A 56661-nucleotide genomic window follows, 5' to 3' on the forward strand; every position below is an offset into this window, starting at 1 on the left:
ACCTATCCTCTTCCAACCCCATCAGGTGGCGGCCCTGCGCCGACCCCGTACAGAAGCAAGACCCCGGCGGGCGGACAACGCAAAGGGATTGACTAATCGAGGCCCGTTACAGAAGGGTGGGCAAAGCCAACGGATCGGGCGAATGCGCGCCCGATGAGAGGCTCCGCGTGCCCACCATCAAGAGGCTCGATCGGTGATGGAATGGTAGGCACGGCGCTATCGCGTTTGCCCACCTTACGGCTGGCACCATTCACATCGAGATAATTCGGTAGATGTTGAGCGCGTGCCTTGGGGTCGGATCGCCTCACTGCGGCAAGTCTTTGAAGAGTTCGATTACGATCATGACCATCGAGCCGACTGCAACCACCACCGGGCAGATAAACGGCAGCTCTTGCAGCAGCCCGACAAGGACCGCCCGGACGCGGAGAGTTCTCTTCACATGCGCGAAGCGCAAGCCTGCCACACCCATCGGATATCTCCGTTTGGCCCCCAGCAGCGGTCTGATCTTTAAACGCGAAGCGAGCCCCGGCTATAGCCTGTTCGGGTGTTCCCTGGATCAAGGTGAAGGAACCCTTGCAAGGGGCCATCGGGCACGTTGCCAAGGGCAGGGTCCGGATCCTTTGGAAGTGCCCCCCGCGAGCCGGGACTGCGCGACCGCTCGGGATGAAGATCATCACCTCGCGCCGAATTATGCACCACATCGTACACAAGGACATTCGACGTGGCATGTCGAATTGGAACGCCGTAGCCGGCACGAGGTTAGATAGCTTACGTACCTTCGCGGCTGCGCTGACCGGCGCGTTGCATTGGAGGCGGCGCATGAAAACCATCGTTGACGAAGCCGGCGAGGTCATCGCCAAAGCAACGGATGATCATACTCTAATCGGCGGCCACCATCGCCTCGCGGTAGCGGCCAGCCTCGGTCAAAGACTGTTCTGGCGAGATACTGGCGAACCCGTGAAGCTGGATCTGTTCTTCAGGCATAAGTTCTATTCGACAGACAGCCTGAGCCGCTCGCCGAGATTATAGTTGTTCGGGTACATCGCGGTGCGTTGCTGCGCTGACCCCGCGCGCGACGGTCGATAGCACTACTCGTCAAGCAGGTCGGCGGGCTTTGCTTGCTGCTTGATCGCCCAGAGCCGATAGGCTTCATCGAGTGTGGGTCCGGGTGCTGATCAGCTTCGTGCCTTCCTCGCTTCGCTGCACTCGCAATGACGTGGATATAGTCGCGCTCATACGACGCAAATCTCACGCCACCAAATGCCGCTCCCGCGTCGCGATCAAATCCCTGATCTCCTTCGATATCGGGACCGGGCGATGCGTCTTCTGGTCGGTGTTGACCCAGACGATCTCGCCGGTCACCAGCGCCTCATTGCCGCCTTTGAGGAAGATCGCGAGTTCGAAGCTCAGGCTCGAATTGCCGATCCGCGCCACGCGCGCGCCGACGTCGAGCTCCCAGTCGAACCGAACGGGCGCCTTGTATTCGATGACGGATTTCACGACGTGGAAATCGACGCCGCTCTCCTTGGCATCGGCGTATTGATCATAACCGAGCGCGCGAAAATATTCGGTGATGGTGGTGTCGAAATAGGTCAAATAGTGCGCGTTGAAGACGACACCCTGGCCGTCGATTTCGGAATAGCGTACCCGGAACGGGTGGAAGAACCAGAATTGCTCGCGTGACATTATGTTTCCTGCGACGTTTTCGACCTCCTCCTGCATAGCTCACCGAACCTGTTTCATAAAGCTGGACGGCGAATTAGCGTAATCCGGCGCCATGCAAGCGAGATGGCAGATTGCGCTTCCGCCTTCGCGCTTTAAGTTACGACGAACGGGTCACTAATCCGCCCCGACGCACTGCCTTAATATAACGGTGAATTGCAGCATAGTTTCCGCAATGCTTCGAACCCAATAGATTGTCCAAATCGGCCTTCGAAATAGCCGCTATTGCGAGACTGTCGAGATAGGCACCTCCAACTCCAATGTAGCAAGACTGCTCTTTCGCCTCGCGCACTGAAGCAACCAGTGCTGATATTCCGTCATCAGTTTCAGAAGCAAAGACCATCCGATTAGTCGCAGATGGAAGCGAAGTGTCGATCACTTTCTCGATCATCTCCGCCCAATTTCCGCAAAGCAGGGTAAAGGTAAAGGCCCTGAACAACCGAACCTTTGACTCTGCGACCACCGAAAATCTTAGCCCTTCGCCCGAGGAATGAAAAGCGAATCCACTCTCCGGCCCATCGTAGAAATCAAGAGCTATTACAAGGTCAAACGTCATCCGCCTTGCAATGCCACCCGCGACTCGTAGATCTTCTAAGTATCTACCTGAATGCTCCATTCTACTTCCTCGCGACGCGCATCGTAGCGGGGCGGGCCCCGGATGTCGCTTCGTTCATCCGGGCTACCGGTCACAAACACGTCGCGCGTTCGGCGGCGAGGTAGCCGAACAACAGGCCGAGGCCGAACAGCAGCACCAGGCCGGCGGCGCCGAATTCGATGCCGCGCATGATCAGCGCGCCGCCGCCCTCGCGGCCGGCGCTGAGCCGGCGGGCGAGACCCTTGGCGGATACGGCGATGATCGCAATGGTCGCCACCGTGATCGCAGTCCCGAGCCCCATCACGAAGGTGGCGGCGATGCCGGCTAAAAACAGGCCCTGCGCCAGCGAGAACACCAGCACCAGAATGGCGCCCGAGCACGGCCGCATGCCCACCGCAAAGATCGTCCCAAGGCCGCGCCGCCAGCCGCCGGGGCCGGCGAGCTGATCCGGGGTCGGCCCGTGCGAATGGCCGCAATGCTCGTCATGAACATGGGCGTGGCCGTGGTCATGCCCATGGTCGTGATGATGATGGGCATGGTCATGATGATGATGCGCATGCCCGTGATCATGGTGATCGTGATGACCGGCCGTGGCCACCGCCATCGCCGGGGCCGGCTTCGCCTGGAGCGCGCGCATAAAACCGCCGCCCTTGGTCCAGACCAGCCGGGCACCTAAGGCGGCGATCAGGCCGTAGCTGACAATCTCGATCGCCTTTTCCGCGGAGCACATCGTCTTGGCGGTGGAGGAAAGCAGCCAGGCGAACACGGCCACGATCGCCACCGCGACCAGCGCCTGCAGGAACGCCGAGGCGAACGACAGCACGATGCCGCGCCGTGCGGTCTCCTCGTTGGCAACGAGATAGGACGAGATCACCGCCTTGCCGTGGCCGGGGCCGGCGGCGTGGAAAATCCCATACGCAAACGAGATCCCGAGCAGCGTCCAGACCGCGCTGCCGTCCGATTTCGCCGCGCGTATCGTGGCGGACATCTCGCGATAGAATTCGGACTGCTTGGCCAAAATCCATCCGATCACGCCGCCGACCTGCGGCTCGGCCGCGGGCCGCGGTCCGCCGAACGGATTCTGCGCCATCAGCGCGTGCCAGGCGGCGTCGAACACCACAACGGCCGCGAGCGCCGCGGCCGTGATCGCCAGGACTCTGGTTGTCTCGCCCCGTGCGAACCTTGCAAGCAACGACTTCACGGGCAGTTCACCGTGATCTTGTTGGCGAACATCGCCCCGTAATTGGAATTGTCGCCGTTCATGAAGTTCTGCTCGTTCAGCCGCTGGGTGTTCGCGGTCTCGTCGGTCGGCCGCTGGAATTTCATCTGACAGGCGGCCGGCGCGCCAACCAGTTTGATGGGGTCCTTGTCGTCGAACTTGAAGTCGATGAAATAAGAGGGATCGAACACCTCCAGCGCCAGCTGCTTTGGCGTCACCGGCGCCTTCAGCGGCAGCAGGAAATGCAGCGTCAACGCGCTGTCCTTGTATTCGAGGTAGTAGTCGACAGGCTCGTTGAACTTCTCCTTCTTGCCGTCGCCCTTGGCGAAGGTGAAGTAGGCGAAATCCTTCAGCGACTCGACATTGGTCTGCGCCAGCGGCGCCAGTTCCTCGCGGGTGTAGACGCCCTTGGTCTTGGTCTCGATGCCCTGCAGCGCGTAGGTCGAGAACATGTCGTCAAAAGTCCAGGCGTGGCGCACGCCCGTCATCGCGCCGTCGGGCGCGTAGACCACCTCGCTTTTGGCGGTGATCCAGACATGGGGATGGGCCTCGGCCGCGACCGTGCCGAGCGACAACGCGACGATCGCGCCCAACAAACCGAACACTACACGCAACACGTCGCCCCTGCCTCGTGCGCGATTTGCGCACAAGGCGCGGGAACCCATACGCCGTGTCTTCTCTGTTTGACAGTGTGGCAAAGGCTTTTCCTTCACAACGAACACCAGGGGTTATGGGTCCCTGCGCCAAGTGCGCAATTGCGCACAAGGCAGGGACGACTCGTGGAGGCGACGCCGGCCAATCAGGCCGCCGGCGTTGTTTCGAGCAGTCCGCGCCGGCGCAACAGGGCATCCGCCTCCGGCTCGCGGCCGCGGAACGCGACATAGGCGTCCTCGGGGTTGCGCGAGCCGCCCGACGAATAGATGTCGTCGTGCAGGCGCTTGGCGGTGGCGGGATCGAAGATGTCGCCGGCTTCCTCGAAGGCGCCGAATGCGTCGGCGTCCATCACCTCCGACCACATGTAGCTGTAATAGCCGGACGCATAGTGATCGCCGGAGAAGATATGGCCGAATTGCGTGGGCCGGTGCCGCAGCGCGATTTCCGCGGGCATGCCGATCTTCTCCAACTCGGCCTTCTCGAAGGCCGCGACGTCGCGGCTGGCCGCGGCCGGCTGGGTGTGGAATTCGAGGTCGATCAGCGCCGAGGAGACGAACTCCACGGTGGCAAAGCCCTGGTTGAATTTTCGCGCGGCGAGGAAACGCTGCAGCAGGTCGTCCGGCAGTGGCTCGCCGGACTGATAGTGTTTGGCGAACTGCCGCAGCACCTGCGGCTGCTCCTGCCAGTGCTCATAGAGCTGCGAGGGCAGCTCGACGAAGTCGGTAAACACTGACGTGCCCGACAGCGAGGGATAGGTCACGTTGGACAGCATGCCGTGCAGGCCGTGGCCGAACTCGTGGAACAGGGTGCGCGCGTCGTCGGGCGACAGCAGCGACGGCTGGCCGTCCGAGCCCTTGGAGAAGTTGCAGACGTTGATGATCAAGGGGGCGATCTCGCCGTCGAGCTTCTGCTGGTCGCGCAGCGAGGTCATCCAGGCGCCGGAGCGCTTTGAGGGCCGGGCGAAGTAGTCGCCATAGAACAGCGCCTTGTGCTTGCCGTCGGCGTCCTTGACTTCCCAGACCCGGACGTCCGGATGCCAGACCGGGATGTCCTTGCGCTCGGCAAAGGTGATCCCGAACAGGCGGGTGGCGCAGTCGAAGGCGGCCTCGATCATGTGGTCGAGCACCAGGTAGGGCTTGATGGCGGCGTCGTCGAAATCGGCTTTCCGCTGCCGCAGGATTTCGGCGTAGTAGCGCCAGTCCCACGGCGCGAGGGCGAAGTTGCCGCCCTCCTCCGCGATCAGCGCCTGCAGCGCGTCGCGGTCGGCGAGCGCGCGCGCCCGGGCCGGTTGCCAGACCCGCTCCAGCAGGCCGCGGACGGCGTCCGGCGTCTTGGCCATGGAATCCTCCAGCCGGTAGGCGGCGTAGGTCGGAAAGCCCATGAGCTTGGCGGCCTCCTCGCGGAGCTCCAGGATCTCCACGATGGTGGCGTTGTTGTCGTTGGCGTTACCGTTGTCGCCACGGGCGGTGAAGGCCTTGTAGACCTTCTCGCGCAGGTCGCGGCGGGAGGAGCTCTTCAGGAACGGCTCGACCGACGAACGTGACAGCGTGACGATCGCCTTGCCCGCCATGCCCCGCTCTTCGGCCGCCGCCTTGGCCGCGGCGACGAAGGCTTCGGGAAGGCCGCCGCGGTCGTCCTCGCCGAGCTCCATGAACCAGTCCTGCTCGTCGCCGAGCAAATGGTGGCTGAAAGAGGTGCCGAGCTGGGCCAGCCGCTCGTTGATCTCGGCCCGGCGCTTCTTGGCGGCCTCGTCGAGACCGGCGCCGGCGCGGTAGAAATTGGTGTAGGTGCGCTCCAGGAGCCGGTTCTGCTCGCCGGTCAGGCCGAGCGTGGCGCGGTTCTCATGCAAGAGCGCGATGCGGCCGAACAGCACCGCGTTCATCATGATCGGGTTCCAGTGCCGCGCCATCCGCAAGGAGACTTCCTTGTCGATCTCCAGGATCGCCGGATTGGAGTGCGCCGAGACCAGGTCGTAGAACACGGCTGCGACCTTGGAGAGCAGCTTGCCCGAGCGTTCCAGCGCCGTGATGGTGTTGGCGAAGTCCGGCGCCGACGGATCATGGGTGATCGCCGCGATCTCGGCGGCATGGTCGGCAAAGGCCTGCTCGAAGGCGGGCAGGAAGTGCTCCGGCTCGATTTCGGCAAAGGGCGGCGTCTCGAACGGCGTCTGCCACGGCCGGAGCAGCGGGTTTTCGCCAGCTTCCGAGGGGGCCGCCGTATGCAGGGTTTCTGACATCACAATTCCCGTTTTTGCCTCGTTTTCTTGACGCAAACCGGTACCGATTTCGCTCGAAAACGCTCCAGAAGATGCGGCAATCTATATCACGCGATGAGGCATTTTTGGGCCTTTTACGCTTGATAGATGGGGCCTTTTCGGAGAGATTGCGCCCCCTGAACAGGACCTTTTTCCATGAGCCCACAGCCCGCTTCCACATCCTCCCGCCAGATCGTCTGGCCGAGCGTCATCACCGTCATCTCGGCGGCGATCCTGATCGGCGCGGAAGTGTTCGGCGCGGCGTTTGCCGGCGGCTGGGCGCTCGCGATCCTGTTCGGCCTCAACGACACCTCAGCGCACATCCTGCAGGCTGTGCTGTTCGGTATCGGCGTGCTGATCATGGTGGCGTTCATCCGCGCCGCGCAACGCATCGAGCCGTTCTTCAGGCGCGGCTGACGCGCATTCAAGAAACCGCTGCGGCACAGGCGTTACAGCGCTCAACGCCTGGCGAGAAATCTTAACGTCCATTCATGTTTGTCGTCAGCGGCGCACACCGCGAACGCTTTCGTAATCACACGCGCGCGAAATTTGTCCCCACCCTAAAAAAATTGTTGCGAAGCCGATTCAAAAGACTTATTTCCAGCCTTGCCCAATTTCGCACGTGCCTGTGGTCGTGTGTCAGTCGGTAGGTATCCGGACAAGAGGCCGGACAGCCGCCAAGGGATGGAAGAACCGAGGGTCGCTTAACAGGCGGCCAGCATCTCTCTCCAGGGATGCCGTTGAAGGTCTCACCACTCCTTGCAACCGTGACTGGCAGCCGGAGGCGAACCGGCGTACTCCGCTCTCAACGGGGGACGCGACTTAAAGCAACGACGGATCGGGCTTTTTTGGTCTCTACCGGCACTCCACCGCCGGCGCGGGCTACTGAAAAGGCTTGTCCTTCATTGCCAGGTGAGCGGGCGGGAAATCTCCCAACCAATCCACGGCAGCACAATTCGGTCCTCGAGTTCGAGGCTTTGTCGCGTCTCCATCGTGCGGCAAGGCCAAGCGCTCAGGTCCGAGAACTGTTTGAACGCGCCCGTCGCTGGGCCGTTTGGGAGAGTGCCATGACCGAACGTATTCAGGAATTCCTGCGCAACCGCCGCAGCGAGGGCCAGGACACCGAGCCGTGCCTCGTTGTCGACCTCGAAGTCGTGCGCGACAACTACCAGACCTTTGCGAAGGCGCTGCCGGACAGCCGCGTGTTCTACGCGGTGAAGGCGAATCCTGCGCCCGAGGTGCTGTCGCTGCTCGCCTCCCTGGGCTCCTGCTTCGACACCGCAACCGTCGCCGAGATCGAAATGGCGCTGGCCGCGGGTGCGACGCCGGACCGCATCTCCTATGGCAATACGATCAAAAAGGAGCGTGACATCGCGCGCGCCTTCGCGCTCGGCATTCGCCTGTTCGCGGTCGACTGCGCCGCCGAGGTCGAGAAGATCGCCCGCGCCGCCCCCGGCGCCAAGGTGTTCTGCCGCATCCTCTATGACTGCGCCGGCGCCGAGTGGCCGCTGTCGCGCAAGTTCGGCTGCGACCCGGAGATGGCGGTCGAGGTGCTCGACCTCGCCAAGCGTCTGGGCCTGGAGCCGTGCGGCATCTCGTTCCATGTCGGCTCGCAGCAGCGCAAGGTGAAGGCGTGGGACCGCGCGCTGGCGATGGCCTCGACGGTGTTCCGGGACTGCGCAGAGCGCGGGATCAGCCTGTCCATGGTCAACATGGGCGGCGGCTTCCCGACCAGGTACCTCAAGGATGTTCCTCCGGTCCTGCAATACGGCCGGTCGATCTTCCGTGCGCTGCGCAAGCATTTCGGCAACCAGATCCCAGAGACGATCATCGAGCCGGGCCGCGGCATGGTCGGAAATGCCGGGATCATCGAGACCGAAGTCGTTCTGATCTCCAAGAAGAGCGACGAGGACGAGGTGCGCTGGGTGTATCTCGACATCGGCAAGTTCGGCGGTCTCGCCGAGACGATGGACGAGTCGATCCGTTACGCCATCCGCACGCCGCATGACGGCGCGGACATGACGCCGTGCGTGCTCGCAGGTCCGACCTGCGATAGCGCCGACGTGCTGTACGAGAAGATGCCGTATCCGCTTCCGGTGACGCTCGAGATCGGCGACAAGCTGCTGATCGAAGGCACCGGGGCCTATACGTCGACCTACTCGTCGGTGGCGTTCAACGGCATCCCGCCGCTGCGGACCTACCACATCTGATCGGCCTCGTTTGAGGCTTGAATAACGGGAGCCGGTGCGCCGGCTCCCTCCCCGTCATTTGCGAATTTTTGACAACGCTTTGCGCGGCAGCCTTGCCGTTGCGAGCGGGGACTGACGTGCCATGACTGCTTTGCGGAAGACCAAGATCGCCCTTAACCCCAAGGCTGCTCCGTTCGCGATCCGTGCGGAGCGAACCTCGGACGTCGCCGCGCGTGAAGCGCTGCTGGATGCCTGCTTTGGCGACACCCGCCATACGCGCTCCTGCCAGCGCCTGCGCGACGGACGCGCGCCCGCCGAAGGCCTCAGCCTGTCGGCCGTGGCGGAGGGCCGGCTGGTCGGGACCGTTCGGTTGTGGCACGTCAGCGCCGGGGGCATCCCGGCGCTCATGCTCGGCCCGCTGGCGGTGGAGGGTTCCTCCCGCCAGCTCGGCGTCGGGGCTGCGCTGATGGACCACGCGCTCGCGGCGGCGAAGGCGCGTGGCCATCGCGCGGTAATCCTGCTGGGCGACGCGCCCTATTACGCCCGCTTCGGCTTCTCGGCCGCGAAGACCGGCGAGCTGTCGCTGCCAGGCGCGTTCGAGCGCGACCGGCTGCTCGGCCTGGAGTTTTGCGACGGCGCGCTCGACGGCGCCTGGGGCATGATTACCGCCACCGGCGCGCCGCTGCCGAAAACGAAGGCAGTCCGCGGCCGGAAGGCGAAGGCCCTGCTCGTGCCGCGCGCGGCCTGAAGGCCATGGCTGCGAGCCTTGCCCGAGATGCGCGCCCACGCTCGCGCGGCGCTATCACGATGGCCCTGCTGGTCATGATCACGATCATGATCGTCAGGGACATCCTGGTGCGCCGCTGGGGCGGGCCTACGCCGCCGGCCTCCGACATCACCCAGCCGTCCCGCTAGCCCCGCGAGGGGTTGCGCAGGCTGGGGAAAAGCCCTTAAACCGCGCCCATCCCGCCCCGGACCGTTCCCAAGATCGAGGTTCCGATGCCCCGTCGTCTGATTTCCACCGGCTCGCCTTTCGAGAAGACCGCCGGCTACAGCCGCGCCGTCATCGACGGCGATTTCGCCTTCGTCGCCGGCACCACCGGCTATGACTACACGACCATGGTCATCCCGGTCGATGTCACAAACCAGGCGCGCAACTGCTTTAGGAACATCGAAGCTGCGCTGAAGGAAGGCGGCTTCGCGATGGCCGATATCGTCCGCGCGACCTACTACATCACTGACCTCGCGGATGCGGACCCTTTCTTCGCAGTCTGCGGCGAAGTGTTTGGCGAGATACGTCCGGCCACCACGCTTCTGGTCGTCGCGGGGCTCTACAAGCCCGAGATGAAGATCGAGATCGAAGTCACCGCGAAGCGCCGCACCGCCTGATCCACCCCTCACCATTTGTCTACCAGCACGTTCCGGAGAAACCATCCCATGAGCCCCGCCTCGCAGATCTACGCGAAGATTACCGGCCCCATTGTCATGGTCGGCTTCGGCTCCATCGGCAAAGGCACGCTGCCGTTGATCGAGCGGCATCTCGATTACGACAAGTCGCGCTTCACCGTGCTCGATCCCAAGGACGAGGGCCGCAAGGCACTTTGCGAAAAGCACAATGTACGCTTCATCCAGAAGGGCCTGACCAGGGACAATTATCGCGAGGTGCTGACCCCGCTGCTCACCGAAGGCGGCGGCCAGGGTTTTTGCGTCAATCTCTCGGTCGATACCGGCTCTACCGACATCATGGAGCTCTGCAACGAACTCGGCGCTCTCTATATCGACACCGTCAACGAGCCCTGGCTCGGCTTCTATTTCGATTCGTCGAAGGGCCCGGAAGCACGCTCCAACTACGCCCTTCGCGAAGTGACGCTGGCCGCCAAGAAGGCGCGTCCCGCGGGCTCGACGACGGCCGTCTCCTGCTGTGGCGCCAATCCCGGCATGGTCTCCTTTTTCGTCAAGCAGGCGCTGCTCAATGTCGCCGCTGATCTGAAGCTCAATGCCCCCAGGCCGAAGACCAAAGCCGAATGGGCTGACTTGATGCGGCAGGCTGGCGTCAAGGGCATCCACATCGCCGAACGCGACACCCAGCGTTCGAAGTCGCCGAAAGAGCCTGATGTCTTCGTCAACACCTGGTCGGTGGAAGGTTTCCTGTCGGAAGGCGTACAGCCGTCCGAACTCGGTTGGGGCACCCATGAAAAATGGATGCCCGAAAATGCGCGTACCCACGAAGCCGGCTGCGGCGCCGCCATCTATCTGATGCAGCCCGGCGCCAACACGCGCGTGCGCACCTGGTGCCCGACCCGCGGCGCGCAGTATGGCTTCCTCGTCACCCACAATGAGTCGATCTCGATCTCCGATTACTTCACGGTGCGTGACGCATCGGGCACGGCGATCTATCGGCCGACCTGCCACTATGCCTATCATCCGGCTGACGATGCCGTGCTGTCGCTGCATGAAATGTTCGGCCGCGCCGCGAAGATGCAGGAAAAGCACCACATCCTCGATGAGAACGAAATCGTCGATGGCATCGACGAACTCGGCGTGCTGCTGTTCGGCCATGACAACAATGCCTACTGGTACGGCTCGCAGCTCTCCATCGAAGAGACCCGCAAGCTCGCGCCCTATCAGAACGCCACCGGCCTGCAGGTGACCTCCGCCGTGCTCGGCGGCATGGTGTGGGCGCTGGAAAACCCGAACGAAGGCATCGTCGAAGCCGACGAAATGGATTTCGATCGTCTGCTGGAAATCCAGATGCCGTATCTCGGCCCGGTGAAGGGTTTCTACACCGACTGGACGCCGCTCACCGACCGTCCGGGCCTGTTCCCGGAAGACATCGACACGTCGGACCCCTGGCAATTCAGGAACGTGCTGGTGCGGTGACACCGCGACCTGCGCGCTGCAGTTCCCGCTGCAGCGCACATCGCCTCGCCCGGCGTAGAACTACCCACGGGAACTGCAGTTCCCCGTAACCCTCGATTAACTCGATCGCGCCATCCTGAAGGGTGAATTCCTGCGAGGGCCCATGGCCGTCGCCGCTTTATCCGCGCGGCGGCTCCGGTTGGAGCAACCAACATGCGCGTCATCATTGCCATCATCCTGTCGGCCGCGGCCTTGGCCGCGTGCACGCCTGAGAGCAACAGCTATGCCGAGGTGACGGGCTCGATCGACAATTGCGCGCGCAAGCTCTACAGCCAGTACAATCCCAAGGACAAGAAGCAGTGCGTCGCGGTGTGCATCGCCTGCGAGCGCGGCGTTGTGACGACCTGCTCAACCGCCTGCACGCTGAGGGGCGCGCAGTGATCGCCAGGTAAGCCGCTCGCCCCTTACCTTGCCATGTAGTCGAACGCCACCGTTCCCAGGCCAAGCGTCAGGTCGGCCTTGAAATGCAGCGCGGAGACCACTTCGTGCACCGGGAGCCGGGCGACGTCGGCGAGCGCATGTGGGAACAGGCCGAGCGCCGCCGGGCCAGTCCATGCCTCTTTCAGCGTGATGTCTTCGAGATAATAGCGCACCAGCTCGCAAATCCGTGGGCTACCGTCGACATGCGGGATGATCTTGAGCATGAAGTTCGGCGCCTTCATCCCTTTCAGCACCGCGTCGTGATCGACCGCGCGATGCTTGTAGCCCATGGTGGCGGAGACGCACAGCACCGAGCCGTAATGCAGCGTGCCGACCAGCACATCGCTCTCGACGGCGATTTTCGGCTTCGCCAGTTTCTTTGGAAATCCCCAGAGTTCGCGGCCGCCGGCGATCGGTCCCTCGTCGTCCAGGTACATCGAATGAACGTAGATGCCCTCTTCGCCCTTGAAGCGGACCGGAATGACCTGGCCGGTCTCGGTGTAATCACCGAAGCCGGTTGAATCAGGCATGCGGATGAATTCGTATTTGACGACGGCCTCCGCGACTTCGAGCGGCTCGGGCACGACAGCGGCGAGCGCCTCGGGGTCGGTGCGATAGGTGATGACGAAAAATTCTCGGTTGAAGAAGCGGTACGGCCCCCGCGGAAACGACGGGTTGGTCAGCGGCATCGAATAGGCGGTTCGCCTGACGTCATCGATCTTCATGGCCTGCCCCATTTGTCATCTGAACTGACGCAATGAGATTATGGGGCAGATGATGGCAGCTAGCGAGGCTGAAGAAGCGGCAGAACGTCACGATGCCGTCATAACAGTCAGACGACGCCGCCGAGATAGAGCCGCTTGACGATGTCGTTGGCCTTCAGCTCGTCAACCGACTGCGCGGCGACCGCGATCTCGCCGTGGACGATGATGTAGCCGCGATCGGCGATCCGGATCGCCTGGTTGAAATTCTGTTCCGCCATCAGCACGGTCAGGCCGACACGCTGCTTCAGCTCGCCGATCTTGGAAATGGTCTGGGACACCAATAGCGGCGACAGCCCGACCGAAGGCTCGTCGATCAGAAGCAGCCGCGGCGATGACATCAGCGCCCGCGCGATCGCCAGCATCTGCTGCTGGCCGCCGGACATGGTACCGGCGAGCTGGCTGCGCCGCTCCTTCAGCACCGGAAAGGTGTCGAACACGAGCGCGAGATTGCCGTCGATCGTCGAGCGCGCGGCCTTGCGGAACGCGCCGAGCATCAGGTTTTCCGTCACCGTCAGCTTGGGAAACAGCCGCCGTCCTTCCGGCACCAGCGCCACGCCGAGATCGACGATCGCCTCGGGCGACAGTCTTGTCAGATCATGCGCCACGCCGTCGATCGTAAGCGCCAACCGGCCGCTGTCCGGACGGACCAGGCCCATGACGCATTTCATCAACGTGCTCTTGCCGTTGCCGTTGGTGCCGAGCAGGGCCACGGTCTCGCCGGCCTCGACATGCAGCGTGACGCCGCGCAGCGCCTTGACGGCGCCGTAGCCGGCATCGAGACCTTCGATGGCAAGGCTAAGTGCCAAGATAGGCCTCCTGCACCCGCTTGTTGGCCATCACCTCGGCGGGCGCACCGAGCGCGATGATCTTTCCGGCGTCGAGGCACATCACCCGCTCCGAAAACCGCATCACCGCCTGCATGATGTGCTCGATCATGATGATGGTGATGTCTTCCTCGCCGAGGCTGATCAGGAGATCGAGCACTTCGTCGACTTCGGAAGATGAGAGCCCCGCCATCGCCTCGTCGGAAATCAGAAGCTTCGGCCGCACCGCCATGGCGCGGGCAAGCTCCATCTTGCGCAGTTCGACCTGGCTCAGCGTGTCGCTGGAGGCGCCGGCCTTCGAGGCGAGCCCCATCCGCGTCAGGATCGACATCGCGATCTCTTCCTCCGCCGCGACTGAACCGGCGGCGGCGAAGTCGAGCCCGACCATGAGGTTTTCGAGCACCGTCATGCTCTTGAAGGGACGCGGGATCTGGAAGCTGCGGGCGATGCCGCGGCGTGCACGTAGATGCGGCGGCAATTGCGTGATGTCCTCGCCGCAGAACACCACGCTGCCGACCTGCGGTTTCAGCGCGCCGGAGATGCAGTTGATCAGCGTGGTCTTGCCTGAGCCGTTCGGGCCGATCAGGCCGAACCGTTCGCCCTTCCGGATGTCGACGCTGATATTGTCGAGCGCGGTGAAGCCGCCAAAGGTCTTGGTCAGCGTTCCCACCTGCAGCAACGGCGCGTCGGGTGCGGCAGCCGTAGTCATTGCTTGCCTCCCGCGCGCAGACGATAGCGCGGCCGCAGCAGCCCAATGATACCCTTGGGCGCGCCGACCACGAACAGCACCAGCATGATGCCGAGCACCAACACATTGATTTCTGACGATATGGTCACCGCAAGGAACTGCTGCGTTGAGCCGAGCAGGATGGCGCCGAGCACCGGGCCGATCCAGTGCGCGGTGCCGCCGATCAGCGACATGGCAAGCGCCGAGACGGAATAAGTGAGATTGAATGCGGAGGATGGGTCGGCGTACTGCAGGTACATTGCTGCCGGCGCTCCAACGGCCGACATCAGCGCGCCCGAGATCATGCAGGCCACCAGCTTGAGCTTCAATGTCGGCACACCCGTGCATTCGGCGGCGAGTTCATCATCCCGAAGCGCCTGCAGCCCGCGCCCCATCCGGGAATTCTGGATGTAGCGCGCGATCCCGACGGCAATCACCACCAGAATCGCCTGCACGAAGAACAGCATCTTCACGTAAGAGTCGAACGGCGCCATCACCGGCGGCCGCTGGATCTGGATGCCGGCCGCGCCGCCGACAAACCGCCAATTCATCACAAAGGTCTCGATGATGATGGCAAGCGCGATCGTCGCGATCGAGAAGAAGATGCCGCGCATCCGCAAAGTGAGGAGGCCGACGCCAAAGCCGAGCAGCATGCCGACGATGGCGGCAACGGCGATCTGCACCACGAGCGGCGCCCCGGTCGCCTTGAACAGCGCGACCGCCGTATAGACGCCGACGCCGAAAAAAGCGTTGGTTCCGAAATTGACGTAGCCGGCATAGCCGCCGAGGATACTCCAGGCCACCGCCAGCGCGATGAACTGCAGGATGACGTAGCCGGCGAAAAACGGATATTCGTTGCGGACGATCTGGGTCATCGACAGCACGGCGACGAGGAAGACGGCCACGCCGGCCCAGAATATGATGCTGTGGCTGCGCTTGTTCATCGGCCGAGCAGACCTTGCGGGCGGACGGCGAGCACGCCGAGCAGCATGGCGAACGAGATCGCCGGCGCCCAGGAGGCGCCGAACATCGTCAGCACGATCGACTCGGCGACACCGAGGATGATGGCGGCGATCAGCGTGCCGCTGATACTGCCGAGCCCGGCCATCACGACGACGCAGAAGGTGCGCCCGATATAGGCGCGATCAAGCGTCGGTTCGACCGGCGCCACGATGATCAGGAGCGCGCCGGCGATCCCGAGCACGGCGGTGGCGATGCCGAAGGCAAACTGCTTGATGCGGACCGGGTTGGCGCCCATCAGCCGCAATGCCTCTTCGTCCTGCGCGACCGCTCGGATCGCACGGCCCATGAAGGTTTTCGACAGATAGACCGCAAGCAGCACCGTCAGCGCCAGCGCCACCGCGAACGCGACCAACTGCCGGATCGGTATCCGAAACTCGCCGAACCGCCAGGATTTGCCGATATAGGTCGCCGAGACCGAGCGCTGGTCGACGCCGAATTGCAGGATGATCAGGACCTCGATGATGAAGGCGATGCCGAAGAAAAACGCGATGCCGCGGACGCCGGCGTCGCTGCCGCGCCGCTCGAAGGTCTCGTAATAGATGCGATAGGCCAGCAGGCCGAACAGGAAGAATAGCGGCGTGATGGCAAGGCCCGCCAGCAACGGGTCGATGTCGTAGCTGTCATTGAGCTGGTACACGCCATAGGACGCGAGCACCAGAAAGGCCGGATGCGCGACATGGGGAACGTCGAGCAGTCCGAACGAGACCGACAGCCCGACGCTGACGGCTGCATAGAAGCAGCCGAGCAGCACCCCGAGCACCACTGCGCCAAGCAGCAGGTCCATCGAAAACAATTCAGATCCCCCCTTGGCTCCGAGCCGGAAAAGCCACGAGGCCTACTTACGTGCCGCCTCGAAGGGACTGATGAGATCACCCGTCTTCAGCTTGTCGGGGAACAGGATTACCTGCTTGCCGGAGGACCGGAACTGTTCGATGTCCTTGTCCTTCACGCCCCGGAATTGCGCCTGCAGCGTCGCGGTTTCCTTGCGCTCGCCATCCGCCGCGAAAGCAATCGGGCCGACGATGGTCTTGTGCTCATTCTCGCGCAAATATTTGGCGATACCCTTCTGGTCGAGCGATTTGGTGGAATTGACCGCCGCCGCGATCATCTCGCCCATCGCGTAGCCGAACGGCGCCAGATAATAGCCGAGCGGATCGACCTTGGCCTCGATGGCACGCTTTGTGTACTTGTCGAAAAATTCCTTGGTGCCGTCGAAATACATGCTCTTTTCCGGCAGCCACGTATTGTAGTTCACGACGCCGTTGAGCAGCGAGCCGAGGTTCGACATCACGGCGGCAAACTGCAGGCCGACCATGCCGCCGCCGAAAATCTTGACGTCGTCGCCGATCCCGATTTCGTTCACGGCGCGCAGGATGCCCGCGGAGTCAGGCGGATAGGACGCGACATAGACGATGTCGGGCTTGGCGGCCTTGAGCGCGCGGATGATGGAGGCGAATTCCACGGTGTTCGGCGGATAGACCTGGTCGAAGACCACGGGGAGATTTCGCTTCTTGGCGACATCCCGCGCGGTGAGTGCGAGGTTCTGCGCGAATTCCTGGTCCGCCGTCAGCAGCGCCATGTTCTTGCCGCCGGCCTTCTGCGCCAGATCGAGGAACGAGGCCGCCCAGCTATCCGCCGGCCCCCAGGGCGCATTGTTGAACCACATGTCGTGGCCGACCTTGCTGTTCACCTGGAACGAGAAATTGCCCATCAGCAACAGGCCGCGCTGCTTGACGAACGGCATGATCGGGGCGGTCGGCACCGTCGCATAGGGGGCGAACAACAGATCGACCTTATCGACGTCGACCAGCTTGGCGTAGATCGCCGGTGTCTCCGAGGCGCTCGACTTGTCGTCATAGACAACGAGTTCGACCTTGCGGCCGAGCAGACCGCCTTTCGCATTGATGTCGTCGCGCCAGATCTCGATACCGAGCAGCGACGCCTTGCCGCCACCGGCGAGACCGCCGGTCTGCGGCATCGACATGCCGATCTTGATCGGCGGTTGCTGCGCCAACGCGCCCGAACCGTGTCCAACCACGGCGACAGCCATGGCGCCGCCCAGGAATGTTCTGCGTTTCATTAATTCCCCCTTATGTGCCGTTGTCGTTCTGCTTCCGCCGGATCTTCGCCCGGCTGCGGTGAAGTGGATCGTGCCAGGTCGTACTAGCCGGCGCCCGCCGGGGCGGGTTCGCTTTTGGCCTTTTTCATGATTGCCGACGGATCGGCGCCGACGCGCCCGCTGGTCTTGTCGGCCTCGCTCTCGCGCGACAGGCGCATGTCGAAGCGGATGCTTGGCATGTTCTTGATCGGGCAATCCGGATCGTTGGCGACCACATCGACGGCGAGATCGCCCGACGAGCCGAACACGACGTCATCGGCGAGATGGGGATCGTCGCGCAGATAGAGCGCGGTGACGAGCTCGCGATAGCCCGCGGCGCCGACCAGGAAATGAATATGCGCCGGCCGCATGCCATGCCGCGCCTGCGCCTTGACCATGGTGCCGACGGGTCCATCCATCGGGATCGAATAGCCGAGCGGCTTGACGGTGCGCAGCACGTAGATTCCGTCCGCGTCGGTGCTGAACACACCGCGGTAATCGACCGAGGTCGCGCTGGCCTGGATATCGTAGAGACCGTCGGCGCCGGTCTGCCAGATCGAGACGGTGGCGTTGCCGACCGGTTTGCCCGTAGCATCGGTGACGCGGCCATACAGCACGCATTCACTGCCGGGCTTCGGATTCTTGGCGATCGAGCTGCCTGCCGCGAGGGTCGGCGTGGCCTCGCGGTAAAATGGGCCAAGCAGGCTGGTATGGGTGGCTTCTTCCAGGGCGGTTGCGTCGTGCAGGCCGTTGACGAGCGCGGAGAGACCGAGCGTATCGGACAGCAGGATGAATTCCTGCCGTTCCGGCGAACACATCTTGCCGGCGGCGGTCATGAATTCGATGCCCTTGATCCACTCCGCGGGGGTCAGATTGACCTCGCGCGCGAAGGCATGGAGGTGCTTGACTGCCGACGCCATGATCGTCTTGAGGCGTGGGTCCGGCGTTGTCGCCATCTGGTCGAGCACGGCGTCCGTGATCGTATCAGGCGTTAACTCACGCATGCGTCACTCCCTGGCGTGCCGGCTGTTATCAGGCCTGCCGGCTGTTATTGCAGCAAGCCTAACCGCTTGTTGGGGATCAACACAAGGCGTTCGGAGGCTGTGCCTGCGCCCCTCCTGCCAATTGATACGCGGATGGGTCCCATGGCTGCACAGGAATGCGTCAGCAAGCGCAGCCGAAGCTCGGCGGCCCACGATTTCGCGATTGCACAATCAGTGCAACGGAAGTGGGATCATTTCTCGCGGATCGGCGGCGCAACCTTCTCCGCCGGCGCGGGCGGCAGCGCGGGCTGAGCGCCCGACTTCTGCGCATCCGGATCGGGGCGCGCCGGCTGCGGCGGAACGTCCGAGGGACGTTGGCCGGTCGTGGGTGGCTCGGGTGGCGGCCCGGTCGGCTTGGTTTCCGCGCCTGGCGTCGATTGCGTGGGCGGCGTCGCCTGCGCAATCTGCTGGGGATCGCGGGCGCTCAGCGCGGTCAGCGCAAGTGCCGAGACGGCCAGCCCGGCCGCGATCAGCGTGGACGCGAGCAGCATTTCCCGTCGGTATTCGCGTTGGCGGTCATCGGCAGGCATGTCATTCAACCCCACGAAACTGTTCGCGACGTCAACGATCATGGCGAAGCCTGGTTCCGCGGAACGCCTGCGGTGGAACAGCGCTAAAGCGCGGAACTAATCCGTCGTACTCACTTCCCAGGTGGCGTGCCTCACGCCAGGTTGGTGCTGCAGGTCGACCACAACGGGATTGAGTTCGTTGGGATTGACCGCGGTGCTGACCAGCGTCGCCACGATCTCGAGGAGATCGTCGCCGAGTTCGACCACATTGACATCGGCCACCGGATATTTGGCGGCTTCCAGCCTCTCCACCAGGCGGTCGCGCATATCCGGCAGCGCTTCAGGCGTGACCGCGAGCTTGAAATAATAGGTTGCTTCCGACGACTGCTCGTTTAGCGGAATACGGTTAATCGCGTTCACGAGGGGACGCAGCAACGTATTGCCGGCGATCACGAAGACGGTGAGCACCACCGCCTGCACGACCAGGTCCGCGCCGGCGCAGGATCCGACCGCGGCCGACGCCCACAGCGTCGCCGCGGTGTTGAGGCCGCGCACGTCCATGCCCTGCTTCATGATGACGCCGGCGCCGAGGAAGCCGATCCCCGACACCACATAGGCAACCACGCGCACCGCACCGTCAGCACCGGTCAGGTGCATGGCGAGGTCGACGAAGGCCGCCGCGCCAACGGCGACAAGCACGTTGGTTCGCAAGCCCGCAGTGCGCTGCCTGTATTGCCGTTCCGCACCGATCAAGGTGCCGAGCACGAACGCCGTGGTCAGGCTGACCAGCGTGTCGATGAAATCGTGAATCTGGAAGGTCGTTAGAAACCGCATGCCCCCACATAACGGCTGAGTACGACGGATCGATTAAAATTCCAGCATCCCGGCGTCGCCATCCTCAGTACCGAACGCCAGCAGCGTGCCCTTGGCGTTCCAGGCCAGCGCCGAGACCGCTTCGCTGCCATTACGACGCACCAGAATCTCCGCGCCGTCCTCCAGCCGAATGATCAGCACGGTGCCGTCGCTATAGCCCGCCGCCATGATGTCCTGCTTCGGATGACAGGCGACCATGGAGACACGCGCCTGCAGCGGTGCCAGCATCGCGGGCTCCTTGCCCATCGGACCGTCCTTGCTGGTGAACGGCCAGATGATCACGGTATCGGCGCCGGACGTGGCGAGCCCCTTGCCGCCGGCGCTCCACGACATTGAGCGGACGCGGCCGGGATAGCCGCTCATCCGCATGTGCCTGCTGTCCGCGAGCCGCCAGCCATGCAGCGCCGGCTCATGCATGGCAGTGACGAGGAATTTGTTGTCGGGGCTGAAGGTCACGGCCAGATGCGAGCCGGCCCATTCCAGAAATTCCGGCTTTGCCGCCATGTTGGGAAACCACAGCGTCACGCCGTTGTAATGGGCGATCGCTACGCGCAGGCCCTTCGGCGCGAAGGCCAGTCCGCCGACGGTCGAGGGCGCATCGAAGGCTTTCTCCTCGCCCTTGCCGCTGCGGACGAATGCCGTCTTGCCGGCCGACCACGCCACCGCACCATCGGGATGCAGCGCGACATTGTCGATCCAGCGACGCTTGGCGTCGGTCGCCAGCACCGACGTCTCGCCCTTTGCGTTCAAGGCAACGACCTTGCCGTCGTCACCACCGGTGACGATTCGCTTGCCGTCGGACGCGGCGCAGAGGATGGCGCCGCCATGGATAGCGACTTTCGAAACTTCGCCCGCCTCATTGACCATCGCCGCGTTTTCCTCGGCGCCGACGAACACCGCGGTGTCGCCGAGGAAATGCACCGCGGTTGCGGTCACGCCGATAGCGACCCGCCGCACCTGGTCGGTGATGGAAGCGATGGAGGGCCTTTCGCCCGGATCAAACTGTGTCATCACGTGACGATACAGCTTTCAAAACCGTCGCGGATCGCCTTTTCAGGCAATTCGCGGCCGATGAAGACGACGCGGCTTTCGCGCGGCTCGCCTTCCTTCCACTTCCGCTGATGATCGCCTTCCAGCATCATGTGCACGCCCTGAAAGACGTAGCGGTCGTCATCGTCGGTGAAGGCGAGGATGCCTTTCGAGCGCAAAATCTTCTGCCCCTCGGTGGCGACAAGGTTCTGCAGCCAAGGCATGAATAACGTCGGGTCGAGCGGCTTGTCCGACCGCAGCGACAGCGATTGCATGTCCTCGTCGTGGTAATGCTTCAACCCGCCATGGCTGTGGCTGTGATCGTGGTGATGGTGGTCATGACCGTGGTGATGATCGTGGTCATGGTCGTGACCGTCGCCGGCATCGAGGAATTCCGGCTCGATTTCCAGGATGCGATCGAGATCGAACGCGCCGCGCTCGAGCACATCCGCCAGCGCCACCTTGCAGCGCTCGGTGCGGTGCAGCTTTGCATACGGATTGATACCGCGAATCCGGGCTTCGACTTCGGCCAGCTCCGGCTTGGAGACGAGGTCGGTCTTGTTCAGCACGATGACGTCAGCGAACGCGATCTGGTTCTTGGCTTCCGGCGCATCCTTCAGGCGGTCGCTAAGCCACTTCGCATCGGCGACAGTGACGACCGCGTCGAGCCTTGCGTTCTTCTGCACATCCTCGTCGACGAAGAAGGTCTGCGCTACCGGCGCGGGATCGGCGAGGCCCGTGGTCTCGACGATGATGGCATCGAACTTGCCCTTGCGCTTCATCAAGCCGTCCATGATGCGGACGAGGTCGCCGCGCACGGTGCAGCAGACGCAGCCATTGTTCATCTCGAACACTTCCTCATCGGCGCCGATGATGAGGTCGTTGTCGATGCCGATCTCGCCGAATTCGTTGACGATGACGGCGTATTTCTTGCCGTGGTTTTCCGACAGGATGCGGTTGAGCAGCGTGGTCTTGCCGGCGCCGAGATAGCCAGTCAGCACGGTCACTGGAATTTTTTGGGACGACAATTCAGACATAATAGCTCCGGAACGGAATTGTAGCGCGCGCGAGCAGCAGGGAGGCCCCTGCCCTATGGGCTCAGCGCGCCGGTCAGGGCCTTTATATTGTGCCTGACCATCGCAATGTAAGTGGGAGAATCGCCCTTTTCGCCCGTCAGACTGTCGGAATAGAGCGTTCCGCCGACCCTGGCGCCGGTCTCGGCGGAGATCCGGCCCATCAGGCGGGGGTCGGTGATATTTTCCATAAAAACTGCCGGTATTTTGGCGGACCGGATCTGGGTGATGATCCGCGCGACGTCGCGGGCGCTGGCCTCGGATTCGGTCGAGACGCCGAGCGGCGCGATGAATTCGATGCCATAGGCGCTCGCAAAATAGCCAAAGGCATTATGGGTCGAGATCACCTTGCGACGGTCTTCCGGAATTCTCGCCACCGCCTCGCGCACCTCGCGATCAAGCGCGTCGAGTTGCGCCAGATAGGCACTGGCGTTGGATTTGAAGGTTTCGGCGCCGGCGGAATCGGCGGCCACCAGCGCGTCGCGGATATTGGCGACATAGATCTTCGCATTGGCAACGGACTGCCAGGCGTGCGGATCGGCGTTGGAGCCGAGCTTGAGCGGCGTGACGCCCGTCGTCGCGGTCACAATGGCCGCCTTGCCACCGGCGGACTTCACCAGCCGCGACAACCAGCCCTCGAACCCAAGGCCGTTGACGAAGACGAGCTTGGCATCGGCCATCTTCTTGGCGTCCGCCGGCGTCGGCACATAGACATGCGCGTCGCCATCGGGCCCGACCAGCGTCGTGACGGCGACACGATCGCCGCCGACATTGCGGACGAGATCGCCGAGGATCGAAAAACTGGCGACGACGTTGAGACGATCCGCGGCGCGGGTCGGGCCAATAGCCGCGATCAAGGCGAGAGCGATGAGCCAGAGCCGGATCATGACTATGCCTCGAGATGCCGGCCGGGGAACAGCTGCCGGACCAGGCCGCTGACAGGGCCGAACAACAGCGAGACCACATAGAGCATCGCGGCGACCAGGATGATCGCGGGGCCTGAGGGAATCTTGGTCTGGAACGACAGCACCAGCCCGGCATAGCCGGAGACGATGGCGCTGGCGACCGCGATGCAGATCATGCCGGTGATGTCGCGCGACCAGAAGCGCGCGATCCCCGCAGGCAGGATCATCAGGCCGACGCCGAGCAGCGTGCCGAGCGCGTGAAAGCCGTTAACGAGATTGATCACGACCAGCGCCAGGAAGGCGAGATGCGCGGGCGCGCCGGCGCGGCTGACGGTGCGCAAAAACACCGGATCAACGCATTCGATCACCAGGGGACGATAGATCACCGCCATCACCAAAAGCGTAATGGTGGCGTTGAAGCCGATGACGAGCAGTGTCTGGTCGTCCATTGCGAGGATGTTGCCGAACAGCACGTGCAACAGGTCGATATTGGTGCCCTTGATGGAGACGATGGTGACGCCGAGCGCCAACGACACCAGGTAGAAGGTCGCAAGCGAAGCGTCTTCCTTCAGCTCGGTGTTGCGCGCGACAAGGCCGGCGAGCAGCGCCACCGTAAAGCCCGCAATCAATCCGCCGGTCGTCATCGCGAACAGATTGAGGCCGGAAACCAAGAAGCCGATCGCAGCACCCGGCAGGATCGCGTGCGCCATCGCGTCGCCGACGAGGCTCATCCGCCGCAGCATCAGGAACACGCCGATCGGGGCCGCGCCAAGCGCCAGCGCGGTCACGGCGGCGAGCGCGCGGCGCATGAATTCGAATTCGAGGAAGGGCGCGAACAGCGCGTCGTACACCATCAGGCCGCTCGCGACGGCATATCGGCGGCGCAAGCCGCGGCGCTGTCATCGAAGGCTTCGCACATCTTCATCGCCACGAGCAGGTTTTCCGGTGTCAGCGCGTCGGCGGTCGGCCCCCACGCGACCGGCCCGCGCGCCAGCAGCAGCGTTTCGGGGAAGTGGCTTCGTACCATCTCCAGATCGTGCAGCGCCGCCAGCACGGTGCGCCCCTCGCCGTGCCAGCGCCCGACCAGCGCGATCAGGTCCGCCGATGTCTTGGCGTCGATGGCGTTGAACGGCTCGTCCAGAACGATCAGTCGGGCATCCTGCAGGAGCACCCGCGCAAACAGCATGCGTTGCATCTGCCCGCCCGACAGCGTGCCGATCGAGCGGTTTTCAAAACCGTTGAGCCCGACGGCGGCGAGCGCCGCCAGGATCTTTTCGCGCGCAGCCTTGCCGATGCCGCCGAATGGACCGGTCGAACGCCACAGGCCGCTGCCGACGAAATCGAACACCGAGATCGGGAAGCTGCGATCGATGTCGACGCTCTGCGGCAGATAGGCGATGTCCCTGATATCGAGACCGCCGAGATCGATCGATCCCGACAGCGGTTTCAGAATTCCGGCGAGCCCGCGCAACAGCGTCGACTTGCCGGCGCCGTTCGGCCCGATCACGGCCAGCAGCGCGCCCGGCGCGACCTCGCCATTGAGGTGGTGCACCGCCGGGTGGCGGTCATAGCCGAGCGTGACGTTCCGGAATTTGATCTGCACGGCCATGCTTCACCTCATCGCCAGCAGCACTACGGCCCACAGGGCGGCCGAGACCGCGAGCGCCGCGGCGAGCCGGGCCACGACGGTCATGCGCAGGATCGACCAGGGCGCAGCCTGCGCCGGATGCGGCATTGCCGGGCCATGGCTATGGGCGTGACCGTGGTGGTGATGGGCGTGGTCGTGGGGATGGGCGTGCGACATGGGAAAACGTTATATTATAACATTACGGGAGTCTATGCGCCGGACCTTGGTCTATATACGCTCCTGCTGCCCGGACTCGCTCAAGCGTATTGGCTTTGGGAATTGTGGCCCTCGAAAGGAATCCCGTCTCACCCGCTGGCGGTGATGTGCGCAGCGTGGCTCGCCTTGCTCGGGATCTGGATCGTTGCGAAAACGACGTTGTTCGGCCGACGTTCGCTGCAGCTCAACTGAAGATATCACCGCGGCTGGGCCAGTGCCTTCGCGACCACCTTAAATCCGAATGCCAATTGATGAGGCCGCGGGCCGGATCAGCTGCACGACAACGTTGGTGTAACGGCTGCCGTTGAAGTTGACGTCAACGACCCACAACACGAAGACGGCAACAAATGCGGCGCCCACGGCTTTCATGAATTCTTAACGATGAGGGCATCGTAGGGGTTCCGCCACAACGATCCGTCGTCACGGTACGACTGCACCTAAGGGTGGTTGTCGCAGAGCTTACCCGCCTTCACGGTTTCCCGATCACCATCGCGATCGCTGCCGCGAGAAACGGAAACGGCACCGACACCGCCGCGCGAAACCAGACGAACCTGGCCGGCATGAAGGGGATTTCCCAGAGGATCATGCGCTGGAAGGCGAACAGCGCCCAGGCGACGACATAGGCGATAACCTGCGGCGTGCCACCGCCGACCTTCAGCGCCACTGCGCCGATCGAGAAGCCGACCACCGGGCCGCCCGGCGTCGCCGCCCCCGCGATGACAGCGGTCAAGACGCCAAACCAGCCGCTGTCGGGGCCGAGCCAGCCCGTGATGACTTCCGGCGGGATGACGGCGGCGATGTAGCCCGAGCCGATCACGCCGAGTGCGATGCGCGGCACGATGTTGATGAAATCCATCGAGCCTTCGCGCACCGACGACACCAGCACGACGCGGCCGCGCCGCCAGGCCATGAAGCCGAGAACGGCGACCGAGCCCCACAGGGTGACGTCGATGATCAGCGCGGAGAGCGTCATGACGGCGGCTCCGACGTCTTTTTCGGATACATCCGCACATAGACGAAGCGGCCGAGCGCGCCGGCCAACACGGGGATCGGCAGCGAGATCACCGCGCGCCAGAGCGTGAATTCCGTGCCGAGGATAGGCAACTCCCAAGCGACCGCGCGGCCGTAGCCGATCAGCGTCCAGCTCACCACCATCGCGATGGTGGCGCCGAAATCGGCGCCGACGGTCAGCAACGCCGCCGCCACCGGATAGGCGGTGAAGGGGCCGCCGGGCAGGATCGCGCCGAACGCTGTTCCGATTAGCAGGCCCTTCAAGCCCGATTCCGGCCCGAGTGAGCGCGAGACTTTTTCGTGCGGCAGAATTTCCGCGATGAATGCACCTAGCAGGCAGCCGGCCAGCACGCGCGGCATGATTTCGCCGAACAGCCAGAGATCGTGGGTGAGTATCTTGAGCACGCCGTCGATGCCATCGCGCCGCCAGACGAGGCCTGCGCAAACCGCGACCAGCGCGCCGATCACGATCATCGACCAGCCGACCGGCTTGCGGGCACGCCGTGGTTTTGGCTCGGCGTCGTCGGCAGGCGCCGGATCTTTTATCTGATGTTCTGACAAGGCGATCGTTGTGGGCGGGGGATGCTCGTCCACCCTGCTTAGTCCCGCCATGGAGGCGACGCAAACGGAAGCTCGCACGATACCCATGCGCTTCTCAGGCATGCCCATGCGGGCACGTCACGCGGCCCGTGTTCGTACGGGCTATTGGTTCAGCTGAACTGGCGCACCAGCGCGAGGCCCGCGAACAGCCCGGCGATCGAGAGCACGACGGAGCCGATCACGTAAAGCGCCGCCAGCGTGAGTTCGCCGCGCTCATAGAGCAGCGCCGCATCGAGCGAGTACGCCGAGAACGTGGTGTAGCCGCCGAGGATGCCGGTCATCAAAAACAGCCGCCAGGGCTGCGAGGCCTCGCCCTTGAAGGCGAGATAGCCCGCAATCAGCCCCATCACGGTCGAGCCTGATATGTTGATGATAAAGGTGCCCCAGGGAAATCCGGGACCGAGGCAGCGGGCGCAGGTGACGTTGATGAGATGGCGCAGCGTGGCGCCAAGGCCGCCACCGACAAAGACCAGCAGATAACTCATCGCAGCTTTATCCCATGTCAGCGAAGTCACCCGGCATTGCCGCTTGTGCCGCAAGCCGGTGGTCGCCGCAAGGATCGGACGGCATATGTGCCAACGAAAAAGGGCGGCAGCCGCAGCTACCGCCCCTGAGGAATCGCAGCCCCGTCATTGCCTGCGACAAACGCGAAGCGTTTGTGCAAGGGAGTGAAGCGACGAAGCAATCCATATCTCGGCATAACGGATAGATGGATTGCTTCGTGGAGCCTGTCATCGGGCGCGCATTCACGCGACCCGTTGGTTCGCAATGACGGTGTCAGCGGCTTTGATCGGCTTACGCTCCGGCCTTGCCGTACAGCTCGTCGACATAGTCCCAGTTGATCAAATGATCGCAAAACGCCTTCAGATAGTCGGGACGGCGGTTGCGATAATCGATGTAGTAGGAGTGCTCCCAGACGTCGCAGCCGAGGATCGGCGTGGCGCCATGGACCAGCGGACTTTCGCCGTTCGCGGTCTTGGAGATTTCGAGCTTGCCGTTCTTGACCGACAGCCAGCACCAGCCGGAGCCGAACTGACCGACGCCGGCGGCGGCGAAATCGGCCTTGAACTTTTCGAGACCGCCGAGATCCTCGGTGATCTTCTTTTCCAGACGGCCGGGCAGCTTGCTGCCGCCGCCATTCGGCTTCATCCAGTTCCAGAAGTGCAGGTGGTTGTAGTGCTGGCCGGCATTGTTGAACACGGCCGGATTCTTGCCGAACGAACCCTTGACGATCTCCTCCAGGGACTTGCCTTCGAATTCTGTCCCCTTGATCGCGTTGTTTCCGTTGGTCACGTAAGCTTGGTGATGCTTGTCGTGGTGGTATTCCAGCGTTTCCTTGGACATGTGGGGTGCAAGGGCGTCGTGGGAATAGGGGAGATTGGGCAGCGTGAAGGTCATGGGGTGATGTCCGAACTGATGGGAGAACGTGGTCTAACGGGAACCCTTATAGAAGGTTCCATTGCGCACAAACACCGCAATTTGGCAAGAACGGGGAAAGGCTTCCGGTAACACCGCTCCGCGTCCAGCGTATGACGGATAGGGCAGCCGCAAGCATTGGCGCGACATGGTGATGAAATGAGCATCGAGATCGACGTCCTGAACGGGGATTCCTCATGGAAACGGGCCGAGCCACTGATGCAGGCGGTCTGGCCGCGCGAGGTGATCGAAAAACTGCCCTGGGGTCATGTCAAATGGGCCCATGCCGATCTGCGCGTGCTGATCGACGCGCCGGAAGACGCCCAGCCCGGGCTCGCCTGCCATGTCGGCGTTTACTTCCGTACCGCGACCTGGGACGGGCGCAAGGTTCAGATCGGGGGCATCGGCGGCGTTTCGACCCGGCCGGATTGCCGCGGGCGCGGCTATGCCTCGCTGGCGCTGAACGCCGCGATCAGGACGCTGCGCGATCACGAAGCGGTGCGGTTCGCGCTGCTGTTCTGCGAGCCGCACAATGAAGCGTTCTATGAAGCGCGTGGCTGGCATGCGTTCAAGGGCGAGGTCTATGCCGAGCAGCCGGAGGGAAGAATTCGCTTCGAAGCGATGGCGCCATACGTGTTCGATTTCACGCGCAAGCCGCGCGATGGAATAATCGACCTATGCGGCCTGCCATGGTGACCCCTGCAGCGGCGCAGGGTGGCTTGCGCCACATCAGCCGGATAGTATGTCATCCGTAATCTATTGGATTTGGATGACCGGTGACGCATGACCATTGACGCCTCCCTCGACATGCGACCCGTCGCCGCCGTTCCGCCCGCGCCGGCCAATGCGCTTCTCACCTCGCCGATCCTGCCGACGCTGTTGAAGCTCGCGCTTCCCACTGCGATCGCGATGGCCGGCACGACACTGGTGGCGGTCGCCGAAACTTCCTATATCGGCCGGCTCGGCACTGAGCCGCTGGCCGGCATCGCGCTGGTGTTTCCCTTCGCGATGCTGACGCAGATGATGTCGGCGGGCGCGATGGGCGGCGGCGTTACCTCCGCCATCAGCCGCGCGCTCGGCGCGGGCGATCGCGACCGCGCGGCGACGCTGGCGCTCCATGCGGCGATGATCGGCGCCTGCGCCGGGCTGTTCTTCACGGTGACGATGCTGGCGTTCGGCCGCGACTTTTATTCGCTGCTCGGCGGACACGGCGGCGTGCTCGAACAGGCCATGCAGTATTCGCACGTGCTGTTTTCCGGCGCGATCGCGATCTGGCTGGTCAACACGCTGGCCTCCGTGGTACGCGGCACCGGCGACATGCGCGTTCCGTCGGTCACGCTGATCGGCATCGCCTTCGTCCAGGTCGCGGTCGGCGGCGCGCTGGGCCTTGGGCTGTTCGGCCTGCCGCAATTCGGCATGCGCGGCGTCGCCGCCGGCCAGCTCGCGGCCTTCACGCTCGGCGCCGTCTTTCTGGCGTGGTATCTCCTCAGCGGCCGCAGCCGGCTGACCCTGCGTGTCAGGTCCTTCACCTTCCAGCGCGACATGTTCGTCGACATTCTCAAGGTCGGCGCGATCGCGTGCCTGTCGCCGCTGCAGAGCGTGCTGACCATCCTGATCTTCACCAAGATTCTCGCCGGCTTCGGCACCGAGACGCTGGCCGGCTATGGCATGGGGTCGCGGCTGGAGTTTTTGCTGATCCCGATCACCTTTGCGTTCGGCGTCGCCTCGGTCCCGATGATCGGCATGGCGATGGGCGCAGGGCTTGTGGCGCGCGCACGAAGGGTGGCATGGACGGCAGCCGCCGCAGCCGGCCTCACCGTTGGATTCGTCGGCCTGATCGTCGCGGTCAAGCCGATGCTATGGGTTTCGCTGTTCACCAGCGATCCCGGCGTGACCGCGGCAGCCAGTTCCTATTTCGGCTGGGCCGGCCCGGGATTCGGCTTTTTCGGCCTCGGCGTGTGCCTCTACTTCTCCTCACAAGGCGCCGCCAGGGTCGGCGGGCCGGTGCTGGCCGGGACGCTGCGTCTGGTGCTGGTCGCGGTCGGCGGCTGGTGGCTGGCCTCGTCGGGTGCGCCCGCCTGGACGCTGTTTGCGCTGGTCGGCGGCGCTATGGTGGTGTTCGGCCTCACGACCGCACTTTCGGTTCGTCTCACGCGCTGGGGGAAGTGAGCACTCCACGAAAAGTTGTGCTCAATCCGACGTTGCACAAATCTGATTTGTTGCTATGCAGGCCTGCTTTTCAAAGGAATCATTCATGGCTTGCAGAACGGCTTACATCATCGCGATCTCAGCAGCGTTGCTGACCGCACCATCGGCCTTCGCGCAAGGCGCCGGCGATCCTACCGGCGTCTGGCAGACCCAGGCCGGCGACGCGCGGGTGAAGGTCAGCAAATGTGGTGGCGGCATCTGCGGCACGATCGTCGGGTTGAAGGAGCCGGTCGATCCCGCCACCGGCAAGCAGCAGGTCGATGACAAGAATCCGAATCCGGCGCTGAAAAAGCGGCCGATGATTGGGCTGCCGCTGTTCAGCGGCATGCAGCCCACCGCGGCCAACAAATGGTCGGGCCAGATCTACAACGCCGACGACGGCGGCACCTATGCGAGCAGCGTCGCGGTGGCGGGTCCGGACACGCTGCGCGTCGAAGGCTGCGTCGGCGCAATCTGCGGCGGCGAGAACTGGACGCGGGTGGGACGCTGAGGCGGCTTTAAGTTACTCGCTGATACTGCCGATGCGGCGCGAGCCCCCACCCTAACCCTCCCCCGCAAGAGCGGGAGAGGGAATGCACTTTCTCTGCGGCGGCAGACACTCTTTCCAAGCAACGGCTACTAGACTCCCTCTCCCGCTTGCGGGGGAGGGCTGGGGTGGGGGTGCCGCCGCATATTCGAGCGGCAGAGAGAGTACCCATAACGAGCCGCGAATTCCACCTACGCCGCCATCGCCTTCAGCGCGGTCGCGGCCGAGGCATAGCCGCCGCGGGCGCCGTCGATGAAGTGGACGTGATCGCTGCGCATTACCGAAGGCGTAAAGCAGGTCATCATCGCGGCATCCTGCCCGTGCAGGCCATAGCGCACGATCCGCTCCGACGCTGCGCTGGCCAGAAGCGCCGCAAGCTCGCGCTCCAATTCCACGGTGCAGTCGAGGATCATCCGCAAGCCGTCGTCATATTTGCGGAAGTCGGAATTCTCCACCACCTGCTGCACGTAGTTCTTCGGCACGAAATTACCGACCTTGATGCCGAAGCGCATCACGACATAGGCCCACAGCGTCACCGCCAGCACCACGGTGCGCCGCTTCAACAGCGGCCCGCCCCGTGCGGCGCGCGCTTCATATTCCACGCCGGCCGGCGGCCAGCGCAGCGGCGGCCCGCCCGGCGGCACCGGCCGCCCGGCATCCGGCGACCGTTCGACCAGGCGGATGATGTCCTCGATCACCTTGCGGAAGCGATGCGGATCGGCGCCCTTGGTGGGCACCACCAGCACGGAAAGAATGAGCCCACGCGAGGAGGGAATTTCCTCGAACCGGCACGACAATCCACTTAGATCGGGCTGCGTGCCCGGCTCCGCCGCCGGCACGGCAAATTCGCCACGCTTCATCGCGGCATCGGCCCAGCCCAAGCCGCCGCCGGAAAACATCGCATAGGACAGATTGGCCGATGGGCCGAAGCGGGCGACCTTGATATCAAGGCCCTGCGCGCGGATGTCCTTCACCGGCACCAGTGCCACCCGCATCACCAGATCGAGATCCTGGCTGACCCATGCCGCGGTCGCCGCCAGCGCCTCGCGGGCGCGCGCGAAGTCGGCGGGCGCCACCGCAAAGCTGGCGCCATCGCCGCCGAACACGAACGGAAATTCGCGGCCGTCGAGCGCATTGGTGACGGCCGCAATGACCGCGGCGCCGGCCATGTTGACCGCCTTGTAGCGCTGGTTGGCGATCGCCTTGGTCGATTCCACGATGTCGGCGACGCCGACCGTCCAGTCGTCCGGCAATGGCGCATACATCGCCGGGTCCATCAGGCTGCCGAAGCCGCGAAAGACCGGGATCGAGCCATAGAAAATGTCGGTGCCGTCAGACGTCGTCATGGCGATCCGGGTTGGAGGTCCAACTTCCTAGCAGATACGGCCGATCCTGAAATCGGTTGGCGCGGCAGATCGTCCTACCCCTTGGCGATCCCCCGCAGCACCAGTTGATTGAGCCGGTTGGCAAAGGCGGCCGGGTCCTCCGGCAACTCGCCGTCGAGGATCTGCGCCTGTTCCAGCAACAGGAACGACAGGTCCTTCGCGGCATCCTTGTCGCCGGCAATCGCCGCGACCAGTGGATGGCGCAGGTTGATCTCGAGGATCGGCTTGGTCGTGGGCGCCTTGTTCTGCATCGCCAGCAACCGTTCGAGCATGCGGTCGTGCGCGCCGCCGCCGGCGACCAGGCATGACGCGCTCGAGGTCAGCCGCTGCGAGGCGCGCACGTCGGAGACGCGCTCGCCGAGCGCATCCTTGATCAGCGCGATCGTCGTGGCCTCATCCGCGCCGGCTTCGTCCTTCTTGTCCTCGGCCTTGTCATCCAAGAGCGGGATCAGGGCGAAATCGATATCGCCCTGGCTCAGGGATTTCAGTGGCTTGCCGCCGAAATCGAGCGATGCGGAGGTCCAGAACGCATCGACCGGATCGGTCAGCAGCAGCACCTCGATGCCGCGGGCGGTGGCGGACTCCAGTTTCGGATTGGCCTTCAGCCGCTCGACGCTGTCGCCGGTCAGATAGAAGATATCGGTCTGGTTCGGCTTGAGGTCCTCGACATATTGCTTCAGCGAACGGTTCTCGCCCTTCGTGGTCGTGAAGCGCGACAGGCCCAGCAACTTCTCGCGGCGCTCAAAATCCTCCCAGATGCCTTCCTTGATCACGGGGCCGAACGCGTCCCAGATTTTTGCGAACGCTTCCGGCTCCTTGTCGCCGAGGCTCTCCAGCTCCGATATCACGCGGCTGGTGACGGCTTTACGAATCTGCGCGAGCTGCGGATTATTCTGCAGCATCTCTCTGGAGATGTTGAGCGGCAGGTCCTCGCTGTCGATCACGCCGCGAACGAAGCGCAAATAGGCCGGCAGGATATCGGCGTCGTCGGCGATGAAGACGCGGCGGACATACAGCTTGATCTTGCCCTTGCGCGCCTGGTCGAACAGATCGAACGGCTTTGTCGACGGCGCGAACAGCATCACCGCATAGGACTGCCGCCCTTCGGCGCGATAATGCAGCGTCATCGCGGGCTCGTCGAACGCACCTGCGACCTGCTGATAGGCCTGCTTGTAGTCCTCCGGCGAAAGCTCCGACTTCGGCCGCTGCCACAACGCGCTGGCCGAATTGATCTGGCGCGGCTCGCCCTCCTCCGGCACCAGCAGAATCGGAAACTGGATGTTGTCGGACCAGGCGCGGACGATGCGCTCGATCTCGAAACTCTCGAGATATTTTGATGCGTCTTGCTTCAAATGCAGGACGATCTCGGTGCCACGCGAGACGCGCCCGGCATCCTCGTCGCTGCCTTGCGCGATTTCAAATCCGCTGCCGCCACTGGACGACCAGATGAAGACCTGGTCGGAACCGGCGCGGCGGCTGGTGACGACGATGCGCTCGGCGACCATGAAGGCGGCATAGAAGCCGACGCCGAACTGGCCGATCAGATTGGTGCCGTCCTTGGCCTCGGTCAGGCGGGAGAGAAAGGATTTTGTGCCGGAGCGCGCAATGGTGCCGAGATTATCGATCAGTTCCTGCCGGTCCATGCCGATACCGTTGTCGACGACGGAAAGCGTATGGGCCTTCTTGTCCGGCCTGATGCGGATTTCGGGCGGCGCGCCGTCGGCGATCAGCTCGGGCGCCGATATCGCCTCATAGCGCAGCTTGTCACAGGCATCCGACGCGTTCGAAATCAGCTCGCGCAGAAAGATGTCGGTCTCCGAATAGACCGAGTGCACCATCAGGTTCAGAAGTTCGGCAACCTCGGCCTGGAACGGCTGGGATTCGGGGGCAGTGGTGGTCGTCATACGGGGCTCGCTGGGAACAAGGTCAAAGGAAAGCCCTGATATAGCGATACCATCTGCGGTGGCAAGATTTGAGCCGACGCGCCTAAAGCCTATCCTGCCCCCTCACCGCTCGACAAACGCGCGCTGGAACTGATCCACGATCGGCTTGAACAGGTAGCTCAGCATGGTCCGGCTGCCGGTCTGCATGAACACTTCCGCGGGCATGCCCGAGACGAGCTGCAGCCCGGCGAGCAGCCGCCGCTCCTCTTCCGGCAGCATGATCCGGACCGTGAAATAGGATGCACCGCTCTGCTGGTCGCGGGTGGTGTCAGGCGAGACATAGGACACCTGCCCCATCAACTGCGGCGTAACCCGCTGGTTGAAGGCGGAGAAGCGGACAAAGGCCTGCTGACCTTTGCGCACCTGATCGATGTCGTTCGGCTGCAGCCGCGCCTCGATCTGCAGATCGTCGGAATCCGGCACCACTTCCATGATGGTGTCACCGGCGCGAATGACGCCGCCGATCGTATGTGCGTTGAGCTGGTGGATCACCCCCGACGTCGGTGCGCGCATCTCGATGCGGTTGAGCACGTCGCGCGCAGCGATGCTCCGCTCGCTAAGTTCGGCCTCCTTGCCCTGCGCCTCGCCGAGCTCCTTGACGACTTCCGTCCGCACGTCCTGGTCGAGCCTGACCATCTGCAGCTTCGCCTCGTCGACCTTGGTTTTGGTCTCGGCGATGGTTGAGATCAACTGGCCGCGCTCGCCTTCGATTCTGGCGTTCTCACGCTGCAAGGCCGTGAGCCGCGCAATCGGCACGAGACGCTTGTCGAAGAGCTCCTGCACTCCCGTGAGTTCGCCGGTGATCAGTTCCAGTTGCTTGGCCTTGGACGCGACCTGCGCTTCGAGGCCAATGATCTCCTCGCCAAGCTGCGACACCTTGCTCTGCAACAGCTCCTTCTGGCTCTCGCGCGCGGTTACCCGCGCCCTGAACAGCGAGGCTTCGGAGGCGAGCAGCGTCTTGACATTGCCGTCGTCCAGCCGGGCCGACATTTCGGCCGGTATCGCCGGCCGGGGCAAACCGTCGCGCTCCGCGACCAGCCGCGAGATCTTCGCCCGCATTTCGTCGAGCTGTTTGCTCACCACCTGAAGGCTGGCCTGCGCCTGCGTCGAGTCCAGCCGCAGCAGCAGATCACCGGAGTTGACCCGCATGCCGTTATTGACCGCGATCTGCGCGACCACACCGCCGGTCGGATGCTGGATGGCCTTGACGTTGGATTGCACCACCAGATTGCCCGGCACCACCACGGCGCCCGACAGCGGCACCAGCGCCATCCAGCCGCCGGCCAGTCCACCGACGACGAGCAGCGTCCGCAAGCCGGTGCGCAGCTCGCGCTCGAAGGCGCGTCCCGCCCGCTGCACGATGCTCTCGCCCGACGCGCCCGGCGTATCCACCGCTGCATCGCGATTGGCAAGGAATGCAACGCCTGCGGTCAGGCCGTTGCGGACGACGTTCGTCACGGACCGCTCGCGCGGCACCGGGCCTGCCGGGCTCGGCGGCGCCAATTGGGGCGCCTCGATGCGCGGCGGCTCGCGCCTGTCGTCGATCTGCAGAAGCTCCGGTCTCGACCTCGGCATGTTCATCAACGACGGGTCGTCGGGTGCAATGATCGGACTGCGCGCATGCCGTTCATTCGGCCACGACTTGCCCGCCGGGCCGCGGGCGCCGCTCGCCGGTGGCGGCGTGAACTGCGGCTCACGCGTGGCACGGCTGCGGCGTGGCGGCGGAGGCTCGATGTCTACGTCATCGGACTGGGATCCGAACGGGCCGAGCCACTCGAGCACCCGGCCCATCTTGCCTTTCTTCTTCCGCTTCGGCCGGGCCGGGCGCGGACGCCGCCCGGCCGGATGGTCGTCCTGCGGCGAACGGCGAAGCGGCGGCCGCTGTTCCTGCGCATTGTCCTGCTCGAAAGCCTGCCGCAGTCGCTGCAGTTCGAGGATCAGCGCCTGCCCCTGCGGCGCCGCGACGTCTTCATCAGTTCCACCGAAGCGGCGTCGCGCGACTCTTTCATCGCTATGCACGTGATCAAAACCCTTCATGATGGAACACTTTCGGCAAGTGATGCGCGCGGTTCGGCCTTTGCCTGTGGCGGAGCCGGCGGCGATCCCGGCGCTCCCTTGGCATTGGCGTTGCGGACACGCGCGAACACCTCTTCGCGCGGGCCGAACGCGATCGCCTTGCCCTCATAAAGCACCATCGTCATATCCAGCGCGGAGAGCGCGCTCGGGCGATGCGAGATGACGACGACGATGGATTTGTTCTGGCGCATGATGGCGATGGCGCGGGTCAGGGCGTTCTCGCCGTCGGCATCGAGATTGGCGTTGGGCTCGTCGAGAACGATCAGGAAGGGATCGCCGAACACCGCCCGCGCCAGGCCGACCCGCTGCTTCTGGCCTGCCGACAGCGAGATGCCGCCGGCCCCGATTCGCGTCGCATAACCTTCCGGCAGGCGCAGGATGATGTCGTGGACGCCGGCGATCTGCGCGGCCTTGAGGATGGAATCCGAGCTGGCGTTCTCGTCGAACCGGCAGATGTTCTCCGCCACGGTGCCGTCGAACAGGCCGACATCCTGCGGCAGATAACCGATGTGCCGGCCGAGATCCTCGTTGCGCCATTGATCGAGGGAGGCGCCGTCGAGCCGCACGGCGCCGCGATGCGCCGGCCAGATGCCGACCAGCGCCTTGGAAAGCGAGGTCTTGCCCGACGCACTCGCCCCGAGCAGCGCCAGCCCCGCACCGGCCTTGAGCGAAAACGTGACACCGGACACGATCGGCATGTCGAAGCCGGGCGCTGCCACTGCGAGATTCTGCACGGACAGTTCGCGGCAGGGACGCGGCAGCATGACCGGCGGCGCCGGCGGCGGCGCGGTCGCCTTGCAGATGTCGCGCAGGCGCGTGAGCCCCTGGCGGGCGGCGGCCAGTTGCTTCCAGGTGCCGAGCGCGAGTTCGACGGGCGCGAGTGCGCGCCCCATCAGGATCGAGGATGCGATCATGACGCCGCCCGATGCCTTGTCGGCGATGACGAGATAGGCGCCGATGCCCAGCATTCCCGATTGCAGAACGTAGCGCAGCACCTTCGCGGCCGCGCCAAGATTGGCATAGACGTCGGTGGAGCGGATGTTTTCCTGCAAATAGCGCTCATTGGCTTGCGACCAGCGTGCCGTCAAACGATCCGTCATACCGAGCGCGCGGATGATTTCTGCGTTGCGCTGGGTCGCATCCGCCAGCACCTGCCGCTGCGCGTTCATGTCCATCGCCGCCTTGGTCGCCCCGCGCGAAATCCGCTCGGTCACCAATGTCATGGCAATGATGGCTGCGGTGCCAAGCAGCGCCGTGAAGCCGATCAGCGGGTGAAACAGAAACAGCCCGATCAGGAATACCGGGATCCACGGCATGTCCAGGAACGCGGTCGGTCCCATGCCCGACATGAAGGTGCGCACCTGATCGAGATCCCGCAGCGGCTGCTGCATCAGAACCGGCTTCACCCCGCGCAGCGGCAGAGTGGCGAGCGCCGAGTGGATCGAGCCCTGCAGGCCGGCATCGAACAGCGTTGCGATCCGGCTCAGCATCCGCGACCGCATCGCGTCGAAATATCCCTGCACCAGATAGGCGAATAGCACCATCAACGACAGGCCGAACAGGGTCGCGAGGTTACGGCTCGGAATCACCCGATCGTAGACCTGCAGCATATAGAGTGAGCCCGACAGCATCAGAATGTTGATGACGCCGCTGAACACGGCGACGCCGATCATGCGGCGCGCGCTGGCGCGCAGCGCGCTGTTGACGGGATCGTCTCCGGCCAGCTTCGACAACAGACCGGAAACGGCGCGGGGCGTCGGCGCTGCCCGCACTCGGTCCTGTGCCTGACCCTGAGCGATACTCATTGAACTGCCCTTCGACCCGCGCAACCGCTAGGTCTCCCTGCCCGTCTCCTTGACGCGCGATGCGGACCATTTTTCGGCGAGAATGCGACGAACACCGATAGTTCGAGTTCGTGCTTGGGTAGAACGATGGCAAAGGCTTCTTCGCGCTCTTCAGGCGCGCACGCGGGCTCGCACGATTCCGGCGCGGAAGGGCCGAGGCCTCGAACTGTCGCAAAGGGCGCGGAAAGCGTTGCTTTATCCCCGTCTCGCGCGCGCCTGCTTCGCCGTTTTTCGGCGCGGCGCGCGTCATGGATTCGTCCGTCTATAACCTTGCTTCGGCGCTCATTGGTCGCCGTCTCGGCCGAATGACGCCACGAAGCTCAACGATCCTTCACCGTGCGCACATCCCGCTCCTGGCGGGTGCCTGCGCCCATACGTCATGAATTCGACTGGACGACTGGGGACGAATAATGGCTCGCTTCGAAGGACATCAACCCGACGTTGATCTCGATCTCCCGATCGATGACGTCGCCAGTCCGCCAGTCGCTCCGGCTTCCCCGTCCCCGACGCTGCCCGAAGAAACGCCGCCGGCCAACCCAACCATGGCTCGACCTGTCGGTTCGAGTTTCTCGGACCTCAGCGCCACCTTCAATGGCATGGCTCGGCAGCCGATGGATGCCCCGCGGCAAAGCGCCATCGACGACGGCGGACAGGGAGTTAGCAACGTTGCACTCCACACCAACAATCTCACAACGGTGCAGAACAATCTGCTGGCCGAGCTCAATACAGGTCAGTTTTCCGGCGCCGCGCTCGGCCATGTCCAGGCGGTCCTGTCCGACATCACCAGCGCCATTTCGGCGGCCAACGCCGCGGTGGGCGCCGCAGGCTCGCCCGGTAACGCCGCCGCAGCAGCACAGACGCTTCGCGCCAGCCAGCTCAGCATCATCAACGCCGTCAATACCGATCCTGTGCTGGCAAATCCGGCGCCGACAGCGCCGACCGAGCCTCCGGCGGCCGCCGCGCCCCACAATCTCGCGGAGATCGGCGAGATGTTCGACAACGTGGCCAGTCAGATCCTCGGCGGGGTCAATGATGCCAACCGAACCGAGATCACCGACGATATCAACGCCGTGATTGCCGACATGCAGGCGCTGATGACTGCCAGCCCGGAATTGTTCGAGGGGCTGACCGGCGTCCACGCCGACACGATCGTACAGCAACTGCAGCTCGAACTCGCTTATATCAATGACCCCACGATAGGCCCCGCTGCGGCACAGGCCAGCGCCGACAACATCCTCGACATCATCGATATCGTTCAGGGCGACGCCAACCTGGCCGATATGGCGACGCAGGGCGGCGTCAGCGGCTTCTCGCCGCTTGCGGATGCCACCCCGCCCGCTCCGAAATTTCTCGACAACGACGTGCAGACCGTGTTCGTCGCCGATTTCATTGCGCAGTCCAATTCGCTTGGAAAGCAGGCGATCGAGCTCGTGGGCAGCCAGGACGCCGAAGCCATCGCCGCGCTGATCGGCGATCTCAGGGCATTCGAGAAGAGCGTCACCGAATTCGACGCGGCCGCGGGCGGCACGCTCGGCGGCGAGATTGCCGCGATGATCAAGGGATTGCAGACCGGCAACGCCGCGCTGGTCACGGCGGCGGCGGATCAGATGCATGGCAACGCTGCCGATCTCGGCGGCCACAATGTCCCCGTGACCGGAGGCACCTTCAACACCGACGGTGTCACGGTCGCCGAGGTGCTGGGGACATCGGTCGCGGAGACGCCGGCCATCACAGAGACGACGACGGCGCCGGCCGTACAAAAGGCTGCGGCTCCCGCTATCAGCGTCGAGCCGGTGACGTTGGCTACCGCCGACGTCGCCGCGCCGGTCGTCGACCACGACCATTCGCCAGCGCCCGACTTGGCGCATTTATATCACATGTGGGGATAGCGGCGCGCGGCGCGGCCTCCAGCGCTCCCGATCGTTCCGGGGACGCTGGAGGCCGATACATCAGGAGAACGCGTTCGCCTATCCGGCTCACGCGGCGGGCGCATAAGGGCATTGTTCGTCGGCCTGCATGTCAAAGGACGATCCAAACGAGGGTCTCGGCAACAAGAGACCACCATCAATAGGGCAGCGACATCAGCGGTTGAATCGACGCGGGTTGCTGCTTCGGAAGTGAAGTAGCGGGGCGTATGCGTGAGGCAGCGTAAGACGGACTATGGGACCATTATTCTACACTGGACGTTCGTGGCAGCCTTCGCCGTTGCGCTCGTTACCGGTCTGCGCATTGCTACCGAAACGCCCGACCGGACCTGGCTCAACTGGTTCGACGCCGTACTGCCGCGCGACAGCGTATGGATCGCCCACATGCAGGCAGCCGTCGTCCTGGTCGCCGTGGCGATCGGCTACATCGTCTACATGGTCCGCTCCGGCCTCGGACGCCGTGTCCAGCTCGACAAGGTCCGGCTTCGCGGCTTGTTCGGCCGCGGACAGGCCAGGTTGAGCGCCGTGATCGCCCTGATGTACTGGATTTTCTTCGTCACGATGTCAGGATTGCTGATCAGCGGCGGTGCGCTCTATTTCGGTTTCTACTCCGGCTATGACGTGGCGATGCTGCACTGGGTGGGGACTTGGGTGATCCTCGCCTTTGTCGTCCTGCATGTCTTGACCCAACTCAAGAGCGGCGGCGCTGCGCAACTGCTCCGCATTTTTCGTCCCGCTCCCCTGCCCGCGCCGCCGCCGCGGCTCGATGCCGTCGAGCTCTTGGGGATGCTGGCCGAACAGTCGGCGCGCCTGCCGGATTCCGAAAAGGCTGATTCGCCCGAGGTCTCATCTCATCCGCTGCAGCCGCGCGCCGAGGCGCGCCGCGATCAAAGCGAGCCGGCGCCGCAAGCAGCACGACCGCGAAACCCAACGCTGCAGGCCAATGCCTTCGTCGTCGCGGTCGCCGCTGCGATCACCGGCGCTTCGCTGCTCGTGGCGACCGATCGGCTGGCGGTGGATAGCGTGCACATCCGCCGCATCAATCCCGCCGACGCGCCCAGCCTCGACGGCGACACCTCCGATCGCGCCTGGCGCGGCGTCAAGCCGTTCTCGCTACTCACCGGAGAAGGCGGAAATTTCGACGGCAAGGGCGAGGCCAGGATCGAGATCCGCGCCGTGCACGACGGCACCTATGCGTATTTCCTTTTCACCTGGCAGGATTCGACGCGTTCGCTAAAACACCTGCCGCTCGTCAAGGAAGCCGACGGATGGCACCTGCTTCATTCCGGCTTTCAGCTAGGCGACGAGCATCAATACAACGAGGACAAGTTTTCGGTGCTGCTGACCACCTCGGATGTCACGCTGGCCGGCGGCCGGACCTTTCATCCAGGGCCGCAGCCGGTCGCCGGCGCGCCGGCCACCATGAGCGGCCGCGGACTGCATTACACGGATGTCGGCTATGCCGATGTGTGGCAGTGGAAAGCGACGAGCGGCGCGACCGGATGGATGGACGATGCCCATTTCGGGCCTCCGCTGAATCCGACGCCGATGCAGGCGGCGAATGTCGTTCCGTACAAAGGCGGCTTCGCGCCGGATCCGGGAGCGGCAAACTACCGCGACAATTTCACCGTCGAGGCCGACACGTCAGGCGGTCCGCGTCGCAGCCGCCTGATCGCCCCGCTGCGCCTGCCCAAAGCCGTTGCCGACACGACCGCCGCGATGGGAGACATCGACCTCGATCCCAATCATGGCGAAAGCGACGGCGCACGCTGGTTCATGACCGAGCAGGATTCGGTGCCCTATTCGACCGCCATCGACGCCCGCATCCCGATCGGGACGGTGATCCCGGGCGTCATTCTGAACGGCGAATTTTCAGGCGACCGCGCCGACATCAGAGCCACAGCCCGCTGGGCTTCGGGCCATTGGGCTCTCGAGGTCAAGCGCCGGCTCGACACCACAAGCCAATTCGACGTGCCGATCAAAACCGGCGTCTTCATGCGGGTCGCCGCATTCGACCATAGCCAGATCAGACATACGCGGCACGTCCGTCCAATTCGTATCGAGGTGGAATAAATGTCAAAGATTTGCAAGGTCACGATCAACAACGAGCCGTTTCTGGCAAATCGCGGCGAGCTTCTGCTTGATTGGGCGTTGATGAACGGCGTCGATCTTCCGCACGATTGCCGCTCCGGAATCTGCGGCGCCTGCCGCGTGCGGAAGGTCGACGGCCAGGTGTTTGGCGGCCATAGCCCGGGCGACGACATGATTCATGCCTGCCAGGCCCGGATCGTTTCCGATCTCGAGATTGCGATCGAGGCCGCGCCCGAACCGGTGGCGCTGTCGGCGGAAGTGGCGCAGACCGTTCAGCTCGCCCCCGACGTGGTGGGCGTCGACATCGAGTTGCCGAAGCCGCTCGACTATCTTCCCGGCCAGTATTGCAAGCTGCAGTTTCAGGGATTCCCGGTAAGGTCCTATAGCCCGACCTTTCCGCTGGAAGGCGCTCCCCACAATCGCCTGCTGCACTTTCACATCCGGAAGGTCACGGACGGGCTGGTGTCTTCGGCACTCGGGCACGACATCCGCCCCGGGCACCGCGTCAAGCTGACCGGACCGTACGGCCGCGCCTTCTTCAGGAAAGACCATACCGGACGCATCGTTCTCGTCGCCAGCGGCACCGGCTTTGCGCCGATGTGGTCGGTTGCGGTCGCCGCGATCATGGAGCAGCCGCAGCGCGAAATGGTCTTCATCGTACAGGCCCGCAGCATCCGATCGCTCTACATGCACGCGGCGCTGTGCCGGCTGGCGCTGTTTCCCAATGTCACGCTGATTCCGATGGTGTCGGAGCCGCAGAAAATCTCGCACGCCATTCAAAGCGGCCGGCCGACCGATCATTTGCCGAAGCTCACGCCTGATGACGTGGTCTATACCGCGGGCGCGCCGGCGATGACCGATGCCGTGGCGCGGATCGCAAAGGCCGCGGGCGCCCGATGCTACACCGACCCGTTCGTGCAGGAGGCGCGGACTGTGGAACAGGCAGGCCTGATGTCGCGCCTCACCGGCTGGCTCAGCGAGCCCAAGAGCGGATCTGTCCCGCTGCAACCGGCGCAGCGGGCAGCGCCGATGCCGCGAGGCGTGGCCGCGGTCGGAGCCGGCAACCGCTAGCCAGCCGCGCCAAAATCACGCCGCGGGAGACAGCAACCGCTCGCATCCCGTTCCCGCGATGATCGACGACACCGCCTGCCGCGCGGCGCCGTCGAGCTTGGCGTATTCCTCGCCGATCCACTTGATACATTTGGCCTGATACGGGAACGGCTCCTGTACCCATGGCAGGCCGTCCACTTCGGTCTCGACCGTTTTCGCGCCCTGCATCACCGCCTTGGCATTTGCCAGCATCACCGGGACATAGACCCGGCCCATTTCGACAAACAGGTCCTTCAGCGTCGCTGGAATGGCGTCGCGCGATATCCAGTCGGCCTCAGTGGGTTCGACGCCGGAGAGATCTTCCAGCACTTCGGTCCAGGCAAACAGGCGCGGCGCTTCGTTGAGCGTGATCGCGGTCGGCGTCGGATCGAAACGCGCCAGTTGGGTCAACTGGCCATAGGCCGCGAAGTCCGACGTGCCCGGCCGCGCGCCCATGAGGAACGGCTGATATTCCAAATGGCGTTTCATGGCGCCGAGATAGCGGCGAAAGCTCGCCTCGATGACGGGCGCGGTGATGTCGTTCGAGCCGACCACGTAGAGACGCGAGATCTGCCGGTCCTTGATGAAGGCCTTCATCGGCGCAAGCACAGCTTCGGTCATCGGCTTCACTGACCAGCGCGGCAATATTTCCCCGGCCTGATCCGCATCTTGAGGAAAATGCCAGCGATAGTGAAACATCGCCTTGGTGAGCCATTCGTCGGCAAAATCCTCGAGCAGATAGTCGAGGAAGGCGATCGCCGGGTCTGACGGGACGAGCTTGCGATCCGGATAGTCGCGCTCGAAGCGGCGCAGCAGCGGCGTCGAATCGACGACGGCTTCGACCGAACCATCGGCCTTGGTGAAATAGAACGTCGGAAGCAGTTGCGGTTTTGGCTTGGGCAGATCGGTCGGCGTGCGGTGCGAACCGACCAGAAGACGATAGGGAATACGGCGATAGCGCAGCGCCGCCAACATCTTGCGCGTATAGGGCGAACCGGGCGCTCCCAGCAGAAGCAAAGGCTGCGATGACATCGTGCTTCCCCCCGTTTCTTGTTTGGCATCGATACTGCCAACAACAGGACCGGAGGAGAAGCCATAAGGATGGGATTGACCGGCCGTTTTCAGCCGGAGATCGCTGCGACATACCGCTGGACGGACATTTCGAACACAGCCTTGGCGTTGCCTTCGATGTTGCGGCCCCACCACGCACCATAGATGCGATCGAACGCCAGCGGCTCGACCGCTCGCGCGATCCGGCGTACCGCTGTGGCGTTGAGCGGAATGTAGTTCGGATAGCTGTACATGAAGCTGAGAGAGCGGCGGTCCATCGCCACCATCGCGACATCGCCGGTTAGCAGCGCGCCCTTCCCTTGCGCGCCCGCGCGCCAGTGCAGGATCGTGCCGCCTGCAAAATGTCCACCGGTCCGCACCAGCAGGATGTCGTCCGAAATCCGATGGCTGTCGCCGGTCCATGGCACGATGGCGGAATGCGGCCGCGTAACGAAGGCGCGATCGTCGCCATGCAGATAAATCGGCACGCCGCCAAACGCCTCGCTCCAGTCAGCGACCGCGCCATAGTAATGCGGATGCGAAACGGCAATCGCCTTCAGGCCACCGAGCGAACGGACGTATCCGATGGCTTCCCCTGTAGCCAGCGGCACGCAATCCCACATCAGGCAGCCATCGGCCTCGCGCACCAGCAGCGCGCGCTGCCCGATCGCGAAACCCGGCTGCATGCTGATGCCGGGAATGCCGAGATCGTCACGCCAGACGAGCTTGTAACGTTTCGCCAATTTCTCGCGGGTGATCCACATCTGGCCCTTCCAGTTTACATACTGCCGATCGTCCTCACAGACTGGGCACGCGGCCGGCGGCTCAGCGGTTTCGGGAAACTGGGCGCCACATTGTTCGCAGGTCCATAGCGGCATCGGCGTCACTCCTGTCCGGAGGAGTGGTAGCGCAGAATGGGAGGGCCGGCCAACGACCAGCCATGGATGGCTGCTAATACTGATCGCCGCCCCATCGCTGCCAGGCCCGAACCGCCGGGCGGATCTTAACGTTGTGGGAAGTTTGGGTATTGCGGCTTGGATAGACGGCGGATAGGCTTCCCTTGAGCCGACCGGATTGTGATCGTCCCGGTTGTCCTAGCCTGGGAGCAATTGGCTGCGACCGTTTTGAGCGGGATACCACCTCATGAGGCGCAAGATCGCCGCAATTCTGGTAGCCCACATCGCCGACTACGGCAGGTTGGTCGCCGATGACGAAGAAGAGACGCTGCGGCGAATGGCGTCCTATCGATCCACCACCGACGATCTCATTGCGATAGCTGGCGGCCGCATCTTCAATGCCGCGGGCGATGCATTTCTTGCCGAATTCCCCAGTGCCGTCGAAGCGGTACGCTGCGCCATCGATATCCAGGAAAGTTTGCGCACGCGGAACCTCGCTTATCCAGACAGCCGGCAGATGAGCTACCGCGTCGGCATTGGCATCGGAGACGTGGTTGAGCGCGAGGGCGATCTGCTCGGCGATGGCGTCAATATCGCCGCACGCCTGGAAGGACTGGCCGAAGCTGGCGGCATCTGTATTTCACGCGCGGTGTACGAACAGGTGACCAACAAGCTGTCCGCGCGATTTGTCGACATCGGCGCACGGAAAGTGAAGAATATTCCGGAGCCGGTTCACGCCTACCTTGTGGTGACGTGGGACGATGGCCATACTTTTGGGAAGCCGCAGGTGACCGCCACGCCGGCAAGCGCAAGATCGACCAAGAAATGGCTTTCGGTCGCAGTCATCGGCGCCATCGCGCTATGTACTGCGGCTCTTGCCGTCTTTCATGCAACCCAGAGGCCCGACGGCAAGGCTTCATCGAATTCAACTGCTGCCGTAACACCGCCGCCGGCGCCGACGACCCCACCACCGGCGGCGGCTCCGCCTCCGGCATCGTCAGCGCCCATCCCAACCATCCGTCGCGCCAGTTCAGCTACAAACGAGCCGGATGCCACGAAGCGTTCCCTTCAATCCTGCCAGAGTCTTGCGGCTCAACGCGGTTGGGGAAACAATGAAACGCCCGGAAAGACAGCCTTTATCGCCGCATGCATGAAGGGCGATCTTAATTGAGATCGAAGCCTGCGTTCGCGTTCCGTCCAATGGCTGTGCCCGATCTCGCTAGGTAGCCGGGCGCTTTCTGACAGAGCGGGCGTTCATCTCTGATCTAATACCCGATCGCCGCACCATCGCTGCGCGGATCAGAGCCGCCGCTCAGCATGCCGTTTCGCTGATCGATCGTGACGCCGTGCGCATGACCGGCCATTTCGTTCCAGGCATGCCATCGATTGATCGCGTGGCCGCGTCGCGCGAGCGCGTCGATTGTCCCTTCGGGAAAGCGGCCCTCGATATGCAGGGTGTCGCGCGCCTCGCCGAGCGCGAAGCGGCCGGAAAGGAACCGCGGCGTCTCGATCGCTTCCTGGATGTCGAGACCGAAATCGATCATGGCCGCATAGAGCTGCAGCTGGACTTGCGGCTGGCCGTCCGCGCCCATGCAGCCGAGCACGCTCCAGAGCTTGCCGTCGCGCTTGGCCATCGAGGCAATCAGCGTGTGCAGCGGGATCTTGCCGGGTTCGAGGCGATTGGGGTGGTTGCGATCCAGCGAGAAATACGCGCCGCGATTTTGCAGGATGACGCCGGTCTTTCCCGCAACCACGCAGGCCCCGAATGCGCCATAGAGGCTTTGAATTAGCGATGCCGCATTGCCGTGGCGATCGACGGCGGCGATATAGACGGTATCGCCGGACAGGCTGCCGAAGGACGGCACCAGGTCCCATCTCAATGCCGAGCGCCCGTCGATTAGCCGGCCGCGCAGGTGCGCGTATTCCTTCGATATCAGCCGCTCGACAGGCACCTCGGCAAAGGAGGGATCGGCAAGCACCTGATCGCGGTCGTGATAGGCGATCTGCTTGGCCTGCACCAGGAGATGCACGTGATCGGGCCCAAGGAAATCCTTTCGGTGCAGTTCGTACGGCTCGACGAGGTTGAGCATTTCGAGCACGGTAAAACCCTGCGTCGGCGGCGGCGTGTTGAAGATGGTGACGTCGCGGTAGCGGCCAACCAGCGGCGCACCCCAGACGGCTTTTTGCCGACTGAAATCGGCAGACCGAAACAGGCCACCTTTCTCTTCCGAAAAGCGCGCCATCTCCGCGGCAACCGATCCGCTGTAAAAGCCTTGCCAGCCATGTTCAGCGATCGATTGAAGCGTGCGGGCAAGGTTTGCATTGGTGAGCTTCGTCCCCGGCGGCGCGGCCGCGCCTTGCGGAAAGAACAGCGCGGCGGCTTCGCAATCACCCAGCAGATCATCGCGCATCATCTCGATGAAGCTGGCGAGGCGGCCGGTGACCGGAAAACCATCGCCAGCATAGCCGATGGCGCTCTCGAGCACGCGCCGGAGCGGCAATCGCCCATAGACCTCATGCGCCTCGGTCCAGCTCGCCACCGCGCCCGGCACCGTCAGCGTCGCGGGTACGACTCCCCGCAGCGGGATTTCCTGCAATCCCCGTCGCTCGATTGACGAAAGCGCAGCCTCCGCTGCCGCCTTGCCACCCCCGTTGAGATAACGAATCTCGCCGCTGGCGCCATCGTGGATGAGCCAGAACGCGTCGCCACCAAGACCGGTCATGTGCGGGGAGACCACCGCGAGCACCGCGCTGGCCGCAATTGCGGCATCGATCGCAGAACCACCGGCGCGAAGCACGTCAAGGCCGGCCGCAGAGGCGAGCGAATGCGGCGACGTCACCATGCCGTTTGACGCCAGCGTGACGGGTCGGCCGGTCCGAATATCCAAATTCAAGCTCCTGCTTGGTGAAATGAAGCGAACTCGCGGACTGTCAGCCGCAGCACGAATCCTTGTCTCTATTGTCGCGGCTGGCGCTATTGCGATCCGGCGGCAGGTCCATCGCCGGATTCTCGGCAAAGAAGCCGTTCGGCTTCAAGGTGAAGCCGACATATTCGACCGGCATCACCGGGAAATCCTCCGGCCTGCAGACATGCGTCGCGCCAAAGGAGTGCCAGACCACGATGTCCTCGTTTTCGATGGCGCGGTTCTGGGCAATATATTTCGGCAGACCGTCGCCGCCGGCATGCTGGTTTGGGAATTCACCGCTCGCGTAGCGCTCGTCGGGCGCGTAACGGGTCACCCAGACATGCTTGGTGGCAAAACCACCGCGCGAGGTCATGTAGCAGCCCTCCTGCGCCAGCATCGCCGGCGCGCTGTGCGCTACGAGCTTATACGCGGTCGGGCCACCGACGCTGTTCTTCTTGTTGGGATTGGCGATCTTCCAGTAGCGCCCGGTCCGGCCGTCAGCCTCGCGGGCCGCGTCGCGCTCGCGCGAGAGCGTCCGGGCGGTGACGTCAAATACGTTGCCGTAGGGATTATCCGTGCCCCATGGCCGCGGGCGAAATTCGTGTTCGGTGACGGTGTTGCCGTCACCGTCGAGCATCATGTGCAGGCGGGCATTGAAGAAGTGCTGGTGGGTCGGGCCGCCGAGATTCTCGGCGACCATGCCGCCCCACGGGTAGTCCTTGCCCGAGGCGATCGCCGCGGTCTGGATGATGCCCGTCAGCTTGACTTCGAGCTGGATGGTGCCGTCCTGATAAAAATACCAGAAGAAGCCGTAGTCGTAATTTCCCACGGTCGTGAAGAAGGAGATGACGAGGCGGCGCGATCGGCGGACCTCAAAGGTCTCGTTGCGGAATTCGTAATGCTTCCAGAGGATCCCGTAATCCTCCTCATGCAGGCAGATCGCATTCTTCATAACGCTGGGCTTGCCGTAGTCGTCGGCAACCGGCACATCGAAATAGTGGATGTGGCCGAGGCAATCGCAGCCGAGTTCGAGCGCATTGGCGAGCTTGCCCAGCCCATACTCGCCGGCATCGAAGGCGCATTTCCAGAAATGGTTCGCGGTCGGATCGGCATAAGGCACGATCATGTCGGTAACGCTCGCGCGATAGATGATCGGCCGCTCCCGCCCGCCATCGCGGAAGGCGATCTGATGCAGTACGAGGCCTTCGCGCGCGGTCCACCCGACGCGGAACGACCAGTTCTGCCAACTGACCTTCCAGCCATCGATCGTAAAGCTCGGGCCCTCCTTCTGCACGACGTCCAGCGGCTTGACGTCCTTTCGCGTTTGCGGGATCGACGCCCGGTCGTAGTTGCGCGACTTCTTCGGGATCGGAATGATGTCGGGTTCGTCGACCAGATGGACGATCCTGTTCTCGATCAGGTCGACCAGCGCCACCACGCCTTCGATCGGATGGGCGTAGCCATTGTCCTTGAGATCCCTGCGCCAATAAGAGACGGCGCTGACGAGACGTCGGCCCTTCTCCACCTCGCGGTCAAAATAGCCGGCCGAGAACGGATCGACCTGAACCAGCTCGATGTCCTCATCCTTCAGGCCGCGCCGCTGCATCGCCCGGCGCCAGTCCGCGTCGGCCTTGACGATGTCGCCGACCTTGAACACTTCCTCGATGGTGATCGGCGGCTGGCCATAAGGATGGGCCCTGGTCGAATATTCGCGCCACGCCGTTACGGACTTTGATTCAAGGTCCACCGTGGCGACATGCGTCGCGCCGGTCTTGCAGTCGAACAGGGTGGCGGCGGCCCGCCGTGGCAGCCCGGCCGCCGGTTTCCATCCGAGAACGTCTGATTTGGCCGGCTCCTCGAGTTGCACATGGGTAAATCGCGCATCCGGGCCGAGCTTCTTGACCCGTTGCAATATGTCTGACGCCAGCGCGACCTCGGCCTCGCTGAGGGGATCGAGCGGATGAACGGCGTCTGCCAGGGCGGAAGGTTTTGTACGTGCCATATCGGACCGAATGTATGGGGTTCGGATGCAGGCTAGGCCACTCCGCTCCGGGCGTCTTGAATGAGCCTGCCACCTCTGGCCCTTGCCAGACCCACCGCTCATGGGCGACGCTGCGGCGCCACACAGGGAAACCAGCCCGCGCGATGCCGATCAGCGTCTCCACCGACCCGATCCGTCCGACCGAACGGACGGCCTATTGGACCGAAGCGATCTGCCGGTCGTTCGCCCATGTCGAGACCAGGCCGCTCGGCTCCGCCGTGGTCAGCGGCCATTTCGAATTCGTCGAGATCGGCGGAGCGAAGCTCGTCCGTTTCGACAGCAGCCCGCAATGCTACACCCGCGATGCCAGGCTGGTGAGCCGGGCCGGCTCGGACGAATTCATGTTCGACTTTCAGCGGCGCGGCCGAAGCTCGATGGTGCAGGCCGGAAACGAGGGCACCATCGATCCCGGATACGGCGTGCTCTACGATGCGCGGCGCCCGTTCGAGGATCGGCTGTTCGGCTCCGAACAGCGCGTGGAGCTGCTGATCGCGACCGTCCCCGCCGCCTCGCTGTTGCGGTCTGTCCCCAGGGCGGAGCGGTTCTGCGCCAGGCCGGTGCCGTTATCCGGGACGGTGGCACGTTCGATTGCCGCGCTGTTTCGCGACGCGATCTCCTTATCCGATGCGCCGGCGCGACAGAAGGAGCCCGATATCGTTGCCTATCTGTCGGCCCTGCTCCGTCTCGCCGCCGGCGCCAGCCATGAGCTGTCCCGGCCCGACCTGTTCGGCCTGATCGATACCTATCTGAGAGCCAATATCGCCGCCATCCGGCCGGTGCCGGCGCTCGCCGCCGAGTTCGGCGTTTCCGAGCGGACGTTTCATCGCATCTTCGCCGACCGCGAGACCACGTTCGAACGGCATGTGCTTCATCTGCGCGCCGAACTGTTTCGGGACCTCTTGCGGCAGGCTTCGCTGACCACCGTTCCGATCGCGCGGCTTGCGCATCAATGCGGCTTCGCCGATGCCGCCCATGCCACGCGCACGTTCAAGGACCGATTTGGCACGACACCACGGGACTTTCGCGCAAACGCGGCCGGCTAGGCCGCGCAATAGCCGCGATACCAGGCCGCGAACTTCTGGATGCCATCCTCGATCGGGGTCGAGGGGCGAAAGCCGACGTCACGCACGAGATCATCGACATCGGCATAGGTCGTCGGCACGTCGCCCGGTTGCATCGGCAGCAATTCCTTTTTGGCCTTGCGCCCAAGCTCCTGCTCGAGGACATCGAGCACATGCAGCAACTGCTGCGGCTTGTTGTTGCCGACATTGTAGATGCGCCAGGGAGCGGCGCTCGATCCCGGGTCCAGGGCGCCGCCGAGGCTTAGCTGCCCGCCTTGCGGCGCGCGATCGATCAGGCGAACGAGCGCTTCCGTCACGTCATCGATGTAGGTGAAGTCGCGAAGCATCCGACCGCCATTGAACAACTTGACGGGGTCGCCGCGGACGATCGCGTCCGCGAACACGAACAGCGCCATGTCGGGCCGATACCACGGGCCGTATACGGTGAAGAATCGCAAGCCGGTGCACGGGATGCGGTAGAGATGGCTGTAGGAATGGGCCATCAACTCGTTGGCCTTCTTGCTCGCGGCATAGAGGCTGATCGGGTGATCGACGTTGTCATGCACCGAGAACGGCAGCTTCCTGTTGGCGCCGTAGACGGATGACGAGGACGCGAACAGCAGATGACGGCAGCCATTGTGCCGGCATCCCTCCAGAACGTTCGCGAAGCCGACCAGATTGGCGTCGACATAGGCGTGCGGATCTCTCAGCGAGTATCGCACGCCTGCCTGCGCAGCCAGATGGATGACGACGGGAAACCGATGGCGCGCGAACAGCGCCGGTATCGCGACGCGATCCGCCACATCAAGCTCTTCGAACTGAAAGCGCGGATCGTTGCGGAGGATAGCGAGCCGGGCCGCCTTCAGTTGCGGATCGTAATATGAATTGAGGTTGTCGATCCCGACCACGCGGTGGCCGAACTGCAATAGCCGTTGCGCCACGTGGAATCCGATAAATCCCGCGCTCCCCGTTACCAGAATTGCCTGATCCGCAATCATCATATGCGTGTATCCTTAGTCAGCCGATGTCATGACGGCTCGTGTCCTTCAGTAGGCCACCGATTTCGGCCGCCCCACGCCGCAATACAGAAAGCCGTTCCGCTCCACTTCCTCCGGAGAGTAGATGTTGCGCAGATCGACGATGACGGGACAGGCCATGATGGCAGCCAACTCCCTGAAGTCCAGCGCCCGGAACTGCTCCCATTCCGTGACAATGACGAGCGCGTGACACCCCTTTGCGCAGCGATAGGTGCTATCGCAGAAAGTGACGTTCTCGAACACCTTCTTCGCCTGCTCCATGCCGACCGGATCGAATACCCGCACCTCGGCGCCCATGTCCTGCAGCGCGGTAATCAGCGGAATCGACGGCGCGTCGCGCATGTCGTCGGTCTCGGGCTTGAAGGTGACGCCAAGCACCGCAATGGATTTGCCGCGGATGTTGCCGCCGAACGCGTTGGCGACCTTGCGGGCCATCGCCCGCTTGCGCTGGTCGTTGACAGCGACCACCGTTTCCACGATCCGCAGCGGCGATTCGTTGTCCTGGCCGGTCTTGATCAGCGCCATCGCGTCCTTTGGAAAGCAGGAGCCGCCGAAGCCCGGCCCGGCGTGCAGGAATTTCTGGCCGATCCGGTTGTCGAGACCGATCCCGCGAGCGACTTCCTGCACATTGGCGCCGACCTTCTCGGCAAGGTCCGCGATCTCGTTGATGAAGGCGATCTTGGTGGCGAGGAAGGAGTTGGCGGCGTATTTAGTCAGCTCCGCGGTGCGGCGATCGGTATAGAGAATCGGGGAAGCGTTAAGGTGGAGCGGCCGGTACACCTCGGTCATCACGCTGCGGGCGCGCGCATCGTCCGTTCCGATGACAATCCGGTCGGGGTGCTTGAAGTCGCGGATCGCCGCCCCCTCACGCAGGAATTCGGGATTGGAGACGACGGCAACGGTGGCGGTCGGATTCTCTTCGCGGATGATACGCTCGACCTCGTCGCCCGTTCCAACCGGAACCGTCGATTTGGTGACCACCACCGCCCGATCGGGAAGCGCGCCCGCAATCTCGCGCGCTGCCGTGTAGACATAGGACAAATCGGCATGGCCGTCGCCGCGGCGCGACGGCGTGCCGACCGCGATGAACACCACTTCCGCCTTGTTGACGGCAGACTTCAGATCGCTCGCGAACGACAGGCGGCCCTGGGCGACATTTCGCGCCACCAGTTCGGCAAGTCCCGGCTCGTGAATTGGCATCTCTCCGTTGTTGAGGCTTGCTACTTTTTCCGCGTTGCTATCGATGCAGACGACTTGATGCCCAAAATCGGAAAAACAGGCGCCTGACACCAGCCCGACGTAGCCGGCGCCAATCATTGCTATATGCATTATGGATCCTGTGTTACGCCGCGCGCGGCCCAACCGCGCGGACGGGAATGAGCGATGAAACGACGAGCTAGCTGCTCAATATCGATTCACCGTCGAGATGGCGGGGAAAGAAAAAGAAGTTGTTGACGTAGAACTGACCGTCCTTGCGACCGCCATCCGGTCGTAAGGCATCGGCATCCTGGAGCGTTCCCGGATCGAACGCCTCGACGTCAATCACCTCGTTGTCCTTCAGGAAGAACCCCCGATAGGATTTGCTGCGGAAGAATTCGAACACCGAGCGCGTCGCCGCGGCACGGTGGCGGTCTTCCGCCTCTACCAGAAATACCGGCTGGCAACGCTCCAAAAGTTCGACAGCGCCATTGAGGACGTTCAACTCATGGCCTTCGACGTCGATTTTCACGAACGCCACATCCTGACTAATCACCGCGTCGAGCCGCGCGATCGGCACATGCGCGGAGACCATTCTGGCCGATGGCTCGGCCCGCGCTTCCAGAGAGGCAAGGCCATAGACCAGGCCGTCTTCGCCTTGCGGGATGAACAATTCAGCGTCGCCGTCATGATCCGACAGTGCGATCTCGTGGACGCTGACGTTCCGCGCCGAGGTCCGGCGCAGCAACCTCGCCATCTGCTGCGAAGGCTCGAAGGCATGGACCTGCCGGGAAAGGCGCGCCAGCCGCCGCGTGTAGAGGCCGCAGTTCGCGCCCACGTCGACCGTCACCGCGCCATCGGGAATGACCTTGTCGAGATAGGACAGTTCGCGCTCCGCCGATTTGGGACGCTTCATGAAATGCCACTGCAGCCATATCGACGGAAACGCGTCCTTCACCAGCTCTTTCACTTGCTGTTTTGCACTCATGGCCGCCTCCTTTGGTGTCGCGCGCATAGCCCTTGCTGCGGCGTGCGCCGTCCCCGATGCGGATGCTGCCACTCATCCGGCCGCGCCTCAGACGCGATCATAGATATCCTGCACGCGAACGATGTCGTCCTCGCCGAGATAGGTGCCCGACTGGACCTCGATCAGGTTGAGCGGAACCTTTCCGGGATTTTCCAGGCGATGCATGCACCCCAGGGGAACGAAGATCGACTCGTTCTCGCGCAGCAAGATTTCTTCGTCGTCGCGCGTGACGATCGCGGTACCGTTCACCACGACCCAGTGTTCGGCGCGGTGATAATGTTTTTGCAGCGACAGCTTGGCGCCAGGATTGACGGTGATGCGCTTGACCTGAAACCGCTCGCCGGCGTGGATCGACTGATAGTAGCCCCAAGGACGATGGACGCTGTGGGTCTGGGTTGCCGAACGATGACCGTTTGCCTTCAGGCGCTCGACCAATTTCCCGACATCCTGATCGCGCTTGCGGCTGGTCACCAGCACCACATCGGGTGAGGTGGCAATGACGAGGTCTTCGACCCCGAGCGCTGCGACCAGTTGTCCGTCGCCCCGGACGTAGCAACCCGACGCATCCTCCACGACCGCGTCACCGATGACGACGTTGCCTGATTGATCCTTGTCGGCCATTGACCACAGAGCTGACCAGCTCCCGACATCGCTCCAGTCGAACGTGGCGGGAACGACCACTGCGTTGTCGGTCTTTTCCATGATCGCATAGTCGATCGAGATCGCTGGGCACGCCTCGAAGGCACGCTCGTCGAGGCGGAGAAAATCGAGGTCCCGGGTGGCGCCTGTCAAGGCCTTGCGGCAGGCGGCGAGAACTTCCGGCGCGCGATGCGCCAATTCGTCGATGAACTGGCGCGCCGGCAGCAGAAATATCCCGCTATTCCAGACATGCTCGTCGCACGCCAATAGGCGCTCGACCGTCACCAGATCCGGCTTCTCGACGAAGCCGGCGACGCTACGAATGGGAGACGCGGCATCCAGCTCATCGCCCATCCGGATATAGCCGAACCCGGTCGCCGCCGATGAAGGCCGAACGCCGAACAGGACGAAGCGGCCATAGCGCGCGGCGGTAATACCCGTCGAGATGGCAGCGCGGAACGCGGCGTGGTCGCGCACCCAGTGGTCGACCGGCATCGCCAGTATCACGGCGTCGGGGTCGGATTCGCTGGCGAGCAATGCCGCAATCGCCACGGCGGGCGCGGTGTTTCTGCCGAACGGTTCGAGCACGATGGATGGACGATCGACCCCGACCGCGCGCAACTGCTCGCCGATCGCGAAGCGATGCTCGGCGTTGGCGATCACCATCGGATCGGCAAACAGCGCACGATCCTCGACCCGCAGCGCCGTTTGCTGCAGCAGGGTGTTTTCGCCGAGCAGCGAGAGCAATTGCTTCGGGTAGGTTTCGCGGGAGAGCGGCCATAGCCGCGAGCCGGCGCCACCTGACAGGAGAACGGGTACGATACGGCCGCGCGGCTCGATCATCGCCATTGCATGGTCCTTCGATGTTCTTGAGTGACGGGTGGTCAGAATCCGCTTCCCGACAGGAATTCCTTGCGGATCGTACGGATGATGATCATGACGTCCATGCGCAGCGACCACCTCTCGATGTAATCGAGATCGTAATCGATCCGCGAAACCGCGGGACCGAATTCGGCCGTGCTTCCCCTGCAGCCGCTGACCTGCGCGAGCCCGGTAATGCCCGGCCGCGCGGTGTGCCGCTGAAAATAATAGGGCACGAGGTCTTCGTAAGGCAGATCCGCCGCCAGCATTCCTGGCACGTGCGGCCGCGGCCCGACCAGCGACATGTCGCCCTTGAGCACGTTGATGAGTTGCGGAATCTCGTCGAGGCTGGTCTTGCGCAGAATTCTTCCGACCGGCGTCACGCGCGCGTCGCCCTGTACCGTCTGCCTGACGCCACGCACGTCGCCGGCATCGTTGCGCATCGTGCGGAACTTGTAGATCTTGAAGCGACGGTTGCGATAGCCATAGCGGTACTGAAAGAACAGCACCGGCCCCGGCGACGTCGCCTTGATCGCCACTGCAATCGCGAGCAGGAGCGGCGCGAAGAACAGCAATGCGCCGCTTGCCGCAGCAATATCGAAGATGCGCTTTGCGATCGAGGACGACGGTTCTATTCGCGCGCGCTTTCGCGAACGCCGGCGGGCTCGATACGCGCCATGCGTACTGCCGCCGGCAAATTCGACAGGACGGACCGATATCTGCGTTCGCTCTCTTCGAATCGGCGTGACGTTATTCCGATCGAAGCTGGCTGTCACAATGGAGGCCATGCGTCTCCTTTCTGCTGGAACCGGACGGTGATCGAGTACATCGCGTTTGCTCGACAACGAGCGCGACGATCTCGCAGCAGCGAATGTTTCTCTTCGCGGTCGCTAACACTTTCCAGAATCTTGAACGAAATTGGGCGAGAACGCGAAAGCGCTCCGCGAACGCGCGGAACTGAATCGTTAATGAAGTTTGTGCGACGCGATATTCCGGTTTGTTCGGAGACGCTTAGTGTCGGTTTGCCTGGTTAATGACCTGCGCGTCGTTTGACGCTGCTATGCATAATCAAAAATCTCGGAACAAATTCCATTCTCCGATTCTCGACATTCAATCGAACAAACTCGCGATTACTGCGCGGGCAACAAA

At 63.5% G+C, this 56661-nt stretch carries 54 protein-coding genes and 1 pseudogene; 16 read left to right on the top strand and 39 right to left on the bottom strand.

The window, feature by feature from the left end:
* Positions 1-304 precede the first annotated feature (304 nt).
* Positions 305-469, bottom strand: coding sequence for a hypothetical protein (locus AC0QUY_RS31185; RefSeq protein WP_202639171.1), 165 nt, complete (start codon positions 467-469; stop codon positions 305-307).
* 194 nt (positions 470-663) lie between these two features.
* Here AC0QUY_RS31185 and AC0QUY_RS31190 point away from each other — a divergent pair, with 194 nt between their 5' ends.
* The gene (locus AC0QUY_RS31190; RefSeq protein WP_475390073.1) at positions 664-1029 is read left to right on the top strand and encodes a hypothetical protein; all 366 of its coding nucleotides are present in this window, start codon (positions 664-666) and stop codon (positions 1027-1029) included.
* Positions 1030-1248: 219 nt separating this feature from the next.
* Here the strand turns inward: AC0QUY_RS31190 and AC0QUY_RS31195 are convergent, their stop codons facing one another.
* The 5 genes from AC0QUY_RS31195 to AC0QUY_RS31215 all read right to left on the bottom strand — a co-directional run bounded on the left by AC0QUY_RS31195 (position 1249) and on the right by AC0QUY_RS31215 (position 6426).
* Positions 1249-1686 (bottom strand): acyl-CoA thioesterase, encoded by a 438-nt coding sequence (locus AC0QUY_RS31195; protein ID WP_475390074.1) that lies wholly within the window; start codon positions 1684-1686, stop codon positions 1249-1251.
* A gap of 136 nt (positions 1687-1822) precedes the next feature.
* Positions 1823-2338, bottom strand: a complete 516-nt coding sequence (locus AC0QUY_RS31200) for a hypothetical protein (protein ID WP_475390075.1) — start codon at positions 2336-2338, stop codon at positions 1823-1825.
* 70 nt (positions 2339-2408) lie between these two features.
* Entirely contained in the window at positions 2409-3518 is a 1110-nt protein-coding gene (locus AC0QUY_RS31205) for a nickel/cobalt transporter (protein ID WP_475390078.1), read from the bottom strand.
* Entirely contained in the window at positions 3515-4150 is a 636-nt protein-coding gene (locus tag AC0QUY_RS31210) for a DUF1007 family protein (RefSeq protein WP_475390132.1), read from the bottom strand. Before AC0QUY_RS31210 ends, AC0QUY_RS31205 begins: the two co-directional genes overlap by 4 nt.
* A gap of 185 nt (positions 4151-4335) precedes the next feature.
* Positions 4336-6426 (bottom strand): M3 family metallopeptidase, encoded by a 2091-nt coding sequence (locus AC0QUY_RS31215; protein WP_475390079.1) that lies wholly within the window; start codon positions 6424-6426, stop codon positions 4336-4338.
* Between the two features lie 174 nt (positions 6427-6600).
* Here AC0QUY_RS31215 and AC0QUY_RS31220 point away from each other — a divergent pair, with 174 nt between their 5' ends.
* From AC0QUY_RS31220 to AC0QUY_RS31245, 6 genes are all read left to right on the top strand, one after another.
* Positions 6601-6861, top strand: coding sequence for a hypothetical protein (locus tag AC0QUY_RS31220; protein WP_161849897.1), 261 nt, complete (start codon positions 6601-6603; stop codon positions 6859-6861).
* 650 nt (positions 6862-7511) lie between these two features.
* Positions 7512-8654, top strand: coding sequence for a type III PLP-dependent enzyme (locus AC0QUY_RS31225; protein ID WP_475390081.1), 1143 nt, complete (start codon positions 7512-7514; stop codon positions 8652-8654).
* A 121-nt stretch (positions 8655-8775) separates the two neighbouring features.
* A complete protein-coding gene (locus tag AC0QUY_RS31230; protein ID WP_161849899.1) occupies positions 8776-9381 on the top strand; it encodes a GNAT family N-acetyltransferase in 606 nt (201 codons plus the stop codon).
* Positions 9382-9632: 251 nt separating this feature from the next.
* Positions 9633-10022, top strand: coding sequence for a RidA family protein (locus AC0QUY_RS31235; protein ID WP_161849900.1), 390 nt, complete (start codon positions 9633-9635; stop codon positions 10020-10022).
* Positions 10023-10070: 48 nt separating this feature from the next.
* Positions 10071-11513 (top strand): homospermidine synthase, encoded by a 1443-nt coding sequence (locus tag AC0QUY_RS31240; RefSeq protein WP_475390082.1) that lies wholly within the window; start codon positions 10071-10073, stop codon positions 11511-11513.
* Positions 11514-11705: 192 nt separating this feature from the next.
* Positions 11706-11933 (top strand): hypothetical protein, encoded by a 228-nt coding sequence (locus AC0QUY_RS31245; RefSeq protein ID WP_475390083.1) that lies wholly within the window; start codon positions 11706-11708, stop codon positions 11931-11933.
* A gap of 23 nt (positions 11934-11956) precedes the next feature.
* Here the strand turns inward: AC0QUY_RS31245 and AC0QUY_RS31250 are convergent, their stop codons facing one another.
* The 15 genes from AC0QUY_RS31250 to AC0QUY_RS31320 form a co-directional block, all read right to left on the bottom strand.
* On the bottom strand, positions 11957-12697 hold the full coding sequence (locus tag AC0QUY_RS31250) for an acetoacetate decarboxylase (RefSeq protein ID WP_161849904.1): 741 nt from the start codon (positions 12695-12697) through the stop codon (positions 11957-11959).
* 107 nt (positions 12698-12804) lie between these two features.
* A complete protein-coding gene (locus tag AC0QUY_RS31255; protein ID WP_161849905.1) occupies positions 12805-13542 on the bottom strand; it encodes an ABC transporter ATP-binding protein in 738 nt (245 codons plus the stop codon).
* Positions 13532-14269: an ABC transporter ATP-binding protein gene (locus AC0QUY_RS31260; protein ID WP_161849906.1), complete on the bottom strand. Its 738-nt coding sequence runs from the start codon at positions 14267-14269 to the stop codon at positions 13532-13534. The genes AC0QUY_RS31255 and AC0QUY_RS31260 overlap by 11 nt, the downstream gene beginning before the upstream one ends.
* Positions 14266-15231 (bottom strand): branched-chain amino acid ABC transporter permease, encoded by a 966-nt coding sequence (locus AC0QUY_RS31265; protein ID WP_161849907.1) that lies wholly within the window; start codon positions 15229-15231, stop codon positions 14266-14268. Before AC0QUY_RS31265 ends, AC0QUY_RS31260 begins: the two co-directional genes overlap by 4 nt.
* On the bottom strand, positions 15228-16094 hold the full coding sequence (locus tag AC0QUY_RS31270; protein WP_475390084.1) for a branched-chain amino acid ABC transporter permease: 867 nt from the start codon (positions 16092-16094) through the stop codon (positions 15228-15230). Before AC0QUY_RS31270 ends, AC0QUY_RS31265 begins: the two co-directional genes overlap by 4 nt.
* Before the next feature lie 51 nt (positions 16095-16145).
* Positions 16146-17390 carry an amino acid ABC transporter substrate-binding protein gene (locus tag AC0QUY_RS31275; protein WP_475390086.1) on the bottom strand — a complete coding sequence of 415 codons (1245 nt, stop codon included), beginning with the start codon at positions 17388-17390 and terminating at the stop codon, positions 16146-16148.
* An 83-nt stretch (positions 17391-17473) separates the two neighbouring features.
* Complete coding sequence (locus AC0QUY_RS31280) at positions 17474-18412, bottom strand: dioxygenase family protein (protein WP_475390087.1); 939 nt, start codon at positions 18410-18412, stop codon at positions 17474-17476.
* 230 nt (positions 18413-18642) lie between these two features.
* Positions 18643-19023, bottom strand: coding sequence for a hypothetical protein (locus AC0QUY_RS31285; protein WP_475390088.1), 381 nt, complete (start codon positions 19021-19023; stop codon positions 18643-18645).
* A 54-nt stretch (positions 19024-19077) separates the two neighbouring features.
* Positions 19078-19794, bottom strand: a complete 717-nt coding sequence (locus tag AC0QUY_RS31290; protein ID WP_475390090.1) for an MgtC/SapB family protein — start codon at positions 19792-19794, stop codon at positions 19078-19080.
* A gap of 33 nt (positions 19795-19827) precedes the next feature.
* Positions 19828-20844 (bottom strand): WD40 repeat domain-containing protein, encoded by a 1017-nt coding sequence (locus AC0QUY_RS31295; protein WP_475390091.1) that lies wholly within the window; start codon positions 20842-20844, stop codon positions 19828-19830.
* Positions 20844-21899 (bottom strand): CobW family GTP-binding protein, encoded by a 1056-nt coding sequence (locus AC0QUY_RS31300; RefSeq protein WP_475390092.1) that lies wholly within the window; start codon positions 21897-21899, stop codon positions 20844-20846. Before AC0QUY_RS31300 ends, AC0QUY_RS31295 begins: the two co-directional genes overlap by 1 nt.
* A gap of 53 nt (positions 21900-21952) precedes the next feature.
* On the bottom strand, positions 21953-22822 hold the full coding sequence (locus tag AC0QUY_RS31305; RefSeq protein WP_475390093.1) for a metal ABC transporter substrate-binding protein: 870 nt from the start codon (positions 22820-22822) through the stop codon (positions 21953-21955).
* Positions 22823-22824: 2 nt separating this feature from the next.
* A complete protein-coding gene (locus AC0QUY_RS31310) occupies positions 22825-23694 on the bottom strand; it encodes a metal ABC transporter permease (RefSeq protein ID WP_475390094.1) in 870 nt (289 codons plus the stop codon).
* The gene (locus tag AC0QUY_RS31315; RefSeq protein WP_161849917.1) at positions 23694-24449 is read right to left on the bottom strand and encodes a metal ABC transporter ATP-binding protein; all 756 of its coding nucleotides are present in this window, start codon (positions 24447-24449) and stop codon (positions 23694-23696) included. The genes AC0QUY_RS31310 and AC0QUY_RS31315 overlap by 1 nt, the downstream gene beginning before the upstream one ends.
* Positions 24450-24452: 3 nt before the next feature.
* Entirely contained in the window at positions 24453-24644 is a 192-nt protein-coding gene (locus tag AC0QUY_RS31320) for a hypothetical protein (protein WP_161849918.1), read from the bottom strand.
* Here AC0QUY_RS31320 and AC0QUY_RS31325 point away from each other — a divergent pair.
* The gene (locus AC0QUY_RS31325) at positions 24591-24875 is read left to right on the top strand and encodes a hypothetical protein (RefSeq protein WP_202639387.1); all 285 of its coding nucleotides are present in this window, start codon (positions 24591-24593) and stop codon (positions 24873-24875) included. The two genes, AC0QUY_RS31320 and AC0QUY_RS31325, sit on opposite strands and share 54 nt — an antisense overlap.
* A gap of 39 nt (positions 24876-24914) precedes the next feature.
* On the opposite strand, the gene AC0QUY_RS31330 is transcribed toward AC0QUY_RS31325, so the two are convergent.
* From AC0QUY_RS31330 to AC0QUY_RS31350, 5 genes are all read right to left on the bottom strand, one after another.
* Positions 24915-25052 (bottom strand): hypothetical protein, encoded by a 138-nt coding sequence (locus AC0QUY_RS31330; RefSeq protein ID WP_161849919.1) that lies wholly within the window; start codon positions 25050-25052, stop codon positions 24915-24917.
* A 100-nt stretch (positions 25053-25152) separates the two neighbouring features.
* Positions 25153-25656, bottom strand: coding sequence for a hypothetical protein (locus AC0QUY_RS31335; RefSeq protein ID WP_057861034.1), 504 nt, complete (start codon positions 25654-25656; stop codon positions 25153-25155).
* Positions 25653-26255: a permease gene (locus AC0QUY_RS31340; protein WP_475390133.1), complete on the bottom strand. Its 603-nt coding sequence runs from the start codon at positions 26253-26255 to the stop codon at positions 25653-25655. The genes AC0QUY_RS31335 and AC0QUY_RS31340 overlap by 4 nt, the downstream gene beginning before the upstream one ends.
* A 149-nt stretch (positions 26256-26404) precedes the next feature.
* Entirely contained in the window at positions 26405-26779 is a 375-nt protein-coding gene (gene crcB / locus AC0QUY_RS31345; RefSeq protein WP_161849922.1) for a fluoride efflux transporter CrcB, read from the bottom strand.
* Between the two features lie 310 nt (positions 26780-27089).
* Complete coding sequence (locus AC0QUY_RS31350; RefSeq protein WP_057838947.1) at positions 27090-27692, bottom strand: superoxide dismutase; 603 nt, start codon at positions 27690-27692, stop codon at positions 27090-27092.
* A gap of 177 nt (positions 27693-27869) precedes the next feature.
* Here AC0QUY_RS31350 and AC0QUY_RS31355 point away from each other — a divergent pair, with 177 nt between their 5' ends.
* From AC0QUY_RS31355 to AC0QUY_RS31365, 3 genes are all read left to right on the top strand, one after another.
* On the top strand, positions 27870-28406 hold the full coding sequence (locus AC0QUY_RS31355; RefSeq protein ID WP_475390095.1) for a GNAT family N-acetyltransferase: 537 nt from the start codon (positions 27870-27872) through the stop codon (positions 28404-28406).
* 87 nt (positions 28407-28493) lie between these two features.
* A complete protein-coding gene (locus AC0QUY_RS31360; RefSeq protein ID WP_161849924.1) occupies positions 28494-29879 on the top strand; it encodes an MATE family efflux transporter in 1386 nt (461 codons plus the stop codon).
* 85 nt (positions 29880-29964) lie between these two features.
* Positions 29965-30408 (top strand): DUF2147 domain-containing protein, encoded by a 444-nt coding sequence (locus tag AC0QUY_RS31365; protein WP_161849925.1) that lies wholly within the window; start codon positions 29965-29967, stop codon positions 30406-30408.
* A 227-nt stretch (positions 30409-30635) separates the two neighbouring features.
* Here the strand turns inward: AC0QUY_RS31365 and AC0QUY_RS31370 are convergent, their stop codons facing one another.
* The 4 genes from AC0QUY_RS31370 to AC0QUY_RS31385 form a co-directional block, all read right to left on the bottom strand.
* A complete protein-coding gene (locus AC0QUY_RS31370; RefSeq protein WP_475390096.1) occupies positions 30636-31790 on the bottom strand; it encodes a DUF3095 domain-containing protein in 1155 nt (384 codons plus the stop codon).
* Between the two features lie 74 nt (positions 31791-31864).
* Positions 31865-33733: a molecular chaperone HtpG gene (htpG, locus tag AC0QUY_RS31375; protein ID WP_161849927.1), complete on the bottom strand. Its 1869-nt coding sequence runs from the start codon at positions 33731-33733 to the stop codon at positions 31865-31867.
* Positions 33734-33835: 102 nt separating this feature from the next.
* On the bottom strand, positions 33836-35809 hold the full coding sequence (locus AC0QUY_RS31380) for an HlyD family type I secretion periplasmic adaptor subunit (RefSeq protein WP_161849928.1): 1974 nt from the start codon (positions 35807-35809) through the stop codon (positions 33836-33838).
* Positions 35806-37521, bottom strand: a complete 1716-nt coding sequence (locus AC0QUY_RS31385) for a type I secretion system permease/ATPase (RefSeq protein WP_161856203.1) — start codon at positions 37519-37521, stop codon at positions 35806-35808. Before AC0QUY_RS31385 ends, AC0QUY_RS31380 begins: the two co-directional genes overlap by 4 nt.
* Before the next feature lie 581 nt (positions 37522-38102).
* On the opposite strand from AC0QUY_RS31385, the gene AC0QUY_RS31390 reads away from it, so the two are divergent.
* The 3 genes from AC0QUY_RS31390 (at position 38103) to AC0QUY_RS31400 (ending at position 42779) form a co-directional block, all read left to right on the top strand.
* The gene (locus AC0QUY_RS31390; RefSeq protein ID WP_475390097.1) at positions 38103-39581 is read left to right on the top strand and encodes a hypothetical protein; all 1479 of its coding nucleotides are present in this window, start codon (positions 38103-38105) and stop codon (positions 39579-39581) included.
* Between the two features lie 249 nt (positions 39582-39830).
* Positions 39831-41690: an ethylbenzene dehydrogenase-related protein gene (locus AC0QUY_RS31395; protein WP_475390098.1), complete on the top strand. Its 1860-nt coding sequence runs from the start codon at positions 39831-39833 to the stop codon at positions 41688-41690.
* Positions 41691-42779 carry a 2Fe-2S iron-sulfur cluster-binding protein gene (locus AC0QUY_RS31400; protein WP_475390099.1) on the top strand — a complete coding sequence of 363 codons (1089 nt, stop codon included), beginning with the start codon at positions 41691-41693 and terminating at the stop codon, positions 42777-42779.
* Positions 42780-42794: 15 nt separating this feature from the next.
* Here AC0QUY_RS31400 and AC0QUY_RS31405 read toward each other — a convergent pair whose 3' ends face one another.
* Positions 42795-43829: a glutathione S-transferase family protein gene (locus AC0QUY_RS31405; protein WP_161849932.1), complete on the bottom strand. Its 1035-nt coding sequence runs from the start codon at positions 43827-43829 to the stop codon at positions 42795-42797.
* An 89-nt stretch (positions 43830-43918) separates the two neighbouring features.
* Positions 43919-44725: an MBL fold metallo-hydrolase gene (locus tag AC0QUY_RS31410; RefSeq protein ID WP_475390100.1), complete on the bottom strand. Its 807-nt coding sequence runs from the start codon at positions 44723-44725 to the stop codon at positions 43919-43921.
* Positions 44726-44990: 265 nt separating this feature from the next.
* Between AC0QUY_RS31410 and AC0QUY_RS31415 the strand changes: the two are divergent.
* Positions 44991-45492, top strand: a pseudogene (locus tag AC0QUY_RS31415) (adenylate/guanylate cyclase domain-containing protein); the annotation flags it as partial.
* A 516-nt stretch (positions 45493-46008) separates the two neighbouring features.
* Here the strand turns inward: AC0QUY_RS31415 and ggt are convergent.
* Complete coding sequence (ggt, locus tag AC0QUY_RS31420; protein ID WP_475390101.1) at positions 46009-47631, bottom strand: gamma-glutamyltransferase; 1623 nt, start codon at positions 47629-47631, stop codon at positions 46009-46011.
* 43 nt (positions 47632-47674) lie between these two features.
* Positions 47675-49651, bottom strand: coding sequence for a primary-amine oxidase (locus AC0QUY_RS31425; RefSeq protein ID WP_475390102.1), 1977 nt, complete (start codon positions 49649-49651; stop codon positions 47675-47677).
* A gap of 143 nt (positions 49652-49794) precedes the next feature.
* Between AC0QUY_RS31425 and AC0QUY_RS31430 the strand changes: the two genes are divergently transcribed.
* Entirely contained in the window at positions 49795-50733 is a 939-nt protein-coding gene (locus tag AC0QUY_RS31430; protein ID WP_475390103.1) for a helix-turn-helix domain-containing protein, read from the top strand.
* On the opposite strand, the gene AC0QUY_RS31435 is transcribed toward AC0QUY_RS31430, so the two are convergent.
* The 5 genes from AC0QUY_RS31435 to AC0QUY_RS31455 all read right to left on the bottom strand — a co-directional run bounded on the left by AC0QUY_RS31435 (position 50730) and on the right by AC0QUY_RS31455 (position 56300).
* Positions 50730-51746 carry an NAD-dependent epimerase gene (locus tag AC0QUY_RS31435; RefSeq protein ID WP_475390134.1) on the bottom strand — a complete coding sequence of 339 codons (1017 nt, stop codon included), beginning with the start codon at positions 51744-51746 and terminating at the stop codon, positions 50730-50732. The two genes, AC0QUY_RS31430 and AC0QUY_RS31435, sit on opposite strands and share 4 nt — an antisense overlap.
* 51 nt (positions 51747-51797) lie before the next feature.
* On the bottom strand, positions 51798-53117 hold the full coding sequence (locus tag AC0QUY_RS31440) for a UDP-glucose dehydrogenase family protein (RefSeq protein ID WP_475390104.1): 1320 nt from the start codon (positions 53115-53117) through the stop codon (positions 51798-51800).
* Between the two features lie 67 nt (positions 53118-53184).
* Entirely contained in the window at positions 53185-53973 is a 789-nt protein-coding gene (locus AC0QUY_RS31445; protein ID WP_475390105.1) for an FkbM family methyltransferase, read from the bottom strand.
* A gap of 87 nt (positions 53974-54060) precedes the next feature.
* On the bottom strand, positions 54061-55494 hold the full coding sequence (locus AC0QUY_RS31450) for a mannose-1-phosphate guanylyltransferase/mannose-6-phosphate isomerase (RefSeq protein WP_475390135.1): 1434 nt from the start codon (positions 55492-55494) through the stop codon (positions 54061-54063).
* Positions 55495-55535: 41 nt separating this feature from the next.
* The gene (locus AC0QUY_RS31455; protein WP_475390106.1) at positions 55536-56300 is read right to left on the bottom strand and encodes a sugar transferase; all 765 of its coding nucleotides are present in this window, start codon (positions 56298-56300) and stop codon (positions 55536-55538) included.
* Positions 56301-56661: the final 361 nt, after the last annotated feature.

The organism is Bradyrhizobium sp. WYCCWR15520, from assembly GCF_056174665.1.

Coding starts and splice junctions, on each gene's coding strand:
- AC0QUY_RS31185 (WP_202639171.1), bottom strand. CDS start 469: ATGGGTGTGGCAGGCTTGCGCTTCGCGCATGTGAAGAGAACTCTCCGC.
- AC0QUY_RS31190 (WP_475390073.1), top strand. CDS start 664: ATGAAGATCATCACCTCGCGCCGAATTATGCACCACATCGTACACAAG.
- AC0QUY_RS31195 (WP_475390074.1), bottom strand. CDS start 1,686: ATGTCACGCGAGCAATTCTGGTTCTTCCACCCGTTCCGGGTACGCTAT.
- AC0QUY_RS31200 (WP_475390075.1), bottom strand. CDS start 2,338: ATGGAGCATTCAGGTAGATACTTAGAAGATCTACGAGTCGCGGGTGGC.
- AC0QUY_RS31215 (WP_475390079.1), bottom strand. CDS start 6,426: ATGTCAGAAACCCTGCATACGGCGGCCCCCTCGGAAGCTGGCGAAAAC.
- AC0QUY_RS31220 (WP_161849897.1), top strand. CDS start 6,601: ATGAGCCCACAGCCCGCTTCCACATCCTCCCGCCAGATCGTCTGGCCG.
- AC0QUY_RS31225 (WP_475390081.1), top strand. CDS start 7,512: ATGACCGAACGTATTCAGGAATTCCTGCGCAACCGCCGCAGCGAGGGC.
- AC0QUY_RS31230 (WP_161849899.1), top strand. CDS start 8,776: ATGACTGCTTTGCGGAAGACCAAGATCGCCCTTAACCCCAAGGCTGCT.
- AC0QUY_RS31235 (WP_161849900.1), top strand. CDS start 9,633: ATGCCCCGTCGTCTGATTTCCACCGGCTCGCCTTTCGAGAAGACCGCC.
- AC0QUY_RS31240 (WP_475390082.1), top strand. CDS start 10,071: ATGAGCCCCGCCTCGCAGATCTACGCGAAGATTACCGGCCCCATTGTC.
- AC0QUY_RS31245 (WP_475390083.1), top strand. CDS start 11,706: ATGCGCGTCATCATTGCCATCATCCTGTCGGCCGCGGCCTTGGCCGCG.
- AC0QUY_RS31250 (WP_161849904.1), bottom strand. CDS start 12,697: ATGAAGATCGATGACGTCAGGCGAACCGCCTATTCGATGCCGCTGACC.
- AC0QUY_RS31260 (WP_161849906.1), bottom strand. CDS start 14,269: ATGACTACGGCTGCCGCACCCGACGCGCCGTTGCTGCAGGTGGGAACG.
- AC0QUY_RS31265 (WP_161849907.1), bottom strand. CDS start 15,231: ATGAACAAGCGCAGCCACAGCATCATATTCTGGGCCGGCGTGGCCGTC.
- AC0QUY_RS31270 (WP_475390084.1), bottom strand. CDS start 16,094: ATGGACCTGCTGCTTGGCGCAGTGGTGCTCGGGGTGCTGCTCGGCTGC.
- AC0QUY_RS31275 (WP_475390086.1), bottom strand. CDS start 17,390: ATGAAACGCAGAACATTCCTGGGCGGCGCCATGGCTGTCGCCGTGGTT.
- AC0QUY_RS31280 (WP_475390087.1), bottom strand. CDS start 18,412: ATGCGTGAGTTAACGCCTGATACGATCACGGACGCCGTGCTCGACCAG.
- AC0QUY_RS31285 (WP_475390088.1), bottom strand. CDS start 19,023: ATGATCGTTGACGTCGCGAACAGTTTCGTGGGGTTGAATGACATGCCT.
- AC0QUY_RS31290 (WP_475390090.1), bottom strand. CDS start 19,794: ATGCGGTTTCTAACGACCTTCCAGATTCACGATTTCATCGACACGCTG.
- AC0QUY_RS31295 (WP_475390091.1), bottom strand. CDS start 20,844: ATGACACAGTTTGATCCGGGCGAAAGGCCCTCCATCGCTTCCATCACC.
- AC0QUY_RS31300 (WP_475390092.1), bottom strand. CDS start 21,899: ATGTCTGAATTGTCGTCCCAAAAAATTCCAGTGACCGTGCTGACTGGC.
- AC0QUY_RS31305 (WP_475390093.1), bottom strand. CDS start 22,822: ATGATCCGGCTCTGGCTCATCGCTCTCGCCTTGATCGCGGCTATTGGC.
- AC0QUY_RS31310 (WP_475390094.1), bottom strand. CDS start 23,694: ATGGTGTACGACGCGCTGTTCGCGCCCTTCCTCGAATTCGAATTCATG.
- AC0QUY_RS31315 (WP_161849917.1), bottom strand. CDS start 24,449: ATGGCCGTGCAGATCAAATTCCGGAACGTCACGCTCGGCTATGACCGC.
- AC0QUY_RS31325 (WP_202639387.1), top strand. CDS start 24,591: ATGGGCGTGACCGTGGTGGTGATGGGCGTGGTCGTGGGGATGGGCGTG.
- AC0QUY_RS31320 (WP_161849918.1), bottom strand. CDS start 24,644: ATGTCGCACGCCCATCCCCACGACCACGCCCATCACCACCACGGTCAC.
- AC0QUY_RS31330 (WP_161849919.1), bottom strand. CDS start 25,052: ATGAAAGCCGTGGGCGCCGCATTTGTTGCCGTCTTCGTGTTGTGGGTC.
- AC0QUY_RS31335 (WP_057861034.1), bottom strand. CDS start 25,656: ATGACGCTCTCCGCGCTGATCATCGACGTCACCCTGTGGGGCTCGGTC.
- crcB (WP_161849922.1), bottom strand. CDS start 26,779: ATGAGTTATCTGCTGGTCTTTGTCGGTGGCGGCCTTGGCGCCACGCTG.
- AC0QUY_RS31350 (WP_057838947.1), bottom strand. CDS start 27,692: ATGACCTTCACGCTGCCCAATCTCCCCTATTCCCACGACGCCCTTGCA.
- AC0QUY_RS31355 (WP_475390095.1), top strand. CDS start 27,870: ATGAGCATCGAGATCGACGTCCTGAACGGGGATTCCTCATGGAAACGG.
- AC0QUY_RS31360 (WP_161849924.1), top strand. CDS start 28,494: ATGACCATTGACGCCTCCCTCGACATGCGACCCGTCGCCGCCGTTCCG.
- AC0QUY_RS31365 (WP_161849925.1), top strand. CDS start 29,965: ATGGCTTGCAGAACGGCTTACATCATCGCGATCTCAGCAGCGTTGCTG.
- AC0QUY_RS31370 (WP_475390096.1), bottom strand. CDS start 31,790: ATGACGACGTCTGACGGCACCGACATTTTCTATGGCTCGATCCCGGTC.
- htpG (WP_161849927.1), bottom strand. CDS start 33,733: ATGACGACCACCACTGCCCCCGAATCCCAGCCGTTCCAGGCCGAGGTT.
- AC0QUY_RS31380 (WP_161849928.1), bottom strand. CDS start 35,809: ATGAAGGGTTTTGATCACGTGCATAGCGATGAAAGAGTCGCGCGACGC.
- AC0QUY_RS31385 (WP_161856203.1), bottom strand. CDS start 37,521: ATGATCGGCGTCGCCGTGTTCAGCGGCGTCATCAACATTCTGATGCTG.
- AC0QUY_RS31390 (WP_475390097.1), top strand. CDS start 38,103: ATGGCTCGCTTCGAAGGACATCAACCCGACGTTGATCTCGATCTCCCG.
- AC0QUY_RS31400 (WP_475390099.1), top strand. CDS start 41,691: ATGTCAAAGATTTGCAAGGTCACGATCAACAACGAGCCGTTTCTGGCA.
- AC0QUY_RS31405 (WP_161849932.1), bottom strand. CDS start 43,829: ATGTCATCGCAGCCTTTGCTTCTGCTGGGAGCGCCCGGTTCGCCCTAT.
- AC0QUY_RS31410 (WP_475390100.1), bottom strand. CDS start 44,725: ATGCCGCTATGGACCTGCGAACAATGTGGCGCCCAGTTTCCCGAAACC.
- AC0QUY_RS31425 (WP_475390102.1), bottom strand. CDS start 49,651: ATGGCACGTACAAAACCTTCCGCCCTGGCAGACGCCGTTCATCCGCTC.
- AC0QUY_RS31430 (WP_475390103.1), top strand. CDS start 49,795: ATGCCGATCAGCGTCTCCACCGACCCGATCCGTCCGACCGAACGGACG.
- AC0QUY_RS31440 (WP_475390104.1), bottom strand. CDS start 53,117: ATGCATATAGCAATGATTGGCGCCGGCTACGTCGGGCTGGTGTCAGGC.
- AC0QUY_RS31445 (WP_475390105.1), bottom strand. CDS start 53,973: ATGAGTGCAAAACAGCAAGTGAAAGAGCTGGTGAAGGACGCGTTTCCG.
- AC0QUY_RS31450 (WP_475390135.1), bottom strand. CDS start 55,494: ATGATCGAGCCGCGCGGCCGTATCGTACCCGTTCTCCTGTCAGGTGGC.
- AC0QUY_RS31455 (WP_475390106.1), bottom strand. CDS start 56,300: ATGGCCTCCATTGTGACAGCCAGCTTCGATCGGAATAACGTCACGCCG.